Genomic DNA, 57,671 nt, shown 5'->3' with positions numbered 1-57,671 from the left:
GGTCAGCGTCAGGCAATATTACTGGCCAGAACCTTACTCAGGGACCCGAATATTGTTCTGCTTGATGAGCCTACAGCTTCACTGGACGAGCATACTGAAAAAGAATTTATTGAACGTTTTTCCCGCTGGATTGGTCGCCGGACATTAATCATTGCAACGCATCGTGCCGCAATTTTGTCACTGGTTGATAGAGTACTGGTACTCAAAGACGGGCAATTAACAATGGATACACCAAAGGCCAACCTTCTGAACAAAAATGCCAGGGAAAAGCAGAATGACATTCAATAATCAGAAACCCTCACCCACACACGAGCACTTTGATCCGGCATGCCTGCTCGATGATTCTGGGGCAGACAGCCACAGCCTCAATGGGTCGACGCGTATTATTACCGTGCTGTTTGCCCTACTTGTCATCTTCATTCTATGGGCGAGCTTTGCCAAACTTGATGAAGTGTCCACCGGTACAGGAAAAGTAATTCCTAGCCTTCATGAGCAAGTCCTGCAGTCGCTGGATGGCGGTATCCTGGCAGAACTCTATGTCCGAGAAGGGATGCAAGTAAAAGCTAATCAAGTCGTTGCACGGCTCGACCCGACAATCAGTGAATCTAACGTCGGCGAAAGCTCAGCAAAATACCGGGCGGCGTTGGCTGAAAGCATTCGTTTGCACGCCGAAGTGAACAACACACCATTGGTCTTTCCTTCTTCATTATCCCAATGGCCGGATCTGATTAATGCAGAGACATTGCTCTACCACAGCCGCAGAGATCAATTAAACGAATCCGAGAGGGAAATGAATCAGTCTATCGGTTTAGTCCAGCGCGAGCTCAATATTACTGAAGGACTGGTGAAAAGCGGAGCAGCAAGTATTGTTGACGTCTTGCGTTTACAACGTCAGCTGTCAGACCTTAATCTGAAACTAACCGACTTAAAAACACAATATTATGTGGATGCCCGTCAGCAAATGGCGAAGGCAGATGCCGATGTGCAGTCTCTTGCAGAAGTGATTAAAGGCCGAGCAGATACGCTGGACCGATTAACCATTAAATCCCCAGTACGTGGAGTGGTAAAAAGTATCAAAGTCACTACCATCGGTGGTGTTATCCCTCCCAATGGTGAGCTGATGCAAATTGTGCCTATGGATGATCGCCTGTTAATTGAAGCTCGATTATCCCCAAGAGATATCGCCTTTATTCACCCAGGCCAATCTGCAATGGTAAAAATCACCGCCTATGATTACTCAATTTACGGTGGCCTACATGGCAAGGTTGAAAGTATCTCCCCGGATACCATACAGGACGAAGCTAAGCCTGAGATTTATTATTACCGTGTGTACATCCGGACTGAGCATGACTTCCTGACGAATAAAGCAGGGCAACATTTTTCAATTGTACCTGGCATGATCTCAACCGTTGATATTAAAACTGGCCAGAAAACAGTAATGCAATACCTGATTAAGCCTTTCAATAAAATGAAAGAGGCCTTAAGAGAACGTTAATCATTATCCACAGCCCCCTTCTGAACAAGGGGGGCTGTATTTGCACTAATTTCATGGGAATATTATGAATATCCGCCAGCAACTTAACTCCGTTTCCCTTCAATGTCGTAGTTTAGCGACTTCTCTGGCAGTAGCACCTTACCCAGCATGCATACTCTTTTTCAGTATTTCAGATATGACTTCCCGTGCTCATGTTTTCACGGTAACAGGTCAAAGTTTTGACGAGGCATGGGAAAAAGGAACGGTTCAGGCTGAACATTATTGCGATACGCATAACCTCCTTCAGCCCCGACTGCGTATTGATGTCGTAGACCAGATTGAGTCACTGACTTGGCAACAACTCAAGAGCAAGCTCAGTAGAACTAAGCGAAATTATTTCCGGTTTGGTCTGGCATTCGATTGCGGCTTCGAATGCGCATTATTGGAACAGGAACTCGGGGCTAACGCGATCCTGTATGATGGTGATAATGGCGTTGCAACACCGAATGCCCGTAATCTTGCCCACTACACCTTGGCGCGCTTTGGTCATGCACAGCAGTGGCCCGCAGAGGATAATGCTGTTATCTGGCGTTTTAAAACCAAGGCTGTCTACGTTGAGAATGGAGAAGTTTTCCCCATTGAGAATGAAGGTCGTAACTCAGGCTATCGGCGCATCCATAACTGGCAGGAGTCAGTATTAGAGTCCGTTATTCAACAAGGTAGCCAGTATCTGGCGGAGCAAGTGAAAGCCAGTGGTGAATATTATTATGGTTGGTTTCCCTGTTTTGATAAACCGGTCCGCTCCTATAACGCGCTGCGTCATGCCAGCTCCACCTATGCTTTAATAGAAAGTTGGGAAGTGACGGGTGAGGCCTCGCAACGGGAAGCGATTGAGCGAGCCCTCAACTATCTAAGCCATACCCTCATTCGTTGCGTCGCCTTACCTGATGGGGAACAGGCCGCTTTTTTAATTGATGTGGGCGATGAAATAAAGCTGGGGGGGAATGCGGTTTCGATACTGGCGTTGGCTAAATATACTGAAGTGACAGGTGACCGAAAATATATTGTCCTGATGGAGCAGTTGGCGGCAGGTATCAGCTTTATGCAAAACAAAGAGACCGGTAGGTTTGTTCATGTTTTGAATGCCAGCGATTTGTCAGTCAAAAACCCCTTCCGTATCATTTATTATGACGGAGAAGCGGCTTTCGCGCTGATGCGTTTATATGCCATTACCGAAAACCCGCGCTGGCTAACTACCGTCGAAAAAGCCTTTGACGACTTCATTGAACGCCAGCACTGGAAATCGCATGATCACTGGCTAAGTTACTGTGTCAATGAACTTACCCGTTATCGCCCTGAAGAAAAATATTTTCGTTTTGGATTACAGAATGTCAGTGGCCATCTTGATTTTGTACTTAATCGAGTCACCACCTATCCGACATTACTGGAACTGATGATGGCAGCCTCCAAAATGATTACGAGGCTGCAGAACGATCCGCAGCATGTCGGTTTATTAGACGATTTTGATTGCGAGAAATTTGCTCAGGCGTTGGAACACCGGGCACGCTACTTGCTTAATGGCTTTTTCTGGCCGGAAATTGCGATGTTTTTTAAACATCCACAACGTATCAGTGGCAGCTTCTTCATTCGTCATCACAGCTACCGAGTGAGGATTGATGATGTCGAGCATTATCTGTCAGGGTATGTGGCTTATCTGAATCACTATATCCAGAAGAAAAAACAGCAAGTTTCTCTGCGACCCGCTAAACAGTTACCACAACGACTGGTATTCCTGACTGGGGATATTCGCAATATTGGTAATGGCATCGAAATTGCCGTACAACGCAGAGTGTCACTCTTCCGTCAGCGTCTGAATATCTCCCCATTGATTATCACGTCCGAATTTAATCCACGGCTCAGAGAAAATATCGCCGTCTTAAAAGCGGGACATAAGTTCCCTCAAGATACCCAAGTCCTCAATCTTTATGAGCAGCTCCCCCGCTTACTGGCCGAAGGAAAAATTTCCCCCTTGCCAGCGGGTGGGCAAACGACTCAAAAGGATGACTTCGCCGAACAGGGTAACCCGATCATATCCAAAATGCGCCAATACGCATTGCCGGAACAGGGGCCAGACTTCTATGCTGAAGATTATGTGGATAATCAGGGGAACATTTTGCTCCGAAAATGTTTTCAACGTCACCATAACAAAATGGTACTACGTTCTCTTACGCTACTTGACGCTAAAAAGCAGCCGCTGACGTTCAATGATAAGTCCTCATTTTATACTTTCCTGCTGTATCACTCGTTGAGTAAGGATGTTTTCTGGCATTTCGTTGTCGATAAAAACGAGCCTTATAAAAATTTTGTGTGTTCCTCTCCACGCGACCACTTTGCTTGTACCTTGACTGCGGTGCTTCATTCAACACATCAGTTAGCTGACGGACGTTATAAACAAACCTATCGCCATTTATTGGAAAATGCCGGATGGGTGGATAAGCTGATTGTATTAACCCATGAACAGGCTAATGATTTGGTCCAAATCGGTTTTCCTAAAGCTCAGATGGATATCATTCCTAATCATATCGATGAACAGGCCTTACTCATGGGCCAGCAGCGGCAAGCTTCGCAAACCGTTATTTATCTTGCACGCTACTCTCCTGAGAAGCGACACCATTTATTATTACGGGTGTTTAAACAGGTACTCGAGCACTGTCCACAGGCACGTTTGGAAACCTATGGTACCGGTCCATTACGTAAAGAAATACAGGAAGCCTGTCAGCAGATGGGACTGCAACAGGCGGTCTCTATCAATGGCTATACCCAGGATATAGCCGACGTTCATCGCAATGCCGCCTGTGCGGTGTTATGTTCCAATCAGGAAGGGCTATCTATCTTCGCATTGGAATGCATGGCATTTGGAACCCCTCTGGTCAGTTTTGCGGTGAAGTACGGCCCGTTAGATATTATTGGTGAGTCCCGAAGCGGAATTCTGGTTCCTGATCCTGATGAATCAGCGCTGGCAAAGGCAATCATTAAGGTTATCAGTCAGCCGGAATTACAGTCGGAGATGGGCAAAGCGGCACTGATTAATGCACAGCGTTTCTCCACTGAACAGATTGCTGCCCACTGGCAACGCTGGTTTCGTGAAATGACAAGACTGGCCACTGGCGAAAGCCGGTAAGTCATCGTAACTGGCAGGAGTTCTCCTGCCAGTTACGATTCCAGCGATAGTATTCGCCATTATTAGGTTGCCAACAGTACTACTTTACTGACGACAACGCTTTCAATACAAACGGCACCGAATCACGTAACGAGACATTGACCGTTTCGCCGTGATTCATCCCGGCATATTCGCGGATCTCTACCTTTGTGCCAGCGGCTTTCACATCGTGGGCAAACTGCTGCTGCATGGCGGTGGGGACATTGACATCCTGTAAGCCAATACCGATAAACACCGGATGATCAATTTTCAGGGTCGGATAACGCAGTGAAGGGAGCTGGGTATCCAGTAATTTCTGGAAGCTCGGCAGGAAACTATTGCCCGCATTGAGATCATTCTCCATCACATGCTGGGTCAGTGGTGTGATACACAGGCTTTTCGCTAAGGCCACATCCGCTAAGGCTTTTGGCCGGAAATAGTCTTCCGCTTTCAGCGTCTTATTCTCATCCGCCGCCGACAGGAAAATATAGTAGGCGTACGGCATTTTCGGGTCGCCGCCGACCTGCTGACTGTTACCGCTGAAGACCCTCTCCACCCGAGTGTCGGCATTAATATATGGCGTACCCGTCAGGACGGTTGCCAGGACATCGAGCGACGGAGCATAAGACTTTTGATAGCCGGAGGCGGCGAAGGCCGCATGAGCCCCCTGCGACTGACCCACAATGATGATTTTATTGCTCAGCGGGAAGCTTTTCAGGGACGCAGAGATACTGTCAAGGACACTCCAGGCTTCTGCTCGGGCATTCAGGTAGTGATGTAGCCCCGGCGATCCCAAACCGGCGTAGTCCGGTGCGACCACCGCAAAGCCCAGTGACAACCAGGTATTCAGGTATTGCTGATCGCGGGCTGAACGCGGGTTCAGTGATGGGGCACACTGCGTCGCTACCCCAACGGTGCCGTGGGTCCAAACCACCACAGGCCAGCCCCCTGCCGGTGCTGGGCCTTTCGGTAAAAAAACGGCACCACTGTCTTCTCGATGAGTTTTCCCGTCTACCCCGCTGATCGAGGTGTAATGGATCAGGTACTGGGCCGAGGCCTCTTGTAGACCGTGGTCCGCCGGTAACTCAGTTTTATCCACTAGCCGTCCTTTCGGCGAGAGTGAGTCTGCTGCGGCTGTGCCGGTCATCGCCATTAGACCGATTGCTGTGGCCAGTGCTACTCCACCTGATTTCAACATTTACCCTCCTGCCATGTAAAACGGTGGCCTCTGCCACCACCATAACGTCAATCAGTCGGTGACCGGTACCGCCTGTAGTGGGCTCTGGTAGCCGCCACCCAGCGCTTGGATCAAACTGATATCGGTAGAAATCTGCTGGAATTTTAAATCCGTCAGCACCAACTGTTGAGCCAGCACCGCCCGTCGTGCTTCCCGGCTGGCGTAGCGGCTCATCAGGCCGCGCTGATAATGGGCCTGTGCGCTGTCGGCAGCGGTTTGGGCCGCCACCACTTTCTGTTGTTGTAATCCGACCTGCTGATCCAGCGCGTTCAGTTGCTGTGAGCTGACCGCGACATCGCGTACCGCATCCAGTACTGCCTGATTATAGTTTTTAATCAGTATATTACTTGAGGTCCTTGCGGTCTTTAGGTTGGCATTCAACCGCCCACCATCAAACAATGGTAGGTAGAGCCCTGGCAGCACATTAATCTGCTGGAATGAATATTTAAACAGATCGCCGACACTGAAGGCGTTATACCCCCAGAAGGCTTTGATATCAAAGTGCGGATAGAACGCGCTTTTCGCCGCATCCACCCGGCTAAGAGAGGCCAGCACATAACCACGCATTGCCTGCAAGTCCGGACGCCGTGATAACAAGCCGTAAGAGAGGCTGGCGGGCAGGGTTTCTTGAACCTGCGGCCAAGGTTGCGGAGTGATCACCGGCAGCCCGTGAGGCCCGGCACCCACCAATGCCCGTAGCATTTCCCGAGCGGAGATCAGGTCAGTGCGAGCACTCAGCAGTTGTTGTTGGGCCGACAGAGATTCACTCTGTGCAGCCGCCAAGGCGACATCATCTTCCAGTCCGCGCCCGACTCTGGCTTGATGCGCTTCCAGTGAGAAGCGACTGATTTCCAACTGTTGTTGTAGTAAGCCAATGCGTTGCCAGGCGGCCTGTACCGAAAAATAGAGCCGAGCGACATTGGCGGCTACCGTCTGTTCGGTCAGCGCGGTTTCCGCCAACCGCGCATTTTTTTCGCCCAGTGCAGCAGCTACCCGCTCACGGTTTTCACCCCAGAGATCAAGATTCAGTGTCCCCGCAACGCCAACGGTATTCATGGTGTACCAAGGACCAGTGCGGTCTTGAGGCAGCGAAAATGAATAAGGCCACGTGAAAGAGCGGTCAGTGGTGCGTAGACGGTTCTGTGCCGCTACCGCCGTCGCCTGCACACCGGAGAAAGAGTGTGCCAGATCGACCCCTGCCTGTGACTGCTCCACCCGCAGCCTCGCGGCCTGAACCGTTGGCGAGTTTTGCAGAGCTTGATGTATCAGCGCGGTGAGTTGTGGATCTTGATACTTCTGCCACCAGCAACTGTCCGGCCACTGGTCAGAGGCCAAGTGGATCACCTGCGATAACTGCGCCTGCTGTGGGTTAATGATAGCCACCTGCCCCGGGTCATGGCGGAACCAAGCACAGCCGCTCAGTTGCAGCACTACTAATCCTGCCGCCAGCGTACGAGGCCGCAGACAGGCGCTTAACCGGCGAAAAATCGTCATCCTATTACTCTCCGGGCCGCGGGGTGAGCGGCTGAAGTCCAGCCAGGCAAACGGCTGAGTGCCTCGCTAAGCGAGGACGCATAAGGGTTAACCGAGGATACAACCGCAACGGCTGGCGTCTCCTGCCGCGGCTGACCAAGCGTATCGGCATACTGGCGCAACTGCTGTGCAGCCTGTTGCAGACCGGGATCAGGTTGTAACTGATAAAGGTGGTAACCCGCCCCAAGGCGGATGATCTGCTGAGCTAAATCAACGCTGTGCTGCATCGGCCAGTGTTTAACCTGCGGATACGGGTAGGCAAACGCCAATACCGGCTCAGCCTGCACTCGCTCCAGTAACTGTTGGGTCTCCAACAATGACCGATAGAGGCTGACCAGCGACGGCTCGCGCTGATCCTGGTCGGCATCCAGCCAATTGCCCAGACGCCGATAGAGTTCGGCCATCTGGTTACGCAGTTTCAGGGCCTCACTCTCCGGCCACAGATACAGATGGACCAGTGAGGAAACCACGACTCCCAACAATATACCCAGCACCCGATCACGCAGTTCACTCAGGTCGTACAACGGGCCAAACCAGTCCATAAACGCCAGCGCAAAGGTAAAACCGGTCTGGATCCCGGCATAGGCAATACGTTGCGATCCTCCTGCTAGCCAAGCGGATAGCCACATCACTGGGACGGTCATCACTAGGAAACCCGCCAGTGAGTTGACCAACGGCTGAACAAAAATCATTAGCCCAAGGGCCAGTAACGTCGCCAGCAGCGCCCCGGCGATACGTAGGCCGGTTTTCTGCATGGTCGGCCCTAACCCCGGCTGAGCGACAATCACACAACTGAGCATAATGGTGTGGATCCCCTGCCAATCGGTGGCGGTATAAAACAGATAACAGATCAGGGTTGCCAGCAGGGTTTTCAGCGCAAAGCGCGGATAAACCGGATTACTGAATGCATCCGGTAACAGCAGGGGCGCTTTAGGCTGAGACGCCTCCGGCAATTCAATCGGTAGCCCTTGCCGATACTGGGCAATCACCCGAATCAACCGATCTGTCACCGCTGACTGTCCATCTTCGGTCAACATACGCAGATTGGAGAGGCTGTCAGCGGACGGCGTAGCCCGCTCAGCCTGCCGCGCCAAGCTTTGTAACTGGTCGGCAATCGCCAGCAATTGTGGTTTCTGTTGCGGGTTAATGTTGTCCGGACTGAGCAACATTGCCAGATAATGGCAATGCAACGCCGTTGCCAGCAATGACTGCCATTGTGATTTCGCATCACGCATTGCCGAAGAGTTAAGGGCCAGTCCGCTGAGGGTCTGTAAGGAGGTGAACTGTTGTGCCAGTACTAAGGGCGAGACTGCTGACGGCGAATTTTCCTCCCCGGCACAGGCTCTGAGCCAAGCGGCAGTGTGGCCCAGGTCGTCGGCCAACTGGCGACGGAACTGGACCGTCGGATAGGCTCCAGGAAAACAGGCATTCACCAGTAAAGTCACCAGAACTGAGGTATTAATGGCTATCCACAGCCACAGTACCATACGGATCAGTATTTCGCTGTTACCGGTCAAGGAAGGGAACGTCTGCGCAAAAATAACCGCCAAGGCGACGATAAAAAAAGCCAATCCTAGCTTATCTAGCGCGCGCATCAAAAACATCGCGCCAAAAAACAGCAGTGAAGAGATGATCAGCCGCAATAACGGGAAATCATAAGTAAATTTGAACATCAGTACGATGCCACCGATGATCAGGCTGATCAGCACAAAAAACGCGATACTCAGCAAACCGATGGTGTGAACTTCCGAACGGCTGGCATAAAACGCCACTATCAGCGCGACCGACAACAACGGCATTTGCAGTGACATAAACAGGGCGATCAAAATGGCGCAGGTCAGCGTCAGACGCAATGCGTAGCCACCGCGACCGGGTATCGCCTTCAGTTCCTGACGCAGAAATGCGAGACTTTTTACCATAACCCGCCCCTTAGTGGTGACCGTCAGCAGGCAGCAAGACCGCCGTAGCAGAAGCCCCCATGCGGAACAGCGCCGGATCAGGGTTATCAACGCTAATTTTGACAGGAAAACGCTGAGACACATGCACCCAGTTAATGCTTTTCTGGATGAACGGCAGACCGCCCGCCAGGCTAACACTATCTCCTGGCATCACCCCGCCGCCTACCGAATCCACCGCGCCATCAAAGACCCGTGAATGATCGGTCATAATCCGCAGTTGCGCCGGACGGCCGGGGTACAGATTATTCAGGTCGGTTTCACGGAAATTGGCGATCACATACCAGTGTTCGGTATCAATCAGAGTGAATACTGGCTTTAATGCCGAGGCATACTGGCCAACTGTCGTTTTCAGGGAAACGATGGTGCCATCGAAAGGGGCATGAACTTCAGTATGTTCCAGTTGTAATTTGGCGATGGCAATCTGTGACAGAATATCGCCGCGCTGGGCTTCCAAGGCGTCGACCCCGCTCACCGCAGATGCCGCCTGCATGGCCTGTAAACGGGTGGCGGCCAGTTCTGAACGGGCCGCTTTTTCAGCAGTGACCGCTTGGTCAAGATCTTGCTGCGAGGCAAAGCCTTTGGGGACCAAAGGGGCTAAACGAATACGTGTCGAGGTGGTTTGCCGGACCAGCGCCTCCGCCCGTGCTACCGCTGCCGAAACTGATTCAGCATTATATTGCTGAGCTTTTACCGTCCGCCGGGTCAGCATAATCTGTGCATCCAGTGCCGCCAACCGGCTTTGTGCACCCGCGAGTGCATCCTGATAAAAACGCGGATCGAGGCGAAACAGCAGCTGTCCTTTTTTTACCTGCTGATTATCCCGTACCGGCATCTCGACAATGGTGCCGTTCACCTGAGGGACCACGCTGATGGTATCGGCATAGACATAGGCATCATCGGTTTGCGGAGAGGTCTGTAACTGCCAAATCACCAAGATAATCCCGATAATCACTGCCAGCACAATGACCACCAGCGGCCATCTCTTTTTTAAAGTACCCGAAGCTGAGTTCGTCATCATTATCAGTTCACAAAGAAAAGAAACCACAAAACTACTGCGGATAAGAACAAAAGCCCGGAGTAGCTCACCACTAGCGGGGAAAAATGTTGCTGCCATTGTCGGCGTACAATCAGGATATGGCAGACAGTCAGCAGTATTCCTGCGCCGAAAAGGCAAAACAGCCAACTGGGGAATGCGGCGCCCAGTACCGGTATCGCAGGAGACAGGGAGCATCCCGACATCAACACAACCAGTACTGTCGACAGCAGCCGACCAATCAATCTAGTCTCGATTACTCGTCTCTGCCCGACTCTCATGTAGGATATCCCTGCCAGTAAAACACAGACCGGTAGACAAAGTCTGACAGGCCATAGAAAAGTATCCCCCATAGCGCCGTTATCATCAGAGCACTGCCGACAAACATCGGGGAGAACAAACGAAAATGAGTATAGTCACCCGCTGGGCTAACAGGCAATATTTACGCTTAGAGGTAAAACAACTTATGCCACGCGAAGTTAGGTAGAGTGCTTCACCAACAGGCAGATGTACTGTCCAGATAACGGCTGCCTATTTATTGATTCACACTACAGGCTGCTCGGAAATGAGTGAGTCGGAAAAAACACATTTATCGCTGCTAGAGCACCCTCCTGCAAAATCTCCTCCCAAATTAAAAGAAAAAAACCCACTTTTCCGCTTGTTAGTCAGAAAATATCAGTCATTATCACCAACCATTAGCCACAACAAAACACTTTATTACATTTAATTTCACTGTGAAATATTTTATAACACCTTCCGATTTCGGAATATTTCAGTGAAATGGCTCACCGTTCTGCATCACGGTCCCCTGATTATTTAGCCTCACTTTCACTGAAATCCTCTGTTGTGATCCCCCTCTCTGCCCGACAGAAAAGGATTAACTGATGATAAATAAAACCAAACGCCGGCTAAGTTACGCTGGCAGAGTCTCAGCCATCGCCCTGTTGTTCGCTGGTAATATCGCCTATGCTCAGGACAGTATTTCAATGATACCGGAGCATCATAGCGTGAAACCTCAAACCGTATTGATCGGCAGTTGGACCGGTCCAACCAGCAACCCACTGGCACAAAAAACTGCGTATCCCAGCGAAGGGATCTATCGGGTGAAGATGAATCCGGACGGAAGCCTACTGCCGTTGGATCGCATCAAACTGGAAAATCCATCATGGATTGTGTTCAGTAAAGACCACAAATACCTCTATACCACCAATGAGAGTGAAGAGGGTCAGGTCACTGCCCTGTCATTCACCGATGATGGTAAGCTGAAGTTTATCAACACTGTCAGCAGCCAGGGCCAGCACCCTACCCATGCGGTACTGACCCCGGATGGCCATTTCCTGTTAGCAGCCAACTATGCCGCTAGCCGTAAAAACGGCGGTGTGATCATTTTCCCAGTCCATAAAAACGGTAAGCTGGGTGACAGCGTACAGCATATCTCACTGACCAAAGGGTCCGGTGCGATTGCCGATCGCCAAGACACTGGCCATGCTCATTCGGTAAACATTACCCCTGATGGTAAAATGCTGTTTGTCGCCGACTTGGGGGCCGATAGAGTCCATGCTTATCGCTACAACCCTGATAATAAAACCCCATTTTCCGCTGACCCTTCTGCTGACCTGACACTGCCAGCCGGTTCCGGCCCACGTCATATGACCTTCTCGCCGGATGGTAAGTTTGCTTATCTCATCACCGAAATGGGCGCCAATATTCATGTCTATGCCGTCAGCTCGCAGGGCCTGAAAGAAGTGCAAACCGCCCCGTTGACTGACAGTGTCAATGAAAAAGACAAAGGCGGTGGCGGGCTTCTGTTCAGCCCGGACGGGAAATTCCTGTATGCCGCTAACCGCCAGTCACGTAACGAAATTATCGTCTTCCCAGTGGATAAAGCGACCGGTAAGTTAGGCGCTGCAAAATCCTACTCGGCAGGGGGCATTGAACCCCGAGCTTTCGCGTTCGATAACAGTGGTCAGTACATGCTGATTGCCAATGTGTACTCAAACAGTGTGATAGAACTGTACCGTGATGCCAATGATGGTTCATTAACACCGACCGGAGTTGCGCTCAGTATTGGCACCCCCACCGACGTTAAATTCCTGCCTTAAGGATCTGCTGACCGGGAAGGTTCCCCTTCCCGGTCATGAGCATCACCAGCCCCCGTCAGTGGATCAGGGTATCCAGTATCAAGACTCCCGCCAGCCCCAGAACCGAAATCAGTGTCTCCAGTACCGTCCAGGTTTTCAGCGTCTCGGTGACCGTCAGGTTAAAGTAGCCTTTAAATAACCAAAAACCCGGGTCATTCACATGGGAGGCGATGACACTGCCAGCGCCGACCGCCAATACCATCAGTGCCGGGTCAACATGGCTGATAGCAATAATTGGGGCCACAATCCCGGCGGTGGTGATAGCCGCCACGGTGGCCGACCCCAAGGCAATCCGCAGCATCGCCGCCACGGTCCAGCACATCAGCAGTGGTGACAGTGATGACCCTTTCATCATGGCTGCAATATAGTCACTGACCCCACTGTCCACCAGCACCTGTTTAAACGCCCCGCCGCCGGCGATGATAAAAATAATCATCGCAATGGAAGAGATAGAAGAGCTACACATCTCCATCACTTCTTCCGCCTTACGGCCATTGCGTAAACCAAGGGTGAACACGGCAATCACCACTGCAATAAACAGTGCGACGGCTGGGTTACCGACAAACTCAAAAAATTGACGCAGAGCATTCTCTTTCGGCAAGGTCAGTTCAAATACCGCAGCTACCGCCATCAGGATCACCGGAATAATGGCCGCAAAGATACTGATCCCAAAACCCGGCATTTCATGTTCTGCGAATACTTTCGGGTTATACAGTCCCTCCGGCGGTTCTTTCTCAAAGTTTTTGAGAAAACGTGCGAAGACTGGTCCAGCGATAATCACCGTCGGCAGGGTAATGATCATGCCATACAGCAGCGTGGTACCAGTGTTGGCCCCGAAAATGGTGGCAATAGCGGTTGGCCCAGGATGGGGGGGCAGGAAACAGTGCGTCACCGACAGCGCAGCCACCATCGGTACTCCGACATACAGCAGCGACATGCCTGAGGCAGCCACCACCGTAAACACCAGCGGTAACAGTAGAACAAAACCAATCTCATAGAACATCGCCAACCCGACAATCAGCCCGGTGACCATTAAGGCCCACTGCACACGCTGTTTACCAAATGCGGCGATAAGTGTCATGGCAACCCGCTGGGCCGCCCCGGTATCAGACACCAATTTACCGAGCATCGCCCCGAAGCCAAGGATCATCGCCAGGCTACCAAGCGTTCCGCCAATACCTTTTTGAATAGAGGCCATCACTTGCAGCGGCGTCATGCCTTCGGCGATCCCGACTAGCGCCGAGACAAATATCAGTGCAATAAATCCATTGGTTTTGAAGACAATCATCAATATCAGCAGGAGTATCACTCCCAGCGCGATCAGCGTAATTGGCATAGTACTGCTCCCGTGATTCAGATCCTATCAATGTAACGTTAGCCAGTAACTTTCTGTAGGGACGGTTACCGGTCAGTCATGCCGTCATAAATAACGGTGACTTAGCCCTTCATTGCCCTGTCGTGAGCGTTTTTTCCTGTCGTGGGCCTTTGCTGTTTCAGTGCCTCATACCGGCCCCTTATCACAGCGTGTTCCTCAGGTTAAAGCTGTGATCGCGATCGATTAACAGAATGTTACTGTGAAAATTGTTACCCGTAACGTGAGCCCTGTAACAGTTTGAAGGGTGAACAAATTCCTGTAGGCCGATCGCAAGCACACAAGGGACAATGATAGAGTGAGGAAGTGAGCGCCAGCGGTGGCAGATTGAATGATCGGTGCAGATCAGCGGCATTCACATGACAGTGCTACGCTCCCAGCGACCGAAAGCGTGGCAACACGTGATGACGGTGATCATCGAAGCGTAGCTAAGAGGATCGTCGTAACCTCTAACTGGGTTAACTGACGCTGTTATTGAAAGTAATTTGTGAGTTGTATTCACGGGGTAAGCGACGAGCTTCCAGATACACTGACTTCCAGTACGGATTATTCAGTGATGAGCGCATCACTCCTCGACTGACCGAGGCATGCAGGAAATGGGCATCGGTGTCATAGAAACCGACATGCAGTTCATTATGAATGCGGAAGAATACCAAGTCCCCCGGCAATAAGTGGGCTTTATCCACCGGCTGGCCCATAAGGATCAACTGCTTAGTCGTGACCCGATCCATCGGGATATTGAAACGGTCTTTGAGGGTACGCCAGACAAAACCAGAACAGTCGACACCGGTTAACTGGGTCCCCCCCCACTGATATTTGGTCCCTTCCCAAGAGTGCATCTGGTCATGTAACGCCGCTAAAACATTAATCAGATCAGATTGCTGATCTTGCTGTGCCACCGTTTCAGCGGGATTACCAGACTGGCGGGAGTGAGAAGAACAGCCTGCTAGAGTCATCAGTAATAGACAGGTCAGAATTTTACGGTTTCCAGGGGGGGTCATCGTGTCGTTTTCTCACTTCAGCCGCGGGATATAAACTATATAGCGCAAATAAAACCGTAAAATAAAGGCCTAGACAGTAAAAAAGCGGCTGACTGCTTTTTTTTACGTAAATTTACAGTTTACACGGCGACGTTATCCCCCTTGATGAAGGGCTAGGCCGATATTCCCCTGTTTCTGTCAAGACAAGATACGCGTACCCACCTTGGGGTCAGCGGGAAACCAATCGGGATAATAACCGCCCTTTTGACGAGATCTAAAGCCAGTAAAGACTCTATTAGCTGTTTTACAGCGTCTTCGATAGCGCTACCTTTATCCTCTCCTTACCGTGATCATCACAAGGCCAGAGGACATAGTGTTGTAGCGGTCTATGACATCGCTCAGCGAACCTCGTTGACGTAAATGAAATGTTCCGTACTGTAACGGTGCTTGGCGAGGAGCACAGGTGTTGCACTCTGCTCGAATGAGATCGCATCAATCATCATGATTGCTTGGGGTAATGTCAGATCAAGCAGCTCGGCATCCTGACTGTTTGCCCAGACCGCCGTCACTTGTTCCCGTACTGCGGCCACCCTGACATGTAGTGGCATAGTGAATACTTTAATATGATCACGTAAATAACCAAACTAATAATGTCATTAGCAGTCGATAAATATCCTCTAAAGCTTGATCCCTGTCTTATATTTATCATGACCCTCTTTACTCTCCTCTGTAGAGATTCTACCTTCAGATATCGGGATGCGTAAAATATTGATTAGGGAAAGTCTATGCCTTACCAACAGGAACTGATCCGTTATCTACAAAATAATGACATTCTGGCACTGAAACTGGAAAAAGCCCTTAAAGGGGTTGGCGAAATGGTTTGGGATAAAGTACAAAATACCGGTAGTGGGATTAAGCGACTATCAAATTATGTTAGTTGTTTCACTACAAATTACCAAGATGTTTGCCAGCAACAAGGTGAAGAAGATGCCCGCTTTGGCAAAGCCGTCTTGCATTTACTGAAGAACAGTGACATCCTTGAACAAATGCTGATTATTTACATTAAAGAACTAATTAAGAATAAAAGTCCTCGTCAACTAGAGAAAATCAAAAAGGGTCTAATGGCGGTTAATGTCTATATTGCTGCCACTACATTGACCAAGGCCGCGTTTGCCTTCGGTATTGCCAATGCTATCGTGCTGGGAACCAAACTGAGTGTTGATATAAGTATTCTCACAGCAGGTCGCATAACAACAGCGATCTTTATTGTTGGTTATTACAGTATAGTTCAGAAAGCAGTGGACAGCGCACTGCGTTTACAGATTGCCTCTCCATTTTACTATAATGCATTATATACTTTGGAGTTAGAAATGCTCTATTTTATTATTGAGCCACTATTTTCTCGAGCTGATGTCTTTAGTATAATCTCTCCGACAGAACAGGACATTATTAATATTATTGCTAAAATGGCCCGATAAAAATGCTTCTTATGATACTGTCCTACATGAAGAAGTTGTTCATTCAAGCTTTTAAATTAATGCTATTTATTTACCTACCGTCAACATTAACCTTAATATTTGCGCTTCTACTTATAAATTTTGTTAAGGAGCCTCCAATGTGGTTGGTGCCAATATTCGCTATAAAGGTTTTATACGTGGTGATACGTTTTATAAAGTGGTAATGGGATAATAGGTTTTATATATTTATAAATTATGACGTATTGTATTATATTTTTCATTAAACCTCTTTATTACTTCCCACCTCGAAGAGGCAGAGTTACAGTATTATAATTGATTAGATGAAGTGTAACCTGTAGTGCCAGTAGATAGGATTATCTATAGCCACAAAAGGATCACTAAACCATACTTTTACTGCCAGCATCTTATATAAAAACATTTTTTATTAAATTATTGTTCATCACGAACATGCCGATAGGATTAATCATATTTTTTGCACTGTTGCTTGTTAATCACTTACCGATGTGACTGGCCCTGATATTTTTTATAACACTCACCTACTTTTTCACGTTTCATTATAAATAAAGTCTTTAACTAACATAGAACCAGAATATAGTATTTGATATCACCAGCGGGGAGGAAGTTACTTACACCCAGCGTAATACACTCCTATCCATTAATAACAACACACTTAATTAAGGCGTTGCACACCGATTAAGATAATAACTAAAAGGATAAGATATAATGCTTTCATATATTAAAAGGATATTAAAAATAATATTCAGAGAGTTACTAATAATGTATAGCATTCCAGTAGTTTTATTGTTCTTTGGATTAATGATTTCCAGTTTTATTGAAGACCCAAAAAAGTGGCTACTTGCAATTTTTATCGTGATAACCGTAAATTTATTTTTGTCTTTTTTTAGTAGGAAATAGTTAAAGTTATATCTAAGACAATTAAAAATAACACCCTGTAGTAAAAAACAGCATACTACTCAAGCAATATCTTGAAGAATATTTAAGTATCATAACCCCCTTAGACTCAACCGCCGTTGGAGGATCAGTAAAATGACACGCACTGACACGGTAAGTCGATAAGGTTAGGCGACCATATATTGGTTCCAGGCATCTTTGAATTGGACATTTCCGTTGACATATTTCCACGTAATACTTTCATAACGCATCTCAATATTTTCTATATGAGTTCCCGTTATGCCGCCAGGTAACACCGATGAGGTCATACTGGTAATTTTAACATTTTCCATATTTATGGTGAAATACTCTGTCTCTACGCCTGAGTCAGTGATCTGGTACATGGCTATCTTGGCGGATTTAAACGTCCTTCCCTGACATAGTGCCCGAAACAGCAATGGCGTGGTCGGATCAAACTCCTTTTGCAAAACAATCGGATTATGTACCCTTGTGCCGGTCAACTTACCCAGAGAAGCCTCAACCGGAATAGTAATATTATGGGTTAACGTCCGTAATTCTATTGAACCAAGACGCGTCGGCATCAAGCACCCACCGGTAATCGGTGAGCCATTTTCATCATTCAACCATAAATGTGCGGGTGTTGACATGAGTATATCCTTATTCAATAAAGAGAACCGCTAATTAGAGGGACTGTCCTTTATCTTAATGAGTACGTTGGTATAGACAATCACTTCGTGGTGAATAATCACCTGACATCAACCGCTAACGGTTTACATAACAGTAATAATTAACGCCATTGCTGTAATAAAATACTTTTCGTAATAGTTATCAGCATAGATATGGATTGTAAATACCAGATATAAACAACTGTGATCTGCGGCAATAATGATCTAATAAAAATGGATAAACACGTAACAGGATATCTTATTTAGGATAAATTTAATTTTGTTTAATGGTCCCTTTATTCAGATGATTTAGGCTCTTTATGAGCCGCACAGTGTGAGCATATCGTTATTCCGCACAACACTTAACGGTTAGAGATAACCCCTGAATGACGGTCAGTCCCCCTGCTAGGGGTTTTATCGATAGTGGTGGCTATGAAAATAGGTGGATACTTTTTTTATCTGTTCAAAATAATGATGATTGCGGTAAGTGCATTATAAACACCCTTTTTATGTAGTGACCGGCATAGAAAGGCTGTGCTTGTCGGCCCCGGGCACGGCCTGCTGCGACTGACACTGTGACAATCCTAATACAGCCACAAAAACCGCAATTCACTCAATAGTCAGAGGTTATGCTTATAGGTGACTCCCCCCGCCATCATTTTTCAATATAGATATTTAACCTGATACTTTTCAGTCGCGGAGAATTATTTTCATTGGAAGGGATGGCATAACAATTGCAGTAAATAATAAAACCCCTCTCCCATATCAATAAAAGGTCATTAAGCGATGAAAAAGAGTTACAGTCTCCTGCGCGGTGTCAGTTTTATCTTTTTTGCAGCCTGTTTAGCCGGTACTGCGCACGCAGCCAGTGCACAAACATACAATGTTGGTGCAACCCCAACCGGCGCACCTTTTACTTTTTTTGATATTAAAGCCGATAAGATCCGCGGCTCTATGATTGATATCGCCGATGCCGTCAGTAAGGTAGGCGGGTTTTCTATCCATGTTGTGCCAACCAGTTTCTCTGCACTAATCCCGTCATTAACCTCCAATAAGATAGACTTTATCTCTGCTGGGATGATCAAAACCGATGACAGAGCCAAAGTGGTCAGCTTCAGTGAGCCGGTCTATTCCTACGGGGAGGGCTTAATGGTGAAAAGTGATGATAATACCCGATACACCAATCTTGATGCGCTGAAAGGCCAAGTTATTGGCGTTCAGGGGGGAACGGTTTACTACACCATGCTGAATAAGATGGGCACCTTTAAGGCCATCAAAACCTACAACACCATTGCCGAAATGGTCACCGATTTAAAACTGGGGAGAATAAAAGCAGCAGTGGCTGATCAGCCGATCATTGCTTACCAATTAAAATTGGGCACCTTTTCGGGGGTAAAACTCTCTCCTGACTATATCCCGACAGCAACCGGTCAAGTCTGCTTTGTGGTCAGAAAAGGCGATACCGCGACCTTGGACACGCTAAATAACGCCATCCATACCATCAAGTCGAATGGGACACTTGAGAAAATCTTGAACCAATGGGGCCTAAGTACTCACGGAGCCTGAGCCAATGATAGATTTTCTGACGAATGCCCGTGACTTCCTCCCGCTATTGCTCAAAGGGGCGGTTGTCACGCTCCAAGTCACCGCCCTCTCTTTTATCCTCAGCAGTCTGCTGGGCCTAGTGTTAGCACTGATGAAGCTGTCAGCGTGGAGGATCGTCTCGATACCGGCAAGGGTATTTATTAACGTGATCCGCGGTCTGCCTGTCATTGTGCAGTTATTTTATATCTACTTTGTGATGCCCGATGTTGGCTTACATCTGTCTGCCTTCTGGGCCGGGGTGATCGGTCTGGGGGTGGCCTATTCGGCCTATCAGGCGGAGATCTTCCGTTCCGGGATCATCGCCGTTCCGCAAGGTCAGCGGGAAGCGGCTGAAGCGTTGGGGATGAAACCCAAAATGATGATGAAAAGGGTGATCCTTCCGCAGGCATTTAAAATCTCACTGCCGGCGTATGGTAATACCTTGGTAATGATGCTGAAAGACTCTTCCCTGGTTTCCACCATTACCGTTGCCGAGATGACCCTGCAGGGGCAATTAATTGCTTCATCGACGTTCCAGAATATGGCCGTGTATACGCTGGTTGCCCTGCTCTACTTAGCCATGAGCCTGCCTTTATTTTATTTGATTAATTATATCGAGAAACACCTGAGCTGGAGACGCAGTGCATGATTAAAATCACCGGACTTCAGAAATCGTTCGGCAGTAATAAAGTACTGGAAAATATCGATCTGGAGATCCAACGAGGAGAAGTGGTCTGTTTAATCGGACCTTCAGGTTCAGGCAAATCGACACTCCTACGTTGTATCAATGCCTTGGAAAAATATGATTCAGGAAGCATTACTTTTCTCGGTAATGAGATCAAAAAAGAAAGTCATGAAATTCATACGTTACGACAAAAAATAGGCATGGTATTTCAGCGCTTTAATCTATTCCCCCATCGAACTGTGCTCGAGAATATTATGGAAGGTCCTGTGTTTGTCAAAGGCCTGTCCGCCGATCAGGCTAAAAAAGAGGCCCTGCAACTGTTAGATAAAGTTGGATTATCCACCAAAGCAGATGCCTGGCCGGAGCACTTATCGGGGGGTCAACAGCAGCGAGTGGCTATCGCCCGAGCATTGGCCATGCAACCGGAAGTGATGCTCTTTGATGAACCAACCTCAGCACTAGACCCCGAACTGGTAGGGGACGTTCTTGATGTCATGCGCGCACTGGCTGACGAAGGGATGACCATGGTGGTGGTGACCCACGAAATGGGCTTTGCCCGTGAGGTCGCTGACCGGGTCTGCTTCCTATATGGCGGACATATCCTTGAATCGGGACCAGCCAGTGAAGTGCTGGTCGCCCCGCAGCAGCCACGTACCCAGGATTTTCTGCGCCGGGTCTTACAACCAGGGAATTATTAATGGCAAATTCTATAACATCATTGTGGTCCCAGACGGCCTCTGCGCCTATTGCCCTGCCTTCACTTAGCCAGTCGGTGACCGCAGATATTGCGATTATCGGGGCTGGCTACACCGGATTATCCACCGCCCTGCATTTGGCGGAAAAAGGCGTTAGCGTCTGTGTGCTGGAGGCACAACACGCTGGATGGGGAGCATCAGGAAGAAACGGCGGCCAGGTTAACCCAACACTGAAGTATGATCCGCAGCAACTGATCAGTCTGTTTGGTACTGAAAAAGGTGAGCAACTGATTGAGACACTTACCGCTTCTGGCGATCTGGTCTTTTCGCTGATCAACAAAAACCAGATCCCCTGCGATCCGGTGCGTAACGGCTGGATGCAGCTTTCTTATGCCGAAAAAGGCGTTACCGCCCTGCACCAGCGTGCCAGACAGTGGGCTGAGCGGGGAGTCGACGTCTCGCTACTGACTGCCGAGTCGTCACAGGCACGCACTGGTACCCCAATGTTTGCTGGGGGATGGCTGGATAAACGAGCGGGCTCACTGCAGCCTCTTTCTTATGTCAGGGGATTGGTCAATGCGGCCCTGAAAGCGGGTGTCAGTCTTTATGAACATACGCGGGTAACAGGGCTACAAAAAGAGGCTCATCAATGGTTACTGAGCACCTCAACCGGCGCAACCGTCCGTGCGGATAAGGTGTTAGTTGCCACCAATGGCTATAGTGATCAACTGTGGCCAGGCATGGCGCAAAGTATCTTAGCCGCCAACAGTTTTATTATCGCTACCGAACCTTTGCCCCCTTCCCTGGCAGAGACTATCTTACCTGGCAAAGAGACAGTTTCGACTGCCCAGCGATTACTGCTCTATTTTCGTAAAGATGCCGAGGGACGATTAGTGATTGGCGGCCGAGGTACGTTTAACGATCCGCAACGACCTGAAGACTTCGCGCACTTGGAAAAGTCGCTGGCGTTGTTATATCCGCAACTTAAAGGGATTGGATTACACTATCGCTGGTGCGGAAAAGTGGCGATCACCCGTGACTTCCTGCCCCATATTCATGAACCGGCCCCGGGCATTACCTTATCGCTGGGCTGCAATGGCCGCGGAATTGCCTTATGCACCAGTCTGGGAAAACATCTGGCAGAGCGTCTTTATGATCCGACCTCTTCGTTCCCTTACCCAGTCACCGAGCTGAAAAAAATTCCCGGCCATGGCCTACAGCGGTTTTATATCAACGCTGGGGTCGCCTGGTACAGTTTGCTGGATAGGCTTAACTTTTCTCACTAGTGAGACAAGTCGCTGGCATCGTCCCCCAATGCGCGACTGATGCTTAAAGGCATACGCCTTCCACTCTACAACTGTTTTGCTTCTAACCACCGTTAAATAGGCGACCAACAGGGAGAGTGACCGGCGAGTGATTGCGTAGCGGCAGGCTCAACATTGTTGAGCCGACGAGCAGTGGCTCGGATCGTAGTACGGTAGTCAGTAGAGATGCCGATTTCAGAGGGAAATTAACGAAAACGTTCTCAATTTGACAGAGTGCCGCTGATCATCGTCCCTGATGATCAGCGGCCTAGCAGGTCAGTCGCTATGATTCCAACGTTTTACATAACGAGCAGATCACTCCTTGGTGGCGGTGGGAAAACAGAACATCAGGACGTTCGTAAGGTTGCGAGCAGGCGACACAGTTATACACAGTGCCAACCGGTGATCCTTGCGAGTCATAACGAGGCTCTTCGATGCCATCCGAGGCGTTTTTAATATAGAACTTACCGCGGGTGACCAGCCCCATTAGCGGGGTCATCACCGCCGCGACCACCAGAGCAATCAGCGGTGAGTAAGGTGTCAAAAACGTTCCCAGTAGGCCGAAAAACGCGGCAATCGACAGCCCAGCCGCCACCAGGAAAGAGACCGTTCCCACAGGATTGACATTGAATAACATGTCGCGACGATATTCAGGGGCCTTTGGCGATAGCTTGAGAAGGTATTTATTGACGGCAATATCGGTCGCCACGACAGTGACCCAGGCGATGGCAAAGTTGGAATAAAAGCCCAAGATATTGCCAAGGACAGAGAACATGTCCCCTTCCATCAATGCAAGCGCAATAGCCAAGTTAACCAGCACAAACACAATCCGCCCAGGGTAATGTTTGCGTATCCGCGTGTAGGCACTGGTCCAAGATAATGAGCCAGAATACGCATTGGTCACATTAATTTTAATCTGGGAAATAATCACCAAGATCACAGCCAGTGTTAGTGCGACGCCAGCGGGCAGCATATCGTGGAAAGCAGCACTGAATTGTCGGACCGGTTCGGTACTGTTAATTCCTGGCGTGAGTGTCAGCAAGTAGAACCCGAGGAAAGCACCGATAGCCTGCTTAATGGCCCCCAGGATCACCCACCCTGGCCCTGCCGAAATCACCGCCAGCCACCACCTTTTGTTATTCTCAGCGGTTTTTGCCGGCATAAAGCGCAGATAGTCGATCTGTTCACCAATCTGCATGATCAGGGCCAGACAGATACCCGCGCCCAACATCACTGCAGAGATATCGATACCCCTTTTTCCTTGTTGCCCCGTGAAGGCCATAAACTGCTCGGGAAGATCCGGTTGTTTCCAAATAAGGTAAAGCACCGGCCCAATCATCAGTACCAGCCATAATGGCGTCGTCCAGATCTGCAGTTTAGTTAACACTTTCATCCCATAAATGACTAAAGGGATAACTAACAGTGTGGATAATAAATACCCCAGCCATAAGGGAATATCTAATCCTAACTGCAACCCCTGGGCCATAATTGAACCTTCGAGGGCAAAGAAAATAAAGGTGAAGCCCGCAAAAATAATACTGGTAATTACCGAACCATAATAACCAAACCCTGCGCCACGAGTAATTAGATCAAGATCGATATTATATCGGGCGGCATAAAAGGCTAACGGGCTCCCGGTCAGGAAGATAATAATTGCCGCAAACAGAATAGAAAGTAGCGCATTACTGGTTCCGTACGAAAGACTGATACTGGCACCGATAGAAAAGTCTGCCAAATAGGCAATTCCCCCCAGTGCCGTAACGGCAACCGTTAGGCTTCCCCAGCGTCTAAAACTGTACGGCGCATAACGTAAAGTATAATCCTCCAGCGTTTCATTGACAGAATGATTATTTTGTTGCGGGGAAGCCCCCGACACCACGACATCATCGTTTATATTCATAATCCATCCTATTGCGGTTAATTCGTTGATTGGTTGCAGCCATTGGCTGTTTTACCGTTGCTCAGCGACACGACGCGCTACCGTCAGGGGGACGCCGATGATCCCCCTTCGTTTTTATTGCTGTAGTGATCCTTTCCCACCCACCTTTATCCCCGTTGGTAGACCAAGGCGGAGCATCGTGTGACTCCACCCACGTCTGTTTACTCTTAACGATGAGAGGAAACTGCACCTTGCGCTTCCGCCGGTTGAGAGCGGGCCTGCTGTAACCTGTGCAAGGTGATTTTCCGAACTTCAGCCTTACTGACCGCGATGTGGTCGGTTAAAATACGCTGCGCCTCGTCAGTGTGTTGCCGGAAGATCGCCTGCAGGATCTGGATGTGCTCTTGGTAAGTCGCCTCCACCCGATCATTACGCGTAAAATCGAGCCGCCGAATAATACGAATTTTTTCGGTCAGCCCAGCATGAACCCGGGCCATCTCCTGATTTCCTGCCGCCGCCACCAGCGCGGTATGAAACTCTTCATCCTTCGCCGACACCACTCTGTCGTCCTCCGGGCGCGGGGTATCCATCCAAAAACGTTTCAGTTCCGCTAAGACTTCTGTACAGGTCAATGGTGGCAGGGAACACAACCGGCGTACCGCTTCACGCTCCAGGACGGTCCGAAAATCGTACAGCTCTTCGAAATATTCGAAATCAAACGGTTTTACCTGCCAGCCGCTACGAAACCACACTTCGACATATCCCTCGCGTTCCAGCCAGAACAGCGCCTGACGCACTGGGGTACGACTGACGGCCAGCCGCTCAGCAATCTCATTTTCGCTAAAGCGATCACCGGGCATCAGGTGGAACTCGAAGATGTCCTGTTTCAACGCTTGATAGACCTTCTCAGCCAGGGCCTCGGGACGCCCCTTACTCTTTGGATTCGGGATCATGATCACTCCTTACTCCAGCCACAGCAGAGTATCGCCCGGGCTTACCGCACGGCCGGCCTGGCAGACGACTCGTTTAACCGTGCCAGCCTGCGGCGCGGTGATTGCCAGCTCCATTTTCATCGCTTCGACGATAATCAGCGTCTGTCCGGCATCAACCTTATCGCCGGGCTGTACCAGCACTTTCCAGATATTGCCGTTCATATCCGCACTAATGGCCAGTGCATCGCTTTCTTCCTCTGGCAGGATCAGTGTTTGTTCTGAGGTCAGCGGGGCTTCTTCCTCCTCCTGTGCCCACAGCGTGACTTCCTGCTCAAAGGCCGCACTCTGACGTTCACGGAAGCTGGCTATCGACGAGGCATTTTCCTGCAAGAAGCGTTGATGCTCAGCAAAATCAAACACCGTTTCCTCAATGCGGACGGTCGCCCGACCTTCACGAAAATCATCCCGCATCAGGGTGAGTTCCTCTTCCGATACCGGATAAAAACGGACCTGATCAAAGAAATGCAGTAACCAGGGTTCTTCCGCCGCAAACTGATCATTTTTCAAGAATTTATTCCAGATAGGCAGCGTGCGGCCAACTAACTGATACCCCCCCGGGGAGTCCATGCCGTAAATGCACATATACATCCCGCCGATGCCCACCGTTCCTTCTGCGGTATAGGTACGTGCTGGATTGTATTTGGAACTGAGCAGGCGATGACGCGGGTCAATTGGGACAGCACAAGGTGCCCCCAGATACACATCTCCCAGCCCAAGGATCAGATAACTGGCGTTAAACAGCGTGTCACGTACCGCTTCGCGACTCTCCAGGCCGTTAATACGCTGAATAAAATCCACATTATTCGGTAACCACGGTGCGGTGGAACGGACAGTTTCTTTATAACGCTCAACGGCTCCCAGGGTGGCGCTGTCTTCAAATGCCATCGGTAGCCAGACAACACGTGACGGCACTTTCAGTTGGCTGACATCCCCCAAACCGGCTTCCAATTCCAGTAGCAGATCCATCAGTTGTTGCTGGCTGATCACGAGACTGTCATAACGTACCTGCAGAGAACGCACGCCGGGGGAGAGTTCTGCCACACCAGGGACTGCCCGCTGCCGTAGGGCATTCATCAGGAGATGCACGCGCAGACGCAATGCCAAGTCCAGTACGTTATCGCCATACTCAATCAGAATATATTTGTCACCCGCCTGCCGGTACGCCGCGGCCGGAGTCGTGGCGGTGGCAGGTAATGCGGCTAACAGTGTCGCCGAGCCGATATCAGTGGTCGCCAGTGACGGTGTCGCAAAGGACGGAGTCTCACTGCTGCGTAAGGTTGCTACGCTGCGGGCTTGGCTTTTTTCCCGTGCAACGGCTTCGTCGGCACTGATCGGATAAAAACGGAGGCGATCCCCAGGTTTCACTTGACCGACTTTCCATAACTCCGCCTTGGCGATGGTGACGGGACACACAAAACCACCGAGACTCGGGCCGTCATGGGCCAGGATCACTGGGAAGTCACCGGTGAAGTTCACCGCACCAATCGCATATTCGCAATCATGGACATTGGAGGGGTGCAATCCCGCTTCACCGCCATTGGCGCGAGCCCAAGAGGGTTTCGGGCCGGTGAGTCGCACGCCCAGTCGATTGGAGTTGTAATGGACTTGCCATTCACCGGCGAAGAACTCCTCAATGGCCTCTGGGGTGAAGAAGTCAGGGGCACCGTGTGGACCGTACAACACACCGATACGCCATTCATTGCCATACTCTGGGATCAGTGCTGGATCAGCCGCTTGCGGCTCACTGACCGGCGCTGGCGGGGTGCAGGCAGCCAGTTGCGGCCGGGAAACCGGCAGCATATCAGCCATCCGCAGGGTACGTCCGGCATGACCGCCAAACTGTCCAAGTGAGAATGTGGAACGGCTGCCCAGGTATTGCGGCACGTCAAAACCATTACGCACGGCCAAATAGGTGCGGCATCCACTCTGAGCACGGCCTAATACCAGCGTTTGACCGGCTCGAACCGTCACCGGTTGCCAGTAAGCCACGCTGACACCGTCTAAGGTTGCAGGACAATCGGCCCCAGTGAGTGCTATCACCGCATCACAATGAAAACGCAGTGTCGGCCCCTGTAGGGTAAACTCCAGTCCAGCGGCCGCTTCATGGTTTCCGACAATGCGGTTCGCCAGTCGGAAAGCAAAGTCATCCATGGGTCCCGAAGGCGGAACGCCGATATCCCAGTAGCCCAAACGGCCGGGGAAATCCTGAATGGTGCTAAACGTACCTGGCTGTAATACCTCAATCACACTGGCAGTCGGAGTGAAACTGTCGAGGAAACGGGTCCACACATTGCCGCTACGGAAAGCCTCCGTCGCAACGATTTGTCGTAAATAATCGAGGTTAGTGGCGATACCGTGCAGTTGCGTTGCCGCCAGTGCCTGCTGCATTTTGATCAATGCGGCGTCACGGTTTTCTGCATGCACGATCAGTTTTGCGATCATCGGATCGTAAAAAGCAGAAACCTCGGTGCCGGTATCGATCCAGCTATCTACCCGAACCTCTGGGGGAAAGGTCACGCCAGTCAGTACTCCCGGCGAGGGCTGAAAATTTTTCAGTGGATCTTCCGCGTAAATACGGACTTCAATCGATGCGCCTACTGGTGCCTGTTGCAGGCGCTCCCAGTCAATGGCATCACCCGCCGCGACCTTAAGCATACACTCCACCAAGTCCAGACCGGTCACGCATTCGGTGACCGGATGTTCGACCTGTAAGCGAGTGTTCACTTCAAGAAAGTAAAACGCATCCTGATCCGCATCATAAATATATTCAACGGTTCCCGCACTTCGGTAATTGACCAACTCCCCAAGACGGACAGCAGACGCCAGTAAGGCTTCACGCGTGGCTTGGGGGAGATTAGGTGCCGGAGTTTCTTCCACTACTTTCTGGTTACGGCGCTGAAGTGAGCAATCACGCTCACCGAGAGCGACGACCTTACCTTGACCATCGCCAAAGATTTGCACTTCAACATGACGGGCGCGATCGATGCAGCGTTCCAGGAACACCCCAGCATCGCTGAAAAACTGTTCTCCGAGGCGACGGACACTCTCCCAAGCCTCCTGTAGTGCGGTGGCATCAGCACAGCGGGTCAGCCCGATCCCACCGCCACCGGCAGTGCTTTTCAACATTACAGGGTAGCCAATAGTTTCTGCCGCCGTGAGGGCCTCTTCGACGCTGTTCAATAACGGCGTGCCCGGCGTCATCGGTACGCCGGCACTCGCCGCCAGTTCACGGGCGCGGTGTTTCAGGCCAAACTCGCCAATCTGCTGTGCGGTCGGGCCAGCAAAGGCAATCCCAGCGTCTTCACAGGCCGCAGCAAACGGCAGACTTTCAGAGAGGAATCCGTAGCCGGGCCAAATAGCCTCTGCACCACTCTCTTTGGCGGCGGCTAGAATTTTATCGATACGCAAATAACTGTCGCTGGCTTTTTCTCCGCCCAACGCAATCGCGATATCGGCTTCTTTTACGTGGCGCGCATTGCGATCCGCCTCTGAATAGACGGCAACGCTTTTCACGCCCAGACGTTTCAGCGTGCGGATAGCTCGACAGGCAATTTCGCCACGGTTAGCAATAAGTACGGTGCTGAACATAGTTATTTATTCTCCTGAGAAGCCAGCCAGTGACGCCAGCCGCCGAATTCTGTAATGTCCGGTGCCTGAGACAGCACCGCCGGTTCGCAGATAAAGCCTTTGACGATACGGCCATCAGCCAGCGTCAAAGTGCCGATACCGAGCGGTGCCGGTATTTCAGCCACAAATTCACCGAAACGGGCCAGCGGGATATCCCACAATTCAACGGTGATCGCGGCCCCGCTTTCGTCGCGCAGCAGACCCGGTTTTTTCACCGGCCCGTCAGTTAGCGCAAACAAACGATAATTCGCGGCGGTCTGCGTTTCTTCCACCAGCACGGCATTGCGGGTGGTCAGCTGGAAGTTCAACGGCATGCCGGTAAGGTGCGCGCCCACTACCGCCACCCGAACATGCCCGGCCGAGGCCGGTAATGACGCCGTCGCGGTATTGATCGATTTTCCGGTGGCGCCTGCTGGGAGAGCCGACTGCTGTTGCCACGTCAATCCGAACTCGGATAGCGCGCGATCATGCCAAGCCGGTGCGATCACTGTGATCCCCGCGGGCAGACCATCGTCACGGAACGGGCCTGGCAGAGCTAATGCACTGAGGTCGGCAAGGTTGGTAAAGTTGGTATAGGTGCCGAATTGGGAGTTATAGCTCACCGGCTCCTGTTTCATCTCCTCCAGCGTGTGGATGGTCGGCGACGTCGGTACCACTAAGGCATCAAACCCGGACAGTGTCTGCCCGATCTGCCGCGCCAATTCAGCACGTAAGTACTCTGCCTGATAGGCGTCTACTGCGCTGTATTTCAACCCATTGCTGACAATGCCGTACACAACCGGGTCCATCTCTTCCGGCCGGTCGATCATTGCACCGACGGCGGCGGTGCGCTCTGCCACCCACGGGCCATAATAGAGTTGTTCTGCCAACTGACTGAACGGAGTAAAATCAATGGGATGTGGCGTGGCTCCGCAGGCCTGCAATTGCTCAAGTGCTTTCAACCAAGCGGCCTCTGCCTGTTTATCACCAAAAAATTCCAGCGTGGCGGGGATCGCGAAATCAGGCTGTGCGTTGAAAGCGGCAGGTGCAGTATGTGGGTCAGTCCGTGAATAGGCATCCGCAGCATCGTAGCCGCCCGCGAGAGTCGCGACGGTAAAGGCATCTTCCACAGTCAGGGCAAACACCGAAATGGTATCGTTCAGGCGACAAGCCGGGACCAGACCACTGGCAGACAACCATCCTTTGGTGGGTTTCAAACCAACGATATTATTAAACCCCGCGGGAACACGGCCCGACCCCGCGGTATCGGTGCCCAGTGAAAAACCCACCAAGCCCCGAGCCAGTACAGAAGCCGAGCCGGAACTGGACCCGCCGCTGACATAATCGGGGTTAAAGGTATTGGCGACCGCACCGTACGGCGAACGGGTACCCACCAGGCCAGTCGCGTACTGATCGAGGTTGGTTTTGCCGATCACCACTGCTCCCGCCGCTTTAAGTTGCGCCACCACAAACGCATCCTTCTGCGCGGTATAGGTCAGTGCCGGACATCCCGCAGTGGTCGGCCAGCCCGCCACATCGATATTGTCCTTCACTGCAAAAGGCACCCCAAACAGAGGCAATGACTGAGGATCGCGAAGGTACTGTTCAAGCAGAGGATCAAGTTGAGTCTGTAACTGCCCGGGCGTCGCAAGATAAATCCACGCATTATCCTGCGGATCAATCGCGTCGAGATGTGCAGCTAACAGTGAATGGATGCTCTGCGGATCCTGCTGGTAACGATATTGCCAATCCTGAAGGGTGAGTCCGAAGGTCGATGTCATGGTTGAATCCCGGTTTGTATACAAGATTGAATACAAAAAGCAATAACCATGCCATTACAGTATCATGCTGTTTTTTATAGTATTTAAAAAAATGCACGCCTGTGCGATGTCGGATTTGTGCCTTATCGGTGCGCTGTCGCACCAGTGTGAAACGCAAAAAGGTTAGCCCCAGTGGTGAGACGTCATTGAGGTCGTCGAGATGGGTGTGATGCCAGTGGAGGTATTTTAGGTGTAGGATTTTATTGAGATATGCGGTTCTTTAGCTGTTAATCGGCAGAGTTCAGGTGTAAGCCTTAAAAATCCTAAGGTCAATCTGTGTGACCAGCGAACACCTGACAGCACCCTGTATCCTCCATAACAACATCCGCCGCTATAAATAGATTATTCAAGCGGGTACTTATCCGCTTGAACCCTCACTGACTGCATCAATACAGCCAGTAACCGGCATCCGCTGAAGCGATCAGCATCTGCACTGTTAAGGGCTGCGGCCTGTGATGGTCAGTTTTAAGGTAATCAGGCAGTATTGCATTGGGTAGGAAAGGAACGCCCTGATTCGGGAAATATTTACGGAAATCAAATCTGGCATTATCGATCCCAAAAGTTTGAAAATATTCTTCAAAAAAGTCGCTGGCATCCTCAGGTAACACCAGCTCATTCCCAGTACTGAGTGAAGCGCCTTCCGGCATTTCCCAAAAATACTTTTCAATAAGTCCCTTTACTGCGTCAGTACAGCTCATCACTCCCCCACTCCTCTACCCGTAATTAACCGATAACGGTGTATGACATTTCGCGTAATGACGGCAATATCCTTGGTGGTCAGCACAGCTCCCAGCCACGGTACCCAGCGTCCGATATAAGCGCCAACACGGGTGGTATACGTCCATCTACCCTGTAACATCTGCTTCCACGTAATAGTACGCTGCTTTGTTCTGAATCTGTGACGAATCAAAGACCGGCTTGCCAGTGACAACGGGCTAGTTTCTTTGGGGGTGACCTCTCCCTGACCTCTCCCTTTCGTTCAGTACCGTTGTAAAATAGAGTTTTCGGCCTTTCTTTTCCGTCCCAAAAGAGGTCATTCGCTATGAAAAAGACACGTTATACCGAGTAACAAATAGCTTTTGCGCTGAAACAGGCTGAAACCGGCACTCGCGTCGAGGAAGTCTGCAGAATGATGGGTATTTCTGAGGCGACATTTTACAATTGGAAAAAGAGATTTGGCGGTATGGGCGTCACGGAATTACGCCGTCTGCGCCAGCTTGAAGAAGAGAATCATCGCCTCAAACGCCTTATGGCAGATCTGAGTCTGGATAAGGAAATACTGCAGGATGTCATCCGAAAAAAGTTCTGAGGCCACCGCAGAACCGTGAGGTGGTGGAGTATCTGCTGGCGGCATACCGTATCGGTGCCTGATGATGCAGAGTCGCACAGTGTATCATTACCGCAGCCGCCGGGATGATCGTGCTGTGACACAACGAATAAGGGAGATTACCGAAACCCGGATCCCTTATGGCTACGAGCGTATTCATATTCTTCTGCGCCGTGAAGGTTGGTTGATTAACCGTAAGAAAACACACCGTATTTACCGCCTTGAGGGGCTCAATCTGCGTTCGAAACGTCCGCGGCGGCATGTGACGGCCAGACACAGGAAAGGGCGACCGCAGGTACTCGCTGCAGATCAGTGCTGGAGCATGGATTTCGTTGCTGATAATATGTTCAACGGGCATCGGATCAGGGCACTAACTATAGTGGATATTTTTAGTCGGGAGTGTCTGCCGATCGAGGTCGGTCAGGAATTACGTGGCGGGGATGTTGTGGCTGTCATGGATCGATTGAAAGGGTCACTGGGGCGAGTCCCGCAAAGGCTGCAGACGGACAACGGCAGCGAATTTATCTCGAAATCGATGGACCGGTGGGCGTATGAAAATAAGGTGACGATGGATTTCTCACGCCCCGGAAAGCCTACAGATAATGCCTTTATCGAGTCATTTAATGGCAGCCTGTGAGATGAATGTCTGAACGTCCATTGGTTCTTATCTCTGGAAGATGCTCAGAAGAAAATTGAACACTGGCGGCAGGAATATAATCATTTTCGTCTGCATTCTTCGTTAAATAACCTAACTCCGGCAGAATTTGCACGAAGTCATCAAAAAGGTCCGGATCTCTGATTTAGCTGGTACGGATATTGGGACGGGGTCAATTCGCATTTCAGCATGATTGATTTCTGATTCTTTGTTATTTAAACCCGTATTTTTCCCGACGTTGATTGAATGCGCTTTGACCACCTTCGAGAATATTCGCCGCCAGATGCTGGATTTCAGGTAAATCAATCGCCCCCTGCTGCTCAGGGAGAATTCGCCCTTTACCCTCTTCTACACTCAACACACCAATCCACTCTGCATCACCGAAAACCGGTATGTTAGCGTTATGTGTGGCAAATAAAAACTGCCGAGACAGCTTCGCCCTACGTAGTTCCGTCACTATACGCTCTGCGATAAATGCATTATCAAGGTTATCTTCGGGTTGATCGAGGATTAGTGGGTCCTGATTTTCTAACAACAGTAAATGCAGGACTGCAGTACACTGCTGCCCGGTAGATAGCTCGTCGATATGGCGCCAGAATACGCCACCACCGTCATGCATGACATTCAGCTCAATTTGCATCGTATCCGGCAATGATAATGCTTCCAGTTCCAGCAGCTGCTTTTCGCTCAAACGCAATAATGCTTGGATGACCGTTGGTGTAATTCCCCACCCGGCATTATGTAAGGCTTGTTCACCAAGACGGATACTCCCAACCAGATTTTCCGGTGTAAAATCATGCTCCAGCACCCAAGCAAGGCGTCGTGATCCAACACCTTCCAGATTACATTGCTCCAGAAAATGCAACAGAGGTTGACGATCACCTTCAGGTTGCAAATTGAGCCGTACTTTTTCATCCAGTTTTCTGTTCAGACGTTTTACTGATTTTGCCAATGCCGCCGAGCGCTGAGAACGCGCTTGGATAAGTTCCAGAAGCAATTTTTTTCGCTGCTGGTTTAGTTCTGTAAGTTGCTTTTGCCGGTGCTCCAACGCCGTTGCTTTAGGGCGAATAGAGGCAATCTGACGTAACAAGGTTTGATAGTCTGCGCCAATCTGTCGCCCGCTTTTTCCCTGGCTGGCTGGGATATCTTTAAAGGCTTTTTCAAGCTGAGCCTCTTCTGCACCGATTAAATCTGATAACTCAAGTTGTAAAGGAGCAAGTTCCCCAGTTGAACGTTGAACGACCTCACCAAGCTGTTGGACTAATGTTGCCACCTGCTCCTGTGCTCGCTGGAGCACATCACGTTGCTGGAGAAGAAGAGAGTGGTGAGGCAAGGCATTTATCACGCCATCGCTGAGGTAAGCGAGATCGGGCAGGCTGTCTATTAGTGTAAGTAGAGCATCCTTCACCCTAGATAATTCTTCCTGATGGCGTAAACTGAATTGCTTTTCTTTTTCCAACAAAGGGACGATTTTGAGTTTTTCATCCAGGCCAAGCTGTTTAAATTGCTCTGCTTGCTCCAGTAGTTTCGGCAATCGTGCAACTTCAAGTTCTGCCTCCGTCTTTTGCTCCAGAGCATTAAGGATAGCCTGACGGCTCTCTCCCAAGCGTGACAACGCTTGGTTGATAATCACATCGTACTGGTTATGATCGCCTTCTAAAAATCGCTCTACAAGACGATTACGACTCCGAGCATCTCGGGTCATTTCATAAATTTCATTTTGCCCGTACAACTCCAGCCCAGGAAGTAAATCATCCGGAGAATAAGGTGAAACATTCCCCTCACTGTCAGTTACAATGGATTGCCCGCCAAATTTTCGACTGATGGTAAAGGTACGTCCCTGCATCACAGCAGAGCGAACCTGCAGTTGAACCAGCGAACCATTTCCTAGGTTGCTCTTGATAATTGCACTGTGTTGCTTTTGTGCTGAATCATCAAAAGGCTGTTTACCCAGAGCAAAGCGAATAGCCTCCAGCAAAGTAGATTTACCAGTTCCACGCCCACCAATTACAGCATTGAGGTGGTCGGAAAAAGTGATATCAGTTTCGTCCAGATATCCACCAGTAAAACGAATATTTTCAATTGCCGAAGCATAGCAGTGTGGCTTATTTACGTTGAGGCGCACTCGTGATTCTGGATCTAAAAATGCCTGTTTAAATGAGCTGAAGCATGGCCGCGTCATTTTTATCAGGCAGGATGCTCCTGGGGATTTAATTTCCACTGGTTGGGCAACATCTGCCGCGTTGATAATGGCAATAGGTCTCTCGCGACGATAGTCAGGAAGTTTGTTCAGAATAGCTTTTCGATAAAAATCATCCTCAATCCCTTTCAAGTCATCGACAGTTCCTGGAATCTGCGCCGCCAACAATCCACGTTCTTTCCATATATGATTCATACGGCATTTCAGTACTCCATTATCATTCGTGCTATGTGCAGCGAAAATAAACCCTCCTAGGCTTTCTACTTTTTCAATGATCTGTATGGCGCTGAGCTTTGAAGGGGAAATGCAATCATCGGGATTTTCATACCCCAGATTGCTCAAGCAGCGTTCCAGTTCCTGTACGGTCCGGTTTTCATCAAACAAACAAACGAAATGAATTTTTTCGCTTGAGCAGATCTCAAACCCAGGAAAAACGACAATGTCATGCTCCTTAAAGAGCTGACGAATCCTGTCTACAGCATTAACAGCACCATGGTCCGCAACACCAACGACCTGAATACCAGCTTCGAGGCAGGACTCCAGAAGCTGCTGATTATAAGTATCCTCGCTGAGTGATTCTTTCCCGCGATACTTACTGTAACCCGCAGGGTTTACCTGTAAAGCGCACTTAAAAAAATCAGCTTTAGTCCAGTTCACAGACATCGTCAGGCTCCATATCTTTCTAGTATATTATTCCACATAGCAAATAATACGCTTAAAATCGCTGCATCACATTGATAAACATGCTGATCGCTGGCTGCCTGTGGCACAAGCAGTATCAGAAAGGCTGTCTTACTGCCGTTAACGCTGGTAAACAATTTGTACCCGCGTCGGGACTGGCATCTTCGATGTAGCAAACAAAAAACTAAAAGCATCTGAGGGACAAGATATGAATGCTAAATGCGTGTACCGCATCATGCATCAGAATGAGCTGATACTTGAACGTAAATCTGCTATACCGTTCCCCAAATGGTCGCGTGACGGGAAAGTTAAAAGCGGTGATGACATGATATACTGGAAACATAGTCGATCGGTTTCATTATTCATGAACTGTCCTAAAAAAGTAATATAAATTATTTATATTTATGATTATTTTTTATTTTCGCTGTGGGTTCAACCGATAAATGCAACATACTGGTTAAACCGCTCTGCGGGCGATTCAACGTGCGCCCACAGTAGGTGTAACAAGGAACCAGCTTAAGGTTGATGAGGATATTGTTAAGTTGAGTGATTCACGAGGTAACTTTTAGCGTAGGTGAGCGGAAGTGAGCGGAACTAATGAGAGATACCGCTTGAATATTGGACAAACATGGAGTTTCTAAAGCGTAAGAACTTGATATAGAAGTATACGACATTCATAATGCTCGGTTGCATACATTCCCCTTGTGACCAGGCCTTACTATCATGAAGCAATCCGCTTACACCTCCATTCAAGAAAAACGTCTTCAACCTTGGAAGGGTGAAGAAGAAGTCCGGTTTGCTTGGAACAAAGCGTTAGAAGATGCAACAGGATTACACCTTTTTGCTGAGCGCGAACGTAATGATGCAAGTTACAACCACGTTATAATTGAATACAAAGCCCCTGGTCTCTTCAACGGTAAAAAAAATAGCCCTGCGTTTCTGAATGCGACTTCAGAGCGGTTGCTACCTTACATTATCAAAAAAGCCGCAAAAACCAAAATACCTGAATCTGACTTCATTGGTATTGCAATCGATGGGGAACATATTTGTTTTGCTCAGGTAATTGATGGAAAAATCAATACTCAACATCTAATGCCATTTTCCCCTGAATCTGTTGAAATGGTTATTGATGCGTTACGATCAGATACGCGTAAAGGTTTAACCACAGACAATCTGCTGGCTGATTTTGGTCACGGTTCAGCAAATGCCCGTGCTTTCATGCAGCAGCTCTCTGACGGGCTATGTCAGCAACTGGTCGCTAGCGGTAACAACAAAATCAAAATGCTCTTTGCAGAATGGCGAACGTTGTATGGTCAGGTTGCCGATCTTTCAATTCTCCAAGCAGAAGCCATAGCTAAGGAGCTGAAATTCACCTGGTCCGGCTCCCCATCAGAGTCGATACCTGCACGGCTTTTTGTACTACATACCTACAACTCAATGCTTATTAAGTTACTGGCTGCAGAGATAGTGTCAGCACATGGGCTAACTTCGACCGCTCAACCAGCTCAAAGCATGGCGGCCTTGAAGAATAATGAGCAGATGCTTGAATTTCTCGGCTCGGCTATTGAGCGTTCTACGATTTTCCAAGAAGCCGGTATCCATGGATTTGTCGAGGAAGCCATTTTTAGCTGGTACCTTGATGTAGCCAGACTGAATACTGTTCCTGAACTGCTTCCCACGTTGAGGCGATTGCTTTCTGTCCTGTCACTCTATCGTCTGGATCAGTTATCACAAACACGTGATGTACTACGTGATCTCTATCAGGGTTTGGTACCAAGTAAACTACGTCAGAGCTTAGGCGAATTTTATACGCCTGACTGGCTGGTAGATTTCACGCTGGACAAAGTTAGTTCCCCTGAACTTCTTACCCAGAGGGTCCTTGACCCTACTTGCGGTTCAGGGGCGTTTTTACTAGCAGTGATTCGCAAAAAGCGTCAATTAGCGAAGGCGAAAAATCTCAGCGCGAAAGAAACTCTAAAGCTTCTTTGTGAAAGCGTATGGGGTTTTGACCTTAACCCCTTAGCCGTTCAGACGGCGAGGGTGAACTTTCTGATTGAAGTCGCCGATTTACTATCGCAATGCCCAGGCCAAGATTTTGAAGTGCCGGTATTGATGGCCGATGCGATTTATTCCCCGGCAGCAGCCCCAAGCTCGCTTGAGCCTGTCATCCAATATCGTATTGGCAGTCATGTTGCCAAGCTCGACATTCATTTGCCTGTAGCACTGGCACTCGATCGCGTAAGCCTTGATTACATGTTTAATCGCATGGGTAAAGATGTCGAAATGGGGCTCGAGTTTGATGAATCTATGGAGAAGGTCCGCAAAAGCAAATATTTTACCGAAGACCTGATTAAAGAATGGGATACGCCTCTACGTTATACGTATGATCAGATCCTGACTCTACATCGTCAAAACTGGAATGGAATATGGTTCAGGATTGTCAGAAACTTTTTCTGGTCGGCAACTGCCGGACAGTTTGACCTAGTCATTGGTAATCCACCATGGGTCAGGTGGTCTAAATTACCCGAGTTGTATCGGGAGCGAGTAAAGCCAACTTGTGAACACTATGGGATTTTCTCAAAGACGCGTATGCACGGCGGCAATGAACTCGATATATCTGCAATGATTACTTATACAGTGGCGGACAAATGGTTAAATGTCGGTGGACATCTGGCATTTGTTATCACAGGTACGTTGTTCAAAAATCCTTCATCCGCTGGTTTTAGAACATTCAAGATCGAACCTTCGAGAGAAGACTCGTTGTACCTTCAACCGCTATTTGTCGATGATATGAAAGGGCTGAAACCGTTTGAAGATGCAAGCAATCATACAACGATTGCTGTATTCAAGAAGTCAGAAAAAGCACCGGAATATCCGGTTCCATATCGCGTATGGAGCCCTCGTGAAGGCTATAAACGTGCTATTAAAGCTTCTCAAACGCTTGAAGCTGTCATGGATACTTTACAGCACGATGAAAAAGAAGCTTTTCCAGTTAATGAGGCGGGTTCGCCTTGGGCTATCCTCGCGCCACATAGATTTGAAGCCATTAAATACTTATCTCGCCAATGTTCCTGGACCAAGGGCCGCAAGGGGATCACGACCGATCTCAATGGTGTGTACTTCGTTCCTATCCTTAATGCCAATGAATCCTATGTTCAGATTAGAAGCAGGCCAGAAGCGGGGAAAAAAGACATTGGCCCGGTAAAAAAAGTTTGGGTGGAGCCGGAAGATTTGTATCCACTGATTAAAGGTGCAAGCGATTTTGAAGAGTGCTACCTCAAAATCAGTGCGCCTGATGTGGATAACGAAGAGCGGCTATATACGTTCGTGCCAAATATCGGGATCTCTAATGCTGATTACATAGATGCAGCAGAGCGAATAAACCAAGAGAAGCTTAAGAAAACTGCAGCTTGGTTTGATTCATTTGAGCCGCTATTGCAGGCACGCTCTACATACCGACGACAAATGAAAGGGGCTCCCTTCCATGCGGTTTATAACGTTGGGGAATATACATTTAAGCCATGGAAAGTGATATGGCCTGAAATGTCTTCATCTTTCTATGCTGCCGTAGCTGGTAGCGCGGATGTTCCTCTGGTAGGAACACGCACTTATATTCCTGACCATAAAGTATATTTTGCTGCCTTTGATGATCGTGAGACCGCCTATTATTTATGCGGACTACTGAACTCAAAAACGGTGCAAGAGTGGATTAACGCACACAATGTATCTATTCAAGTTGCAGACGTGTTCAAACACCTTGATTTACCGAAGTTTAGTCAGAGTAACATCAAGCATGTTCTGCTCGCAGAGAAGGTTTACTCTGCTCACCAAGAACACGATAGAGTGGCACGTAAAATTATAGTGGAAGATGTGAAGATTTTAGCCGAAGATATTTTGACTAATTGGAGCAAACAACTTCTTGGCTAAACTTCAGTAGGAGGCTAAAGTTAACCGTAGGCAACAGACGTCAAAATTAATTAACTGGCCTTTATCGCATGAAGGCCAGTTAACATTCATCCTGCGGAATATCTCTGTCACTACTAACCGAATTCTGTTGTGACATAGCTCGTTTGTGATTACAGAGCTGTAGCTGGTATGGCTATTTACAACAAGTAATAAATGCACACATTTAAGTCACTTTTCACTCAAAGCAGTCCCCCGTATTGTAAAAGTTCTCATATATATTATTTCACTGAACATACCACCATTACAGTGAAATAAGACGAACTTTCTGTTTTCGCTTCTTTTGTCTCAGGAGATATCATGAATAATAAGAAAAGATTGCAATTTTTTCAGGAGGCACTTAATGCATTACCTGAGTGGATATCAGAACGGATCCTGTATCAGATCAATCACCTAACAAATTACGAGCCGGTAATTGGCATTATGGGTAAACCTACCTACAGCAAAATTATGCCACTCGTCAGCCGATTGGCTAAAATCTTACCTGCCATTGTCGTTTTAATGCTGTGCCATCTCTCATCTGCTTACGCAGATGAACAACGCTTTATAAGTATCCGCAATACCGATACCGTGTGGACTCCCGGTAATATCTGTGTGTATCAGTTCCGTCTGGATAATGGTGGTAGCGGTGTGGGTTTTGGCCCGTTGTCTGTTTCGCTGGGGCTGAAAGACAAGGCGGGCAACACGCTGGCGACGGCAACAATGGACGTAGCCCCCTTTGGCGACAGTGATGCTACTCGTTCTCAGGAAGCTTTTCTTGAGCATGAATGTGTCGAAAACGTCAGCGCTATTGAAATCATGAAGGCGACCGAAGAGCGCAACGGCCATCAGACCAGGCAGCCACTTTCCGTTTCGACCCTCAGTATTATCAGCCACTGTCAGTATCGGTTGCTGTGAATAAGGCATCATAACTGGCTTAGACTTAAAACTACCAGACCTCAGACTCGCAACAACATCAGGCCATGCCTCCTTCGGGAAGCATGGCCTTTTCGTTTTTCATCGCCAAAAAAGGAATTAATCATGATCCGATTAGCCAGCTGCTTTGGTGCGGTTAATGTTGTACGCCGCGAACGCCCATTAACTCACGACGAACTGGCACATTACGTGCCCAGCGTATTCAGTGAAGAAAAGCATGAGTCCCGCAGCGACCGATACACTTATATCCCGACAATAACCCTACTCGATAATCTGCAACGTGAAGGTTTCCAGCCGTTCTTTGCCTGCTAGACCCGAGTGCTCGACCAGAGCAAAGCGAACACACCAAACACATGCTGCGTCTTCGTCGTGAGGACCAAATCACTGGCTAGCAAGTTCCGGAAATTATTCTACTCAACAGCCACGATGGTTCGAGCAGTTATCAGATGTTGCCGAGATTATTTCTTTCAGTCTGCCAGAATGGACTAATTTGCGGTGAGAGTTTTGGTGAGTTTCGTGTACCTCATAAAGGCAACGTGGTGGATAAAGTCATTGAAGGGGCTTACGAAGTGCTGGGAATATTTGACCGTGTAGAAGAGAAACGCGATGCTATGCAGTCGCTAATATTAACTCCGCCAGCACAGCGGGCGATGTCGAAAGCGGCATTAACCTATCGCTTTGGTGAAGAGCATCAGCCGGTGACGGAATCGCAAATCCTATCCCCGCGCCGCTGGCAGGATGAAAGTAACGACCTGTGGACCACTTATCAGCGCATTCACTAAAACCTGACTGCAGCTACAAATGGCGGGCCTTGAGCGGGAAATCTTTATCGTCCTGTACTTCGATAATCAGCATCGTTTGCTGGAGCGTGAAACGCTGTTTACCGGCACGCTCAGCCATACGGAGGTACATCCCCGCGAAGTGGCCAAAGCGGCTCTACGCCATAACGCCGCTGCGGTCATTCTAGCCCACAACCATCCTTCCGGCGAAACGGAGCCTAGCCAAGCAGATCGGCACATCACAAAGCGGGTAGTGAATGCACTGGCCTTGGTCGAAGTACGTGTACTGGATCACCTCGTGGTAGGGGATGACGTGATGTCATTTGCAGAGCTCAGTTGGCTGTAAGTCCGGCAAAATATCAACAAAAGGAAACTTTTATGCCGTTATCTGATTCTTCCCAATGGGGACTGCAAAGTGATATTACTCCCCGCTTTGGTGCAAGGCTGGTACAGGAGAGCAACTGGCTGCATTACCTGGCTGATAGGGCTGGTTTTACGGGGAGCTTTAGCCCGATACACCTGAAGAAATTAGATCTGGCTTTCCCGCTGTTTGTAGAACAACTGGAAGAAATGCTGCGTGCTGGCCAACTAAATCCACATCAGCAACGTCAGGTGAACATTCAACTTGCGAGTTTAACCTGTATAGCTGATACCCGTGGTAGCTGCGGCTACGTTTACATTTCTATTCATCCGCCCCCGTAACACCTTCTCTCTTCTTCTTTTCTCAGGATTCTACTCATGCACATTTCAACTGTACCGGCCACGGAGCCGGTTTCGTCACACCTATCGCCCGTACAGGTATGGCAGCAATTGTTAACGTATCTGCTGGAGCACCATTACGGCCTGACGCTTAACGACACGTCATTCCATGACAACACGGCTATTAAGGAGCATATTGATGCAGGAATCACGCTCGCCGATTCTGTTAATTTTCTGGTGGAACGTTATGAACTGGTACGCATCGACCGTAAGGGATTCACCTGGCAGGAGCAGATGCCATTCCTGACCGCTACCGATATTCTCCGAGCGAGGCGAGCTACCGGATTAATAAATACTTAAATTCTTCGAGCCTCTTTCCTGATTTTTACCTCTGCACTTTCCACTCTTTTTATTCATCGCATAATGCGCCTGCCACTCCCGGCTGGCGTGTTTGCTTTTATGGACGATTAACGATGCAAACAGAACCCGACGTGTTGACGGAACACAATGGGCTCATTATTTCGACCAGTATCGAACGTGTAGTCACGGGCCGCGATTCCGCACTTAAACAGATCGAACAACTTATTCAGCAGATTGACTCCATTTCACGGCTCACCTCAGAAATTGGCGGTGGTACAGCGCAAGACTGGGCGATGAAAGCCGGGCATCGTTACGATAGCTGGATGACCGAAAAGGTCGATAAAGCACTGCCTGCCATCAGCGATGGCGAATATCCTCAGTACTTTTGAGCAGCTACATCTGAACAAAATGGATGTATTTGAGCATGGCATTATCAATGTCTTCAAAGGGCTGTCGTGGGATTACAAAACCAATAGTCCCTGCAGCTTTGGTAAAAAGATCATCGTCAACAATTTGGTGACGCATAACTACTGGGGATTTAGTTTGAACTGGGATTGGCGACGGGATCAACTAGCGGGCCTGGAGAGAATGTTGTTTCTGCTCGATGGTAAACCGATACCCGACAACCGTGGCGATGTCACTATACGTTTGATGGATCATATTCGGGACAACCCGTCGAAGGATATTTACGAAGATGATTTCTTCAGTATCCGTTACTTCCAGAAGGGAACAGCGCACATCACTTTTAAGCGGTATGATCTGACAGAAAAGATGAATGGCATCATTGCCAAGCACTATCCGGGAGCGCTGGCAGCGAGATGAAGAGGGCGAGGAGTCAATCCCTTACCTGACTCAAATTACAGCAAAAAAAAAGGAGTCAGACGATTTCTCATCTAACTCCTTGTTTTATTTGGTGGCCCCTGCTGGACTTGAACCAGCGACCAAGCGATTATGAGTCGCCTGCTCTAACCACTGAGCTAAGGGGCCAGTGAGTGGCGGGGATTATAAAGTATCCGCGGGGGCTAATCCAGCCTCAGCGGCGCGGTTGCTGTTTTTTAGAGCAACACTGTGAAAACAGTTGGTTGGCGGTTCGGTGCTGCAATACCTAGTAGCAACAATTTTTCGCACTGGTACGCGGTTTTTTATACCCTGCCGCCAGAGTACTCGACTAACAAAACAGATTGCGGAGAGAAATCATGAAGTTCCCTGGGAATATCCATTCAGTGATCGAAAAATGCGGATTGATGATTATCCTGCTGTCGACCATTGCCGCCTCCCTGAGCCATGTGGTCAGCATGGTGATACACCGCAGTATTACCGTTAGCGACCTGCTGCTGCTGTTTATGTATCTTGAGTTTATCTCCATGACCGAGACCTACTGGAAAATGGGGCAGTTACCGGTGCGTATGCCGTTGTATATCGCCATGGTGGGTATCGCTCGCCATCTGATGACAGAGCCGAGCAATATTAAACCGCAAGAGATTTTCTGGTATTCACTGGCCATTGTGCTGCTGGGGATTGCGGTATTGATTGTCCGTTTCGGGCATCATAAGTTCCCCTACAAAAGGCATGATAAAGAAGATACCTAAGTGGCTGAGTAAGCGCGGCTCCTAAGGTATGACACTGACCATTCATCAGGGAAAGGAATGATGGAAACCAAACGTGAGTTGCGGCTACAGGCATTGCTACAATCTGTCCAGAAAAACGGCCGTCTTCATTTACAGCAAGCCGCGGAGTTCCTCAAAGTGTCGGGGATGACTATCCGCCGAGACCTTAGCCAAGGTCCGCAGCCACTGTTGTTATTAGGCGGCTATATCGTGCTGGCCCGTGATCACGGGCCGGAACACTACTTTATCACCGATCAAGAAACACAGCATATCGCTGAAAAGCAGCAGATTGCGCAGTTGGCGGCGGCGCTGATCCCCGCCAATGAAACGGTATTTTTCGACTGTGGTAGCACCGTTCCGCATATTATCCGAGCATTGGATGACAGCCTGTCCTTTACCGCGCTGACCGCCTCCATGAACAGTTTTTTGGCGTTACAGCAGAAAAAACAGTGTCGGATGATCCTCAGCGGTGGCGAATTTCAGTCAGATAATGGTATTTTTACCCCCCGCCTTACGGACTCTCCATTAAACGATTTTTGTCCCGGGTTGGCGTTTATCTCCGCCGCTGGACTGGACGAGGTGCAAGGTGTCACCTGCTTTAATCATAATGAATTAGCCATGAAGCACTTTGCGCTGCAACGGGCTACCCGTAAAGTATTGGTGCTGGACAGCAGCAAGTTCGGTAAGGTACGCCCGGCACGGATAGCCTCTCTCGACCGCTTCGATACGCTGATCACTGATACGCCACTACCGCCAGCGCTGGCCGCTCAATGTGAGCATGATGGCCTGACAGTACTTACCCCTGAGCTACTCTCTGCCACTGAATAAAGCACTGGTCGCCTGCCCTGCCTTTCTCTAAGATAATTTACTCTCCCTCAGTACAGGAACAGCGCATGATGAAAGTTGCACTCGGACAATTCGCGGTCAGCCGTGAATGGCAGGAGAACGTTGAAACTTGTCAGAGACTGATGCACCAAGCGGTGCAGCAGGGTGCCGATTTGCTGGTGCTACCGGAAGCCATTTTGGCGCGGGACAATACTCAGCCCAGCTTTGTGATTGATGCCGCCCAACCCATCGATGGACCGTTCCTCACAGCCCTACGGGCAGCAAGTAGCGAGCACTCACTGACAATAGTCTTTACCATGCACATTCCTGCCCCCGAACACCGGGCGGTGAATACTCTGTTTGCCCTACGTCAGGGCGAGATTATTGCGCGCTATGAAAAGCTGCATCTCTATGATGCCTTTTCCGTGCAGGAATCGGCACGGGTTAATGCCGGCGAGCAGATCCCGCCGTTAATCGAGGTGGCTGGTTTTCAAGTCGGGCTGATGACCTGCTATGACGTACGTTTCCCTGAACTGGCACGGGCATTGGCGCTACACGGTGCTGAAGTGCTGCTGCTGCCCTCTGCATGGTTACGTGGGCCATTGAAAGAGCAACACTGGCAGATGCTGACCACCACCCGCGCATTGGAAAATACCTGTTATATGCTGGCGGTCGGTGAATGTGGGCCGAAAAATATCGGTCACAGCTTAGTGGCCGACCCCCTTGGCGTAGTGATTGCCAGCGCAGCGGAAGCTCCGGCACTGATTTTTGCCGATTTGGATAAAGCCCGCCTGGCGTATGCCCGCGAGGTATTACCAGTATTGGAGAACCGCCGCTTCGCCGTCCCGCAACTGGCAACATGATCACCCTGTAGGCCGCTGTTCAGGCGGCCTGTGCCTCACGCCCTTCCCCTAATAAGCCTCAGTTATCATCCATAGGAAAAAGTTATTACCAGGATTGGATGGCCGCTATTTACAACCCCGTCTATAGTTTTTATAGTCAAAAAAAATATAAAAAATGACCGCTCTATAAGCAGACACTCTCACAGCTCTCCGGGAACGGGAAGGGATAACACTTGACGACAGCTATCGCGATACACGGGGGGGCTGGTACCATTACCCGTCGCGCTCTCAGCCCTGAAAAGGAACAGCAGTACCGCCAGGCACTGCAGGATATTATTACCGCCGGTCAGCAAGTACTTACTTCCGGTGGTACTGCCCTGGAAGCAGTAACAGAAGCGGTAAGGTTACTGGAAGAATGCCCGCTGTTTAATGCGGGTAAAGGGTCAGTCTTCACCCATGCAGGTACTCACGAGTTGGATGCCTGCGTAATGGACGGCCACAACCGCCAAGCCGGTGCTGTGGCGGGTGTAACCCGGGTTCGCAATCCGGTACTGGCCGCCAGAGCGGTCATGGAAAATAGCCCTCACGTCTTACTGGCTGGTCCCGGTGCCGATGCCTTTGCGGCCGAGCAGGGGCTGGAGCAGGTCTCCAGTGACTTTTACTCTACTCCTGAGCGTTTCGCACAGTTACAGCAGGCCCTGCAGCAGGACGATATCGTGCTGGATCACCAAGGGGCCGCAGCACTGGAAAGTGGCGACCCCATCGACCCGAAAAATAAGTTTGGTACCGTTGGCGCAGTGGCCCTCGACGCCGCCGGGAATCTGGCCGCAGCCACCTCTACCGGTGGCATGACCAATAAACGGGTTGGCCGAGTGGGCGATACGCCGCTGCCTGGAGCCGGATGCTATGCTGATAAAACGGTAGCAGTCTCTTGCACCGGTACCGGTGAAGTGTTTATCCGCGCCCAGGCCGGTTACGACGTTTCAGCACAGCTCAACTATGCCGGTCGTTCGCTGGATACGGCCTGTCAGCATCTGATGCAGACGCTGGGTGAGATGGGGGGTGAAGGAGGCTTGATCGCCATCGATGCGAACGGGCATATCGCCTTGCCGTTTAACAGTGAAGGCATGTACCGCGCCTCTGCGGTCGACAATGATCCTCCGCAGGTCGCCATCTACCGCGACCCTCAGCGCTAAGGAGCCATGATAATGCCTGATCTCAAAAATACCATGCTCCATGACCCTGACAGGGTATTGCTGGCTGAGGATCTGCATATCGCTTTCCGCCAGAATAATAAAATGTTTACCGCCGTGGATCGGCTTTGTTTATCGGTCAGTCATGGTGAGACCGTGGCGCTGGTCGGTGAGTCCGGTTCCGGAAAGTCGGTGACTTCACTGGCACTGATGGGGCTTATTCAGCAGGCCGGTGGGCAGGTATCCGGTGAAAGCTGGTTGCGCCGCCGTAATGGCGATCTTATCGATCTGATCCACAGCGATCAGCAGCAATTACGTCGGATCCGCGGCGCAGATATCGCGATGATCTTTCAAGAACCGATGACCTCCCTGAATCCGGTGTTTACCGTCGGCGAACAGATCGCTGAATCCCTGCGTTTGCATCAAGGTAAAACGGCCACTCAGGCATGGCGTGAAGCCAAAGATCTGCTGGATAAAGTGCGTATTCCGGCGGCGGCAGAGACCATGAAACGTTATCCCCATCAACTGTCAGGGGGAATGCGTCAACGTGTGGTAATTGCCATGGCGCTCAGTTGCCGACCCGCTCTGCTGATTGCCGATGAACCCACCACCGCGCTGGATGTCACCATTCAAGCCCAGATCCTCGAGCTGATCCGTGAACTGCAGCAAGAGATGCATATGGGGGTGATTTTTATCACCCACGATATGGGAGTGGTGGCCGAAATGGCCGATACCGTGACAGTGATGCACCGTGGCCATCAGGTTGAATCCGCCCCGCTACGCCAGCTATTTACTCAACCTCAGCAGGAGTATACCCGCGCCCTGCTGGCTGCTGTGCCGCGCCTTGGAGCAATGCACGGTCGGCCACTGCCAGCCAAGTTTGACTTACCGGGGGAAGCGGCCCACCAGCAAATGCAACCGGATACGGTACGCCATGATCTGCCGCCGGTGCTGCAAGTCCGTGATTTGGTGACCCGCTTTGATATCCGTGGCGGTTGGTTGAATCGTGTGCAACGTCAAGTACATGCGGTGGAACATATTAGCTTTGATCTGCGTGCTGGAGAAACTCTGGCACTGGTCGGTGAATCCGGCTGCGGGAAGTCCACCACTGGGCGTTCACTGCTGCGACTGGTCGAAAGCCAAGCGGGCACCGTCACCTTTAATGGCCAACGCATTGATACCCTCTCAGGCCCAGCATTGGCTCACCTACGCCGTGATATTCAGTTTATTTTCCAAGACCCTTACGCCTCTCTCGATCCACGCCAGTCGGTCGGTTACTCGATTATGGAGCCGCTGCTGGTGCATAAGGTGATGGATAAAGACGCGGCCGCCAAGCGTGCCGAAGAGTTACTGGTCAGGGTCGGCTTACAGGCTGAACATGCGGCCCGCTATCCCCATGAGTTCTCCGGAGGCCAACGCCAAAGGATCTGTATCGCCCGTGCGCTGGCCCTCAATCCGAAAGTGGTGATTGCCGATGAATCCGTGTCGGCGCTAGATGTGTCGGTACAAGCACGCATTATTAATCTGATGATGGATCTGCAACAGGAATACGGGATCGCCTTTCTGTTTATCTCCCACGATATGGCGGTGGTAGAACGGATTAGCCACCGTGTGGCGGTGATGTACCAAGGGCAGATTGTGGAGATCGGACCCCGTCAGGCGGTATTTGAAAACCCGCAACATCCCTATACCCGCAAGTTGATGTCAGCGGTGCCGGTGGCCGATCCCGATGCCCCGCGCCATGCAGTGAAACTCCGGGCCGATGATCAGCCCGGTGCTATCTTCCGTCGCGGCGAAGCGCCGCAACGGGTTTCTCTGATCCCGGTATCTGAGCAGCATTTTGTCGCCACTACCGGTCATCAGGCTCGCTGAGTGAAGCACTCACCCACCTGCTGCCGCCGGCAGCGGGAATAAAAATATCGACAGGAGCAGGACTATGCATCAGAAAACAGCAAAATGGCTGATTGCCGCCGGTCTTATCGGCAGCAGCGCCGCTTCCATGCCCGCCTTTGCCGCCAAAGATATTGTGGTTGCGGTGATGTCCAATTTCACCACCATGGACCCGTATGACGCTAACGATACGCTGTCCCAAGCGGTGGCAAAATCGTTTTATCAGGGGCTGTTTGGCTTCGATAAAAACATGAAGCTGGAAAACGTGTTGGCGGAAAGCTATACCGTCAGCAAAGATGGCCTGACCTATACCTTCAAACTGCGTCCTGGGGTGAAATTCCAAGACGGCACCGACTTTAATGCCGAAGCGGTTAAGGTGAACTTGGACCGTGCCAGCAACCCAGCCAACCATCTGAAGCGCTATAACCTGTTCAAATATATCGCCCACACCGAGGTGGTGGATCCGTTAACCGTGAAAGTGGTGCTGAAACAGCCTTTCTCACCTTTTATCAATAGCCTGGCTCACCCAGCGGCGGTGATGATCTCCCCAGCTGCCCTGAAAAAATACGGCAATCAGATCGGTTTCCATCCGGTCGGCACCGGTCCTTACCAGTTCGTAAGCTGGAACCAGACTGATGATATGAAAGTGAAGAAATGGGACGGCTACTGGAAAAAAGGCTATCCGAAACTGGATGAAATCACTTGGCGTCCAGTGGTGGATAACAACACCCGTGCTGCCATGCTGCAGACCGGCGAAGCGACCTTTGCCTTCCCGATCCCGTATGAGCAAGCCCCTATCCTGGAACGTGATAACAAGCTGGATGTCGTGACCTCTCCGTCGATTATGCAGCGTTATATCAGCCTGAACGTCACACAAAAGCCATTTAATGACCCGAAAGTGCGTGAAGCCCTGAACTACGCCATCAACCGTCAGGCGCTGGTAAAAGTGGCCTTCTCCGGCTTTGCGACCCCAGCAACCGGCATTGTGCCACCGTCGATTGCCTATGCGCAGAGCTTCCCGGCCCCAGAATATAACCCGGCCAAAGCCCGTGAACTGCTGAAGGAAGCGGGTTATCCGAACGGGTTCTCTACCACCCTTTGGTCCTCGCATAACTACACCACTGCCCAAAAAGTGTTGCAGTTTACCCAGCAGCAGTTGGCACAGGTCGGTGTAAAAGTGCAGGTTACCGCTATGGATGCCGGTCAGCGTGCCGCTCAGGTGGAGGATAAGGATCAGAAAGACAGTGCCGTCAGAATGTTCTACACCGGCTGGTCGGCCTCTACTGGCGAAGCCGACTGGGCACTGACTCCGCTGTTTGCCACCTCATCTTGGACACCGGCGATCTTTAACACCGCGTTCTACAGCAACCCACAGGTGGATAAAGACTTAGCGGATGCCCTGAAAACCACCAATGACAATGAAAAAGCGGCCCTGTACAAAGATGCGCAGGATCGTATCTGGCACGATCAGCCGTGGATCCCACTGGCGGTGGAAAAACTGGTTTCTGCCAACAACAAAAACCTGACTGGGTTTTATGTGATGCCGGATACCTCCTTTGATTTCGACGATGCGGATCTGAAGTAACTCGACCGGGCAGGCGGCAACGCCTGCCCCTTTCATCAGGACTGTGAATGCTTAACTATTTTATCAAACGTCTGCTCGGTATGATCCCAACGATGATCATTGTCGCGGTGCTGGTGTTTATGTTTGTCCACCTGCTGCCGGGTGATCCCGCGCGATTGCAGGCCGGCCCGGATGCCGATGAAAGCGTGGTGGCGATGGTACGCCATCAGCTAGGGCTAGATTTACCGTTACCCCAGCAATTCTGGAATTATTTGGTCAATCTGGTACACGGTAACTTGGGACAGTCGATGGTCTCGAAACGTCCCGTGACGGAAGAAATCGGCATGCGCTTTATGCCGACCCTGCTGCTGACCCTGACCAGCATGGCCTGGGCCTGTGTGTTCGGACTGATCACTGGGCTTATTTCCGCAGTGTGGCATAACCGCTGGCCGGATAAACTGGGCATGTTATTGGCGGTCTCTGGGATCTCCTTCCCAGCCTTTGCCCTCGGTATGTTGCTGATGCAGATTTTCTCGGTACAGCTTGGCTGGCTGCCGACGGTCGGTGCTGGCAGTTGGCAGCACTATATCCTGCCGTCATTGACCCTCGGGGCCGGTGTCGCCGCAGTGATGGCCCGCTTTACCCGTTCCTCGTTTATTGAAGTGATGCGTGAGGATTATATGCGCACCGCTCGCGCCAAAGGGGCCTCTGAATTATCGGTGATCTTTAAGCACGGCCTACGCAATGCCATGATCCCTGTGGTCACCATGATGGGACTGCAATTCGGTTTCCTACTGGGTGGCTCTATCGTGGTGGAAGTGGTGTTTAACTGGCCGGGATTGGGACGCTTACTGATTGATTCCGTGTCGATGCGGGATTACCCAGTGATCCAGGCGGAAGTGCTGCTGTTCTCCTTTGAATTTATTCTTATCAATCTGCTGGTTGATCTGCTGTACGCAGCCATTAACCCGGCGATCCGTTACCGCTGAGGGACCACCATGAAAAACTGGCGACGTAATGCGGCACTGAATGCCATGCCGGTGCTCAGCGAGCACCGGCCCTGTACCCCGTGGCGTGAGTTTCTCCACCGCTTCCGGCAACAACCGGTGGCTATCGCCGCCGCCGTGTTTATTTTGTTATTACTGATCCTGGCGGTTATTGCGCCCTGGATCAGCCCCTACGATGCCGAAAATTATTTTGATTATGACCGGTTAGATCAGGGACCGACACTGGTGCACTGGTTCGGGGTCGACTCTCTGGGGCGGGATATTTTCAGCCGCGTGCTGGTCGGTACCCGCATTTCGCTACTGGCTGGGGTGTTTTCGGTAGCGATCGGCTCATTGATTGGCACGGTACTTGGGCTGATTGCCGGTTACTATGAAGGCTGGTGTGACCGCATCATTATGCGTATCTGCGATGTACTGTTTGCCTTTCCCGGTATTCTGCTGGCGATCGCCATTGTGGCGATCATGGGCAGCGGTATGACCGATGTGATCTTGGCGGTGGCGGTGTTCAGTGTGCCTGCGTTTGCCCGGTTGGTACGCGGTAATACCCTAGTACTGAAACGTCAGACGTTTATCGAGTCGGCGCGCAGTATTGGTGCCTCCGACAGCCATATTCTGTTCCGCCATATCCTGCCCGGCACGCTATCGTCGATCGTGGTCTATTTCACGATGCGTATCGGTATTTCGATTATCAGCGCTGCCAGCCTGTCGTTTATCGGTCTAGGCGCACAACCGCCTACCCCAGAATGGGGCGCGATGCTCAACGAAGCCCGAGCCGATATGGTGATGGCACCCCATGTGGCTATCTTTCCCTGCTTGGCAATTTTCCTGACGGTACTGGCATTTAACCTGTTGGGAGACGGCCTGCGGGATGCGCTAGACCCGAAAATGCGGGGAGATAGCAGTAAGTAGTCATTCACGGACGGAGGCTGATGCCTCCGTTTTTACTGATATTGCAGTGTCTCGTCGAGGCTTAATAGGTAATACCGGGCGGGTTAACCTGAGAGGTCTTAATCGCCGCATCTTCCAGTCCCCAGCGGGCCAAGGCCTGTTGATAGCTGCCATTCTGAATACTGCTGTTCAATGCTGCCTGCAGGGCGAAAACCAGACCATTACCCTTTTTAGTGGTGACCGCCACCTGAGCCAGTTTCGGCCCAAGCCCGACAACACGAGTCTCACCGTTCAGTGCAGCCTTATAAGCAGCCGCTGACTGCGGGCCAAAAATCACATCGACCCGTCCTGACAGCAACGCCAGTGACTGGGCAGCATCATCGGTCAGATAGACCGGTATCGCCGGCGCAAGGTGGTGCTGAATATCCTGTTGATTCCAGCCCAGCAGAATACGCTCCTGATTGGTGCCAGAACCGACCACCACTTTTAAGCCAGACACATCCTGTGGCTGATGAATGCTGCGGATCGGACTGTTTTTCCTGACACTAAAGGCCAGCGAGTCGGTACGGTAGGTGGCAAAGTCATACTTCTTCTTGCGATCTTCGGTGACCGCAATATTGACCAGCGCTGCATCATAACGGCCACTGGCAATGCCCAGCGGCCAGTTTTCCCAAGATACCGGCACCAAGCGTAAGCGTAAGCCGAGACCATCGGCCAACAGCCGAGCAATATCGGGATCACTGCCAATACGGGTTTTATTATCCGCCCCAAGTAATGCCAGTGGCGGCGCATTCTGCGCCGAGATCGCCACGGTCAGTTCTCCCGGATGCGCAAAATGGAAGCCAGCGGGGATCAGCTTTATCGCTGCCGGAGAGGCCTTGGTATCGAGCGGCATCAGATTATTGGCGGGATCTAACGCCTTGGCCGCGGCGTTGCCCGCGGTCACCGTCATCAGTACGACTAGCCCGTAGTGGGCCAGCTGAAAGCGTGGCATGGTTTACTCCTTACAGTACACTGGCCAGAAATTCCCGCGTCCTCGGATGCTGGGGCTGATTTAACACCTGTTCACAGTCGCCCTGCTCAACGATCTCTCCATCCACCATAAACACCACCTGGTCGGCGACCTGACGGGCGAAGTTGATTTCATGGGTGACGATCACCAGCGTAGTGCCGGATTTTGCCAAGCTGGCGATCACTTCCAGCACCTCTCCCACCAGTTCAGGATCGAGCGCTGAGGTCGGCTCATCAAACAGTAGGACCCGCGGTTCCAGGGCCAACGCACGCGCAATAGCCACCCGCTGTTGCTGTCCGCCGGACAGATGCCGAGACCAGGCCTCTTTTTTGTGTTCAAGGCCAACGGCACGCAACAGGGCTTCGGCGCGAGCTACCGCCTGGGGACGGGTGAGTTTCTTATGGACCACCGGAGCCTCGGTGAGGTTTTCTAGCACCGTAAGGTGCGGGAATAAATTAAAGTTTTGGAACACATAGCCGACATTAATCCGTTGTTTGAGTAACTGTTTTTCCTTGAGCTCATACAAATCCCCGTTTTTCTGACGGTAGCCCATAAATTCCTCATCTATGCGGATCAGCCCGGCATCCGGCTTTTCAAGATGATTAATGGTGCGCAGTAAGGTGGATTTACCCGACCCAGAAGGGCCAATGATCACCGTCACCGATCCTGGGGCGACCTCAAGGTTAATATTCTTCAGCGCTTGGAAGTGGCCGTAAGACTTACTCACGCCACTGACGGAGATGCTGCCACGCGAATTAGTGATTTCGGACATAAGAGACCTCTGTACTCTGAGAGTGACGACGACGATTGAGGGCCAGCGACCATTTCACGGCTAACCGCGGACGCGGCGTCGCCACAGCACGGCGTTCACTTCTGGCAAAATGTTTCTCAATCCATAATTGTGCGACGGCTAACAGGCTGGTGATCACCAGATACCAGCAGGCCCCCACCATCAGTAGCGGGATCACTTCCTGATTACGGTTATAAATCATTTGGATAGTGTAAAAGAGCTCCGGCATAGCGAGCACATAGACCACCGAGGTGCCTTTAACCAAGCCGATAATTTCATTAAAGGCGGTTGGCACCATAGAGCGCAGTGCCTGCGGTAAGGTAATGCGCCAAGTCCGTCTCCAGCCCGGCAGGCCCAACGCCGCCGCCGCTTCATATTGCCCGCTGTCCACGGCTCGGAAACCGCCCCTAATGATTTCCGCCATGTAGGCACTTTCCACCAAGGTTAGTCCGAGGACCGCCGTCTGGAACTGTCCCAGCACATTAATGGTTTGGAAATGTCCCCAACTGAGTGGCGTAAAGGGAATGCCCACTGACAGGGTGTCGTAGAGGTAGGAGAAGTTATAGAGAATAATCAGCACCACAATCAGCGGCAGTGAGCGAAATAGCCAGATATAGCCCCAGGCTAGCGCATTCAGTAGCGGTGATGAGGAGATCCTCGCCATCGCGAGCATGCCGCCAAATAGGACACTTAGCACCGCACTGCACAGGGTCAGCAGTAACGTCTGTGCCAATCCGGTCAGGATCACCGGATTAAAGAACCAGCGCGCAAAAACCTGCCATTCCCAGCGCGGGTTGAGCGCAACCGACTGGATGATCGCCGCAAAAATAATGACAGAAAGCAGAGTGCCAACAATCCGCCACGGATAACGCGCCGGAATAATTTTCGGGGTACGGGGAAATTCAGCCATAGTGTGTCACTCCATCGGGGGCCGTAGGCACAGAATTAACGAGAGATTTAGTAAAGCGTAAACGCCCGTCATAAGGCGGCAGGCTGTACTCTTCGAAGTTACGCTGCGTATCAAAGCCGGGCTGATAGCCCAGCGAGAGGTAGAGCGCTACCGCTTCCGGTTGGCGAAAACCGGTGGTCAGATAAATATGCTGATAACCGGCCTCACGGGCACGCTGTTCCAGTTGCCGAACCATTCGTTGAGCAATGCCCTGGCCACGCAAGGCTGGCGCGGTCCAAATACGTTTAATCTCTGCGGTTGTCGCGTTATAGGGCTTATAAGCCCCGGTGGCGATGATCTGGCCCTGCTCTTCCAGTACCAGAAACAGCCCCTGTGGAGGCAGATAGCGGGATACCGGATCCTGTTCACGATCCCCCGCGAAGTAATCGCCATAACGTTGTGAATACTCAGCGAACAGCCCCCGAAGGATCGGCTTAACTTCTGCCGCCTCCGGGGAAAGGGTTCTAAAACCTGTTTCAGCCATCGTGCCTCCTAGTCGCCGAGACCTGGCGGGTTGATTTCCGCAGCAGGAATGGCTTCCAGTCCTTCTCCCCAGCGATTAAGCACCTTCTGATAATCGCCGTTAGCAATGACACCATTGAGGGCTGTCTGAATCGCTTTTGTCAGTCCACTGCCTTTTTTCAGGGTCACCGCAATGTGCGCGCTGGCTGGCCAACCACCGTCCACCGATCCGACTAACCTTTCATTGCCGCTTTTCGCTGCTTTCCAAGCGCCCAATACATGAGGTCCAAAATAGGCATCGGCACGGCCTGACTGTAGGGTCAATGTCTCGCTGGCACCGTCTTGGATATAGACTGGGGTAAAGGCCGCCAGTCCATGACTGCGGTTTTGTTTATCCCAGGCCAATAAAATGGCTTCCTGATTGGTACCAGAACTGACAATGATGCGCAGACCGGCGATATCGGCCGGTTTGGTGATCGCCTTAATGCGTGAGTTGTCTTTAACGTAAAACGCCAGCAGATCCTTACGGTAGGTGACAAAATCAAACTTCTTCTTGCGCTCGCGGGTGACGGTAATATTGTTGATCGCCGCATCGTATTTGCCACTGACCACCCCTAACGGCCAGTCATCCCAAGAGGTGGGAACAATACGCAGTTTCAGTCCCAAGCTATCCGCCACCAAACGGGCGATATCCGGCTCACTGCCCAGTAGCGTCTTATTATCGTCACCGACCACACTGAGCGGCGGCTCAGTGGAGCCACTTTCCGCGACGGTAAACTCGCCAGGATGGGCAAAGTGATAACCGGCAGGAATTTCCGCAATCGCCTGTGGATTTCTGGGGGTATGTATCGGCACCGCATTGGCCGCCAAATTGATCTCAGTCTGGTTAATACGTACATCTGCTGCGATTGCTGGCAAGCTGGTCGCCGTAGCCAGCAACAGTGCTAGCGGGCTGAGAATTAATCCTTTCATAACGACTCCTGTGTGGCTTCTACGCGGGTGAAACGGTTATCGGGATGAGCTAATGAAAAAGAGTCACGCAGGGTTTTACCTGGGTAGTCGCGACGAAAAATGCCTCTCGCCTGGAGGATCGGCACCACTTGGTCAACAAAACGTGGGAACACTTCAGGTGTTCCGCCTTGGATAATAAAACCGTCCGCCGCCTGACCTTCGAACCATTGCTGCAACCCGTCCGCGACCTGCTCTGGAGTGCCATGAAACACCGGCCGTGGCGTGGCGGTTTCCAGTGCAACCTGACGCAGAGTTAACTGCCGTTGCCGCGCCTGGGTTTTAATATGATCAGTGGTGCTGCGGAAGCTGTTACCGCCCAGCTCACCAATTTCCGGGAAGGGTTCATCCAGCGGATACTGACTGAAGTCATGGTGATCGAAGAAGCGGCCTAGGTAATTGAGGGCATCCTTTATCGACACCAGCGCTGCGGTCTGTTGATACTGCCGTTCAACATCCTGGTCACTGTCACCGACAATGACAGGTACGCCTTGGAAAATATGTAACTGTTCAGGGTCACGCCCATGCTCTGCCACGGATTGTTTCACCTCGCGATAGAACTGCTGTGCCTCTTCGAAGCTGCTGTGATGGGTAAAAATCGCATCCGCATGTTTGGCAGCCAGCTTTTTACCGTCCTGTGAGGCGCCCGCTTGGAAGACAATCGGCCGCCCCTGAGGCGTTCTGCCGATATTTAACGGCCCAGCCACATGAAAGTATTCGCCGTGATGGTCGAGAGCATGCAGTTTGTTTTTATCGAAGAAGACGCCGCTCTGCTTATCGCGGATAAAGGCATCCTCTTCCCAGGAATCCCATAGCCCTTTCACCACATCCAAATATTCATCGGCAATGCGATAACGCAGGGCATGCTCAGGGTGGCTGTCGCGGGAGTAATTTTTGGCAGAGCCTTCCAGTGGCGAGGTGACGACATTCCACCCCGCACGACCACCACTGAGGTGATCAAGGCTGGCAAACTGCCGCGCCACCGTAAATGGGTCGCTGTAAGAGGTGGACACGGTCGCCACCAGACCAATATGCTGAGTGGCACCGGATAACGCAGATAATAGCGTCAGTGGCTCAAAGCGATTTAAAAAATGCGGAACAGATTTTTCATTAATATAAAGGCCATCAGCAACAAATATAAAATCAAACTTACCCTGCTCTGCTTTTTTCGCTGTTTGTTTGGCGAATTCAATATTAATACTGGCATCGGAGACCACGGCTGGATGACGCCATGCGGACATATTTCCGGAAGCACCGTGTATCATAGTGCCTAATCGTAATTGCTTTATTGCAGACATACTCACCCCTTACTGAATCAGTAAATAAAAAGACAATCGTGGCGTATTTATCGGGTTATTAACGGTGGTAGGTTATTCTACGGCCAGGTATCAGCCTATTGTGAGCGCCGGTTTATTAGCTGCCTCGCAACAGGGGATTTTTTTCTGTTTTTCGTTCGCCAGTAAACGTAGCGTCTCTTGTCTAGCCTGAGGGTCCGTTAGCGGGATATC

42 protein-coding genes, 1 tRNA gene and 7 pseudogenes (2 of these 50 cut by a window edge) are annotated in these 57,671 nt (G+C 50.5%); 26 read left to right on the top strand and 24 right to left on the bottom strand.

Features of this window, described 5'->3' with window-relative positions:
• The 3 genes from DW47_RS0106965 to DW47_RS0106955 form a co-directional block, all read left to right on the top strand.
• Positions 1–288 carry the final stretch of a type I secretion system permease/ATPase gene (locus tag DW47_RS0106965; RefSeq protein WP_051150855.1) on the top strand. The gene continues 1,860 nt to the left of window position 1, outside the view, so 288 of the gene's 2,148 nt are visible here — the last part of the coding sequence; its start codon lies off the left edge, out of view; its stop codon occupies positions 286–288.
• Entirely contained in the window at positions 275–1,495 is a 1,221-nt protein-coding gene (locus DW47_RS0106960) for an HlyD family type I secretion periplasmic adaptor subunit (protein ID WP_051150854.1), read from the top strand. The genes DW47_RS0106965 and DW47_RS0106960 overlap by 14 nt, the downstream gene beginning before the upstream one ends.
• Positions 1,496–1,670: 175 nt before the next feature.
• Positions 1,671–4,655: a glycosyltransferase gene (locus DW47_RS0106955; RefSeq protein ID WP_152473144.1), complete on the top strand. Its 2,985-nt coding sequence runs from the start codon at positions 1,671–1,673 to the stop codon at positions 4,653–4,655.
• Between the two features lie 79 nt (positions 4,656–4,734).
• Here DW47_RS0106955 and DW47_RS0106950 read toward each other — a convergent pair whose 3' ends face one another.
• Genes DW47_RS0106950 through DW47_RS16915 form a run of 5 tightly spaced genes read right to left on the bottom strand, consistent with a single transcriptional unit; the run spans position 4,735 to position 10,640 of the window.
• Positions 4,735–5,871 carry an alpha/beta hydrolase gene (locus tag DW47_RS0106950; protein WP_029685678.1) on the bottom strand — a complete coding sequence of 379 codons (1,137 nt, stop codon included), beginning with the start codon at positions 5,869–5,871 and terminating at the stop codon, positions 4,735–4,737.
• 51 nt (positions 5,872–5,922) lie between these two features.
• Positions 5,923–7,404: an MdtP family multidrug efflux transporter outer membrane subunit gene (locus DW47_RS0106945; RefSeq protein WP_051150852.1), complete on the bottom strand. Its 1,482-nt coding sequence runs from the start codon at positions 7,402–7,404 to the stop codon at positions 5,923–5,925.
• Complete coding sequence (locus tag DW47_RS0106940) at positions 7,401–9,362, bottom strand: FUSC family protein (protein WP_029685676.1); 1,962 nt, start codon at positions 9,360–9,362, stop codon at positions 7,401–7,403. The genes DW47_RS0106945 and DW47_RS0106940 overlap by 4 nt, the downstream gene beginning before the upstream one ends.
• Before the next feature lie 10 nt (positions 9,363–9,372).
• Positions 9,373–10,416: a multidrug transporter subunit MdtN gene (gene mdtN, locus DW47_RS0106935; RefSeq protein WP_029685675.1), complete on the bottom strand. Its 1,044-nt coding sequence runs from the start codon at positions 10,414–10,416 to the stop codon at positions 9,373–9,375.
• 5 nt (positions 10,417–10,421) lie between these two features.
• On the bottom strand, positions 10,422–10,640 hold the full coding sequence (locus DW47_RS16915; RefSeq protein ID WP_071846618.1) for a YtcA family lipoprotein: 219 nt from the start codon (positions 10,638–10,640) through the stop codon (positions 10,422–10,424).
• A gap of 678 nt (positions 10,641–11,318) precedes the next feature.
• Here DW47_RS16915 and DW47_RS0106930 point away from each other — a divergent pair.
• Positions 11,319–12,536 (top strand): lactonase family protein, encoded by a 1,218-nt coding sequence (locus tag DW47_RS0106930; protein WP_051150851.1) that lies wholly within the window; start codon positions 11,319–11,321, stop codon positions 12,534–12,536.
• 55 nt (positions 12,537–12,591) lie between these two features.
• On the opposite strand, the gene DW47_RS0106925 is transcribed toward DW47_RS0106930, so the two are convergent.
• The 3 genes from DW47_RS0106925 to DW47_RS0106915 all read right to left on the bottom strand — a co-directional run bounded on the left by DW47_RS0106925 (position 12,592) and on the right by DW47_RS0106915 (position 15,535).
• Positions 12,592–13,911, bottom strand: a complete 1,320-nt coding sequence (locus DW47_RS0106925) for a gluconate:H+ symporter (protein WP_038027269.1) — start codon at positions 13,909–13,911, stop codon at positions 12,592–12,594.
• 494 nt (positions 13,912–14,405) lie between these two features.
• Entirely contained in the window at positions 14,406–14,948 is a 543-nt protein-coding gene (locus DW47_RS0106920) for an NlpC/P60 family protein (RefSeq protein ID WP_029685672.1), read from the bottom strand.
• Between the two features lie 377 nt (positions 14,949–15,325).
• Entirely contained in the window at positions 15,326–15,535 is a 210-nt protein-coding gene (locus tag DW47_RS0106915) for a UTRA domain-containing protein (RefSeq protein ID WP_029685671.1), read from the bottom strand.
• Positions 15,536–15,712: 177 nt separating this feature from the next.
• On the opposite strand from DW47_RS0106915, the gene DW47_RS0106910 reads away from it, so the two are divergent.
• A complete protein-coding gene (locus DW47_RS0106910) occupies positions 15,713–16,405 on the top strand; it encodes a hypothetical protein (protein WP_029685670.1) in 693 nt (230 codons plus the stop codon).
• Between the two features lie 1,079 nt (positions 16,406–17,484).
• Here DW47_RS0106910 and DW47_RS0106895 read toward each other — a convergent pair.
• Positions 17,485–17,964 carry an Hcp family type VI secretion system effector gene (locus tag DW47_RS0106895; protein ID WP_029685666.1) on the bottom strand — a complete coding sequence of 160 codons (480 nt, stop codon included), beginning with the start codon at positions 17,962–17,964 and terminating at the stop codon, positions 17,485–17,487.
• Positions 17,965–18,768: 804 nt separating this feature from the next.
• On the opposite strand from DW47_RS0106895, the gene DW47_RS0106890 reads away from it, so the two are divergent.
• Genes DW47_RS0106890 through DW47_RS0106875 form a run of 4 tightly spaced genes read left to right on the top strand, consistent with a single transcriptional unit; the run spans position 18,769 to position 22,232 of the window.
• Entirely contained in the window at positions 18,769–19,548 is a 780-nt protein-coding gene (locus DW47_RS0106890; RefSeq protein WP_038027266.1) for an ABC transporter substrate-binding protein, read from the top strand.
• A 4-nt stretch (positions 19,549–19,552) separates the two neighbouring features.
• Positions 19,553–20,215 carry an amino acid ABC transporter permease gene (locus DW47_RS0106885; RefSeq protein WP_029685664.1) on the top strand — a complete coding sequence of 221 codons (663 nt, stop codon included), beginning with the start codon at positions 19,553–19,555 and terminating at the stop codon, positions 20,213–20,215.
• Positions 20,212–20,949 carry an amino acid ABC transporter ATP-binding protein gene (locus DW47_RS0106880; protein WP_029685662.1) on the top strand — a complete coding sequence of 246 codons (738 nt, stop codon included), beginning with the start codon at positions 20,212–20,214 and terminating at the stop codon, positions 20,947–20,949. The genes DW47_RS0106885 and DW47_RS0106880 overlap by 4 nt, the downstream gene beginning before the upstream one ends.
• On the top strand, positions 20,949–22,232 hold the full coding sequence (locus tag DW47_RS0106875; protein WP_029685661.1) for an NAD(P)/FAD-dependent oxidoreductase: 1,284 nt from the start codon (positions 20,949–20,951) through the stop codon (positions 22,230–22,232). The genes DW47_RS0106880 and DW47_RS0106875 overlap by 1 nt, the downstream gene beginning before the upstream one ends.
• 301 nt (positions 22,233–22,533) lie before the next feature.
• Here DW47_RS0106875 and DW47_RS0106870 read toward each other — a convergent pair whose 3' ends face one another.
• The 6 genes and pseudogenes from DW47_RS0106870 to DW47_RS17870 form a co-directional block, all read right to left on the bottom strand.
• Positions 22,534–24,150 (bottom strand): purine-cytosine permease family protein, encoded by a 1,617-nt coding sequence (locus tag DW47_RS0106870; protein ID WP_029685660.1) that lies wholly within the window; start codon positions 24,148–24,150, stop codon positions 22,534–22,536.
• A gap of 206 nt (positions 24,151–24,356) precedes the next feature.
• Complete coding sequence (locus DW47_RS0106865) at positions 24,357–25,082, bottom strand: GntR family transcriptional regulator (RefSeq protein ID WP_029685659.1); 726 nt, start codon at positions 25,080–25,082, stop codon at positions 24,357–24,359.
• 9 nt (positions 25,083–25,091) lie between these two features.
• Entirely contained in the window at positions 25,092–28,709 is a 3,618-nt protein-coding gene (uca, locus tag DW47_RS0106860; RefSeq protein ID WP_029685658.1) for an urea carboxylase, read from the bottom strand.
• A 2-nt stretch (positions 28,710–28,711) separates the two neighbouring features.
• On the bottom strand, positions 28,712–30,508 hold the full coding sequence (gene atzF, locus DW47_RS0106855; RefSeq protein ID WP_029685657.1) for an allophanate hydrolase: 1,797 nt from the start codon (positions 30,506–30,508) through the stop codon (positions 28,712–28,714).
• A gap of 425 nt (positions 30,509–30,933) precedes the next feature.
• Positions 30,934–31,245: a DUF1493 family protein gene (locus tag DW47_RS0106850; RefSeq protein WP_029685656.1), complete on the bottom strand. Its 312-nt coding sequence runs from the start codon at positions 31,243–31,245 to the stop codon at positions 30,934–30,936.
• Positions 31,245–31,499, bottom strand: a pseudogene (locus tag DW47_RS17870) (STM2901 family protein); the annotation flags it as partial. The gene DW47_RS0106850 and the pseudogene DW47_RS17870, both read right to left, overlap by 1 nt.
• Before the next feature lie 120 nt (positions 31,500–31,619).
• On the opposite strand from DW47_RS17870, the pseudogene DW47_RS16300 reads away from it, so the two are divergent.
• A pseudogene (locus tag DW47_RS16300) lies at positions 31,620–32,673 on the top strand (IS3 family transposase).
• A gap of 67 nt (positions 32,674–32,740) precedes the next feature.
• Here the strand turns inward: DW47_RS16300 and DW47_RS0106835 are convergent.
• Complete coding sequence (locus DW47_RS0106835) at positions 32,741–35,392, bottom strand: TrlF family AAA-like ATPase (RefSeq protein ID WP_029685655.1); 2,652 nt, start codon at positions 35,390–35,392, stop codon at positions 32,741–32,743.
• Between the two features lie 741 nt (positions 35,393–36,133).
• Between DW47_RS0106835 and DW47_RS0106830 the strand changes: the two genes are divergently transcribed.
• The 8 genes and pseudogenes from DW47_RS0106830 (at position 36,134) to DW47_RS16280 (ending at position 42,948) form a co-directional block, all read left to right on the top strand.
• Complete coding sequence (locus DW47_RS0106830; protein WP_029685654.1) at positions 36,134–39,337, top strand: Eco57I restriction-modification methylase domain-containing protein; 3,204 nt, start codon at positions 36,134–36,136, stop codon at positions 39,335–39,337.
• A 336-nt stretch (positions 39,338–39,673) separates the two neighbouring features.
• Positions 39,674–39,805, top strand: a pseudogene (locus tag DW47_RS17655) (GTPase family protein); the annotation flags it as partial.
• A gap of 18 nt (positions 39,806–39,823) precedes the next feature.
• A pseudogene (locus DW47_RS16295) lies at positions 39,824–40,284 on the top strand (IrmA family protein).
• Positions 40,285–40,393: 109 nt separating this feature from the next.
• Positions 40,394–41,064: pseudogene (locus DW47_RS16290) on the top strand (DUF932 domain-containing protein); the annotation flags it as partial.
• Between the two features lie 13 nt (positions 41,065–41,077).
• Positions 41,078–41,413: pseudogene (gene radC, locus DW47_RS16285) on the top strand (RadC family protein); the annotation flags it as partial.
• 32 nt (positions 41,414–41,445) lie between these two features.
• Positions 41,446–41,769 (top strand): type IV toxin-antitoxin system YeeU family antitoxin, encoded by a 324-nt coding sequence (locus DW47_RS0106810; protein ID WP_029685653.1) that lies wholly within the window; start codon positions 41,446–41,448, stop codon positions 41,767–41,769.
• Between the two features lie 36 nt (positions 41,770–41,805).
• Positions 41,806–42,126, top strand: a complete 321-nt coding sequence (locus tag DW47_RS0106805) for a TA system toxin CbtA family protein (protein WP_029685652.1) — start codon at positions 41,806–41,808, stop codon at positions 42,124–42,126.
• 113 nt (positions 42,127–42,239) lie between these two features.
• Positions 42,240–42,948 (top strand): annotated as a pseudogene (locus tag DW47_RS16280) (DUF4942 domain-containing protein).
• A gap of 89 nt (positions 42,949–43,037) precedes the next feature.
• Here DW47_RS16280 and DW47_RS0106795 read toward each other — a convergent pair.
• A tRNA-Ile gene (locus DW47_RS0106795) sits at positions 43,038–43,113 on the bottom strand.
• A gap of 209 nt (positions 43,114–43,322) precedes the next feature.
• On the opposite strand from DW47_RS0106795, the gene DW47_RS0106790 reads away from it, so the two are divergent.
• From DW47_RS0106790 to gsiD, 8 genes are all read left to right on the top strand, one after another.
• Positions 43,323–43,715 carry a phosphate-starvation-inducible protein PsiE gene (locus DW47_RS0106790; protein WP_029685651.1) on the top strand — a complete coding sequence of 131 codons (393 nt, stop codon included), beginning with the start codon at positions 43,323–43,325 and terminating at the stop codon, positions 43,713–43,715.
• Positions 43,716–43,775: 60 nt separating this feature from the next.
• Positions 43,776–44,561, top strand: a complete 786-nt coding sequence (deoR, locus tag DW47_RS0106785) for a DNA-binding transcriptional repressor DeoR (protein WP_029685649.1) — start codon at positions 43,776–43,778, stop codon at positions 44,559–44,561.
• Positions 44,562–44,629: 68 nt separating this feature from the next.
• Positions 44,630–45,421, top strand: a complete 792-nt coding sequence (locus tag DW47_RS0106780) for a deaminated glutathione amidase (RefSeq protein WP_029685648.1) — start codon at positions 44,630–44,632, stop codon at positions 45,419–45,421.
• 212 nt (positions 45,422–45,633) lie between these two features.
• Positions 45,634–46,596: an isoaspartyl peptidase/L-asparaginase family protein gene (locus DW47_RS0106775; RefSeq protein WP_029685647.1), complete on the top strand. Its 963-nt coding sequence runs from the start codon at positions 45,634–45,636 to the stop codon at positions 46,594–46,596.
• A 12-nt stretch (positions 46,597–46,608) separates the two neighbouring features.
• Entirely contained in the window at positions 46,609–48,465 is a 1,857-nt protein-coding gene (locus tag DW47_RS0106770) for a dipeptide ABC transporter ATP-binding protein (protein ID WP_029685646.1), read from the top strand.
• Between the two features lie 64 nt (positions 48,466–48,529).
• A complete protein-coding gene (gene gsiB / locus DW47_RS0106765) occupies positions 48,530–50,068 on the top strand; it encodes a glutathione ABC transporter substrate-binding protein GsiB (protein ID WP_029685644.1) in 1,539 nt (512 codons plus the stop codon).
• Between the two features lie 47 nt (positions 50,069–50,115).
• A complete protein-coding gene (gsiC, locus tag DW47_RS0106760; protein ID WP_029685643.1) occupies positions 50,116–51,036 on the top strand; it encodes a glutathione ABC transporter permease GsiC in 921 nt (306 codons plus the stop codon).
• 9 nt (positions 51,037–51,045) lie between these two features.
• Entirely contained in the window at positions 51,046–51,963 is a 918-nt protein-coding gene (gsiD, locus tag DW47_RS0106755) for a glutathione ABC transporter permease GsiD (protein WP_029685642.1), read from the top strand.
• 61 nt (positions 51,964–52,024) lie between these two features.
• Here gsiD and DW47_RS0106750 read toward each other — a convergent pair whose 3' ends face one another.
• The 7 genes from DW47_RS0106750 to DW47_RS0106720 all read right to left on the bottom strand — a co-directional run.
• Complete coding sequence (locus DW47_RS0106750) at positions 52,025–52,894, bottom strand: transporter substrate-binding domain-containing protein (protein ID WP_029685641.1); 870 nt, start codon at positions 52,892–52,894, stop codon at positions 52,025–52,027.
• A gap of 52 nt (positions 52,895–52,946) precedes the next feature.
• Positions 52,947–53,717 (bottom strand): amino acid ABC transporter ATP-binding protein, encoded by a 771-nt coding sequence (locus DW47_RS0106745; RefSeq protein WP_029685640.1) that lies wholly within the window; start codon positions 53,715–53,717, stop codon positions 52,947–52,949.
• A complete protein-coding gene (locus tag DW47_RS0106740; RefSeq protein WP_029685639.1) occupies positions 53,710–54,654 on the bottom strand; it encodes an amino acid ABC transporter permease in 945 nt (314 codons plus the stop codon). The genes DW47_RS0106745 and DW47_RS0106740 overlap by 8 nt, the downstream gene beginning before the upstream one ends.
• Positions 54,647–55,177, bottom strand: a complete 531-nt coding sequence (locus tag DW47_RS0106735; RefSeq protein ID WP_029685638.1) for a GNAT family N-acetyltransferase — start codon at positions 55,175–55,177, stop codon at positions 54,647–54,649. Before DW47_RS0106735 ends, DW47_RS0106740 begins: the two co-directional genes overlap by 8 nt.
• Positions 55,178–55,185: 8 nt before the next feature.
• Positions 55,186–56,127, bottom strand: coding sequence for an ABC transporter substrate-binding protein (locus tag DW47_RS0106730; RefSeq protein WP_029685637.1), 942 nt, complete (start codon positions 56,125–56,127; stop codon positions 55,186–55,188).
• On the bottom strand, positions 56,124–57,461 hold the full coding sequence (locus DW47_RS0106725) for an LLM class flavin-dependent oxidoreductase (RefSeq protein WP_029685636.1): 1,338 nt from the start codon (positions 57,459–57,461) through the stop codon (positions 56,124–56,126). The genes DW47_RS0106730 and DW47_RS0106725 overlap by 4 nt, the downstream gene beginning before the upstream one ends.
• Positions 57,462–57,551: 90 nt before the next feature.
• A protein-coding gene (locus tag DW47_RS0106720; RefSeq protein ID WP_029685634.1) for an MsnO8 family LLM class oxidoreductase crosses the window boundary here: on the bottom strand, positions 57,552–57,671 show its 3' portion. Its footprint extends 918 nt past the window's final position; only the last 120 of its 1,038 coding nucleotides appear in the window; its start codon lies beyond the right edge, outside the window — the gene reads right to left on this strand; it ends in the stop codon at positions 57,552–57,554.

This window comes from Tatumella saanichensis (assembly GCF_000439375.1).
GTDB lineage: Bacteria > Pseudomonadota > Gammaproteobacteria > Enterobacterales > Enterobacteriaceae > Tatumella > Tatumella saanichensis.
This window is presented reverse-complemented; position numbering and strand designations above follow the sequence as displayed.

Coding starts and splice junctions, on each gene's coding strand:
- DW47_RS0106960 (WP_051150854.1), top strand. CDS start 275: ATGACATTCAATAATCAGAAACCCTCACCCACACACGAGCACTTTGAT.
- DW47_RS0106790 (WP_029685651.1), top strand. CDS start 43,323: ATGAAGTTCCCTGGGAATATCCATTCAGTGATCGAAAAATGCGGATTG.
- DW47_RS0106915 (WP_029685671.1), bottom strand. CDS start 15,535: ATGCCACTACATGTCAGGGTGGCCGCAGTACGGGAACAAGTGACGGCG.
- DW47_RS0106870 (WP_029685660.1), bottom strand. CDS start 24,150: ATGAATATAAACGATGATGTCGTGGTGTCGGGGGCTTCCCCGCAACAA.
- DW47_RS0106895 (WP_029685666.1), bottom strand. CDS start 17,964: ATGTCAACACCCGCACATTTATGGTTGAATGATGAAAATGGCTCACCG.
- DW47_RS0106830 (WP_029685654.1), top strand. CDS start 36,134: ATGAAGCAATCCGCTTACACCTCCATTCAAGAAAAACGTCTTCAACCT.
- DW47_RS0106940 (WP_029685676.1), bottom strand. CDS start 9,362: ATGGTAAAAAGTCTCGCATTTCTGCGTCAGGAACTGAAGGCGATACCC.
- DW47_RS0106925 (WP_038027269.1), bottom strand. CDS start 13,911: ATGCCAATTACGCTGATCGCGCTGGGAGTGATACTCCTGCTGATATTG.
- DW47_RS0106750 (WP_029685641.1), bottom strand. CDS start 52,894: ATGACGGTGACCGCGGGCAACGCCGCGGCCAAGGCGTTAGATCCCGCC.
- DW47_RS0106835 (WP_029685655.1), bottom strand. CDS start 35,392: ATGTCTGTGAACTGGACTAAAGCTGATTTTTTTAAGTGCGCTTTACAG.
- deoR (WP_029685649.1), top strand. CDS start 43,776: ATGGAAACCAAACGTGAGTTGCGGCTACAGGCATTGCTACAATCTGTC.
- DW47_RS0106865 (WP_029685659.1), bottom strand. CDS start 25,082: ATGATCCCGAATCCAAAGAGTAAGGGGCGTCCCGAGGCCCTGGCTGAG.
- DW47_RS0106730 (WP_029685637.1), bottom strand. CDS start 56,127: ATGAAAGGATTAATTCTCAGCCCGCTAGCACTGTTGCTGGCTACGGCG.
- gsiC (WP_029685643.1), top strand. CDS start 50,116: ATGCTTAACTATTTTATCAAACGTCTGCTCGGTATGATCCCAACGATG.
- DW47_RS0106950 (WP_029685678.1), bottom strand. CDS start 5,871: ATGTTGAAATCAGGTGGAGTAGCACTGGCCACAGCAATCGGTCTAATG.
- uca (WP_029685658.1), bottom strand. CDS start 28,709: ATGTTCAGCACCGTACTTATTGCTAACCGTGGCGAAATTGCCTGTCGA.
- DW47_RS0106910 (WP_029685670.1), top strand. CDS start 15,713: ATGCCTTACCAACAGGAACTGATCCGTTATCTACAAAATAATGACATT.
- DW47_RS0106945 (WP_051150852.1), bottom strand. CDS start 7,404: ATGACGATTTTTCGCCGGTTAAGCGCCTGTCTGCGGCCTCGTACGCTG.
- gsiB (WP_029685644.1), top strand. CDS start 48,530: ATGCATCAGAAAACAGCAAAATGGCTGATTGCCGCCGGTCTTATCGGC.
- DW47_RS0106780 (WP_029685648.1), top strand. CDS start 44,630: ATGAAAGTTGCACTCGGACAATTCGCGGTCAGCCGTGAATGGCAGGAG.
- DW47_RS0106725 (WP_029685636.1), bottom strand. CDS start 57,461: ATGTCTGCAATAAAGCAATTACGATTAGGCACTATGATACACGGTGCT.
- DW47_RS0106850 (WP_029685656.1), bottom strand. CDS start 31,245: ATGAGCTGTACTGACGCAGTAAAGGGACTTATTGAAAAGTATTTTTGG.
- DW47_RS0106805 (WP_029685652.1), top strand. CDS start 41,806: ATGCACATTTCAACTGTACCGGCCACGGAGCCGGTTTCGTCACACCTA.
- DW47_RS0106810 (WP_029685653.1), top strand. CDS start 41,446: ATGCCGTTATCTGATTCTTCCCAATGGGGACTGCAAAGTGATATTACT.
- DW47_RS16915 (WP_071846618.1), bottom strand. CDS start 10,640: ATGTCGGGATGCTCCCTGTCTCCTGCGATACCGGTACTGGGCGCCGCA.
- DW47_RS0106955 (WP_152473144.1), top strand. CDS start 1,671: ATGACTTCCCGTGCTCATGTTTTCACGGTAACAGGTCAAAGTTTTGAC.
- DW47_RS0106735 (WP_029685638.1), bottom strand. CDS start 55,177: ATGGCTGAAACAGGTTTTAGAACCCTTTCCCCGGAGGCGGCAGAAGTT.
- mdtN (WP_029685675.1), bottom strand. CDS start 10,416: ATGACGAACTCAGCTTCGGGTACTTTAAAAAAGAGATGGCCGCTGGTG.
- DW47_RS0106880 (WP_029685662.1), top strand. CDS start 20,212: ATGATTAAAATCACCGGACTTCAGAAATCGTTCGGCAGTAATAAAGTA.
- DW47_RS0106770 (WP_029685646.1), top strand. CDS start 46,609: ATGCCTGATCTCAAAAATACCATGCTCCATGACCCTGACAGGGTATTG.
- DW47_RS0106920 (WP_029685672.1), bottom strand. CDS start 14,948: ATGACCCCCCCTGGAAACCGTAAAATTCTGACCTGTCTATTACTGATG.
- DW47_RS0106740 (WP_029685639.1), bottom strand. CDS start 54,654: ATGGCTGAATTTCCCCGTACCCCGAAAATTATTCCGGCGCGTTATCCG.
- atzF (WP_029685657.1), bottom strand. CDS start 30,508: ATGACATCGACCTTCGGACTCACCCTTCAGGATTGGCAATATCGTTAC.
- DW47_RS0106875 (WP_029685661.1), top strand. CDS start 20,949: ATGGCAAATTCTATAACATCATTGTGGTCCCAGACGGCCTCTGCGCCT.
- DW47_RS0106890 (WP_038027266.1), top strand. CDS start 18,769: ATGAAAAAGAGTTACAGTCTCCTGCGCGGTGTCAGTTTTATCTTTTTT.
- DW47_RS0106885 (WP_029685664.1), top strand. CDS start 19,553: ATGATAGATTTTCTGACGAATGCCCGTGACTTCCTCCCGCTATTGCTC.
- gsiD (WP_029685642.1), top strand. CDS start 51,046: ATGAAAAACTGGCGACGTAATGCGGCACTGAATGCCATGCCGGTGCTC.
- DW47_RS0106930 (WP_051150851.1), top strand. CDS start 11,319: ATGATAAATAAAACCAAACGCCGGCTAAGTTACGCTGGCAGAGTCTCA.